Source organism: uncultured Algibacter sp. (genome assembly GCF_947487605.1).
Classification (GTDB): domain Bacteria; phylum Bacteroidota; class Bacteroidia; order Flavobacteriales; family Flavobacteriaceae; genus Algibacter_D.
On record NZ_CANKXK010000009.1, the window covers coordinates 115,344 to 170,177 of the forward strand.

Annotated in this window: 56 protein-coding genes (1 of these 56 cut by a window edge); 27 read left to right on the forward strand and 29 right to left on the reverse strand. The window is 32.1% G+C overall.

The window, feature by feature from the left end; all coding sequences use genetic code 11:
- From Q0739_RS11440 to Q0739_RS11455, 4 genes are all read right to left on the reverse strand, one after another.
- Positions 1-476: the 5' portion of an NAD-dependent deacylase gene (locus Q0739_RS11440; RefSeq protein WP_298238866.1), read on the reverse strand. It extends 199 nt beyond the left edge of the window; the window shows 476 of its 675 coding nt (coding positions 1-476); its start codon is at positions 474-476; its stop codon lies beyond the left edge, outside the window.
- Positions 477-482: 6 nt separating this feature from the next.
- Entirely contained in the window at positions 483-1,160 is a 678-nt protein-coding gene (gene trmD / locus Q0739_RS11445; protein WP_298238867.1) for a tRNA (guanosine(37)-N1)-methyltransferase TrmD, read from the reverse strand.
- 292 nt (positions 1,161-1,452) lie between these two features.
- On the reverse strand, positions 1,453-1,713 hold the full coding sequence (locus Q0739_RS15065; protein ID WP_366140796.1) for a GNAT family N-acetyltransferase: 261 nt from the start codon (positions 1,711-1,713) through the stop codon (positions 1,453-1,455).
- 43 nt (positions 1,714-1,756) lie between these two features.
- Positions 1,757-2,377 (reverse strand): tRNA (guanine-N1)-methyltransferase, encoded by a 621-nt coding sequence (locus Q0739_RS11455; protein ID WP_298238868.1) that lies wholly within the window; start codon positions 2,375-2,377, stop codon positions 1,757-1,759.
- Between the two features lie 356 nt (positions 2,378-2,733).
- Here Q0739_RS11455 and Q0739_RS11460 point away from each other — a divergent pair, with 356 nt between their 5' ends.
- Positions 2,734-3,516, forward strand: a complete 783-nt coding sequence (locus tag Q0739_RS11460; RefSeq protein WP_298238869.1) for a hypothetical protein — start codon at positions 2,734-2,736, stop codon at positions 3,514-3,516.
- Positions 3,517-3,565: 49 nt separating this feature from the next.
- On the opposite strand, the gene Q0739_RS11465 is transcribed toward Q0739_RS11460, so the two are convergent.
- A complete protein-coding gene (locus Q0739_RS11465; protein WP_298238870.1) occupies positions 3,566-5,053 on the reverse strand; it encodes a glyceraldehyde-3-phosphate dehydrogenase in 1,488 nt (495 codons plus the stop codon).
- Between the two features lie 131 nt (positions 5,054-5,184).
- The gene (locus Q0739_RS11470; protein WP_298238871.1) at positions 5,185-6,594 is read right to left on the reverse strand and encodes a trypsin-like peptidase domain-containing protein; all 1,410 of its coding nucleotides are present in this window, start codon (positions 6,592-6,594) and stop codon (positions 5,185-5,187) included.
- A gap of 124 nt (positions 6,595-6,718) precedes the next feature.
- On the opposite strand from Q0739_RS11470, the gene dapF reads away from it, so the two are divergent.
- The 5 genes from dapF to Q0739_RS11495 all read left to right on the forward strand — a co-directional run bounded on the left by dapF (position 6,719) and on the right by Q0739_RS11495 (position 10,727).
- Positions 6,719-7,489 (forward strand): diaminopimelate epimerase, encoded by a 771-nt coding sequence (dapF, locus tag Q0739_RS11475; protein ID WP_298238872.1) that lies wholly within the window; start codon positions 6,719-6,721, stop codon positions 7,487-7,489.
- Entirely contained in the window at positions 7,486-8,007 is a 522-nt protein-coding gene (locus Q0739_RS11480) for a GNAT family N-acetyltransferase (RefSeq protein ID WP_298238873.1), read from the forward strand. The genes dapF and Q0739_RS11480 overlap by 4 nt, the downstream gene beginning before the upstream one ends.
- On the forward strand, positions 8,008-9,051 hold the full coding sequence (mltG, locus tag Q0739_RS11485) for an endolytic transglycosylase MltG (protein WP_298238874.1): 1,044 nt from the start codon (positions 8,008-8,010) through the stop codon (positions 9,049-9,051).
- Positions 9,051-9,956: a DUF2279 domain-containing protein gene (locus Q0739_RS11490; RefSeq protein WP_298238875.1), complete on the forward strand. Its 906-nt coding sequence runs from the start codon at positions 9,051-9,053 to the stop codon at positions 9,954-9,956. The genes mltG and Q0739_RS11490 overlap by 1 nt, the downstream gene beginning before the upstream one ends.
- 111 nt (positions 9,957-10,067) lie before the next feature.
- On the forward strand, positions 10,068-10,727 hold the full coding sequence (locus Q0739_RS11495; protein WP_298238876.1) for a peptidoglycan-binding protein LysM: 660 nt from the start codon (positions 10,068-10,070) through the stop codon (positions 10,725-10,727).
- A gap of 5 nt (positions 10,728-10,732) precedes the next feature.
- Here the strand turns inward: Q0739_RS11495 and Q0739_RS11500 are convergent, their stop codons facing one another.
- Genes Q0739_RS11500 through dnaA form a run of 3 tightly spaced genes read right to left on the reverse strand, consistent with a single transcriptional unit; the run spans position 10,733 to position 13,396 of the window.
- On the reverse strand, positions 10,733-11,449 hold the full coding sequence (locus Q0739_RS11500) for an SAM-dependent methyltransferase (protein ID WP_298238877.1): 717 nt from the start codon (positions 11,447-11,449) through the stop codon (positions 10,733-10,735).
- Positions 11,450-11,502: 53 nt separating this feature from the next.
- Positions 11,503-11,955 carry a low molecular weight protein-tyrosine-phosphatase gene (locus tag Q0739_RS11505; RefSeq protein WP_298238878.1) on the reverse strand — a complete coding sequence of 151 codons (453 nt, stop codon included), beginning with the start codon at positions 11,953-11,955 and terminating at the stop codon, positions 11,503-11,505.
- Between the two features lie 13 nt (positions 11,956-11,968).
- The gene (dnaA, locus tag Q0739_RS11510; RefSeq protein WP_298238879.1) at positions 11,969-13,396 is read right to left on the reverse strand and encodes a chromosomal replication initiator protein DnaA; all 1,428 of its coding nucleotides are present in this window, start codon (positions 13,394-13,396) and stop codon (positions 11,969-11,971) included.
- A 192-nt stretch (positions 13,397-13,588) separates the two neighbouring features.
- Here dnaA and Q0739_RS11515 point away from each other — a divergent pair, with 192 nt between their 5' ends.
- Positions 13,589-13,987, forward strand: a complete 399-nt coding sequence (locus tag Q0739_RS11515) for a thioesterase family protein (protein WP_298238880.1) — start codon at positions 13,589-13,591, stop codon at positions 13,985-13,987.
- 1 nt (position 13,988) lies between these two features.
- On the opposite strand, the gene Q0739_RS11520 is transcribed toward Q0739_RS11515, so the two are convergent.
- Genes Q0739_RS11520 through Q0739_RS11535 form a run of 4 tightly spaced genes read right to left on the reverse strand, consistent with a single transcriptional unit; the run spans position 13,989 to position 16,669 of the window.
- Positions 13,989-14,597, reverse strand: coding sequence for a YigZ family protein (locus Q0739_RS11520; protein WP_298238881.1), 609 nt, complete (start codon positions 14,595-14,597; stop codon positions 13,989-13,991).
- Positions 14,594-15,214 carry an HAD family phosphatase gene (locus tag Q0739_RS11525; RefSeq protein WP_298238882.1) on the reverse strand — a complete coding sequence of 207 codons (621 nt, stop codon included), beginning with the start codon at positions 15,212-15,214 and terminating at the stop codon, positions 14,594-14,596. Before Q0739_RS11525 ends, Q0739_RS11520 begins: the two co-directional genes overlap by 4 nt.
- On the reverse strand, positions 15,207-16,211 hold the full coding sequence (ribD, locus tag Q0739_RS11530) for a bifunctional diaminohydroxyphosphoribosylaminopyrimidine deaminase/5-amino-6-(5-phosphoribosylamino)uracil reductase RibD (RefSeq protein WP_298238883.1): 1,005 nt from the start codon (positions 16,209-16,211) through the stop codon (positions 15,207-15,209). The genes Q0739_RS11525 and ribD overlap by 8 nt, the downstream gene beginning before the upstream one ends.
- 2 nt (positions 16,212-16,213) lie before the next feature.
- Positions 16,214-16,669 (reverse strand): LEA type 2 family protein, encoded by a 456-nt coding sequence (locus tag Q0739_RS11535; RefSeq protein WP_298238884.1) that lies wholly within the window; start codon positions 16,667-16,669, stop codon positions 16,214-16,216.
- A gap of 156 nt (positions 16,670-16,825) precedes the next feature.
- Between Q0739_RS11535 and Q0739_RS11540 the strand changes: the two genes are divergently transcribed.
- The 4 genes from Q0739_RS11540 to Q0739_RS11555 all read left to right on the forward strand — a co-directional run bounded on the left by Q0739_RS11540 (position 16,826) and on the right by Q0739_RS11555 (position 20,982).
- Positions 16,826-17,317 (forward strand): GNAT family N-acetyltransferase, encoded by a 492-nt coding sequence (locus Q0739_RS11540; RefSeq protein ID WP_298238885.1) that lies wholly within the window; start codon positions 16,826-16,828, stop codon positions 17,315-17,317.
- Positions 17,314-18,162 (forward strand): peptide chain release factor N(5)-glutamine methyltransferase, encoded by an 849-nt coding sequence (prmC, locus tag Q0739_RS11545; RefSeq protein ID WP_298238886.1) that lies wholly within the window; start codon positions 17,314-17,316, stop codon positions 18,160-18,162. The genes Q0739_RS11540 and prmC overlap by 4 nt, the downstream gene beginning before the upstream one ends.
- Positions 18,162-20,156, forward strand: a complete 1,995-nt coding sequence (gene ligA, locus Q0739_RS11550) for an NAD-dependent DNA ligase LigA (protein ID WP_298238887.1) — start codon at positions 18,162-18,164, stop codon at positions 20,154-20,156. The genes prmC and ligA overlap by 1 nt, the downstream gene beginning before the upstream one ends.
- A gap of 88 nt (positions 20,157-20,244) precedes the next feature.
- Positions 20,245-20,982 carry a hypothetical protein gene (locus Q0739_RS11555; protein WP_298238888.1) on the forward strand — a complete coding sequence of 246 codons (738 nt, stop codon included), beginning with the start codon at positions 20,245-20,247 and terminating at the stop codon, positions 20,980-20,982.
- Here the strand turns inward: Q0739_RS11555 and Q0739_RS11560 are convergent, their stop codons facing one another.
- From Q0739_RS11560 to Q0739_RS11570, 3 genes are all read right to left on the reverse strand, one after another.
- Positions 20,983-21,360, reverse strand: coding sequence for a DoxX family membrane protein (locus Q0739_RS11560; protein WP_298238889.1), 378 nt, complete (start codon positions 21,358-21,360; stop codon positions 20,983-20,985). It abuts the gene before it with no gap.
- A 66-nt stretch (positions 21,361-21,426) separates the two neighbouring features.
- The gene (locus Q0739_RS11565; protein ID WP_298238890.1) at positions 21,427-22,344 is read right to left on the reverse strand and encodes a metallophosphatase; all 918 of its coding nucleotides are present in this window, start codon (positions 22,342-22,344) and stop codon (positions 21,427-21,429) included.
- A 9-nt stretch (positions 22,345-22,353) separates the two neighbouring features.
- Positions 22,354-23,076 (reverse strand): 5'-nucleotidase C-terminal domain-containing protein, encoded by a 723-nt coding sequence (locus Q0739_RS11570; RefSeq protein ID WP_366140795.1) that lies wholly within the window; start codon positions 23,074-23,076, stop codon positions 22,354-22,356.
- A 94-nt stretch (positions 23,077-23,170) separates the two neighbouring features.
- Between Q0739_RS11570 and Q0739_RS11575 the strand changes: the two genes are divergently transcribed.
- The 13 genes from Q0739_RS11575 to Q0739_RS11635 all read left to right on the forward strand — a co-directional run bounded on the left by Q0739_RS11575 (position 23,171) and on the right by Q0739_RS11635 (position 35,474).
- A complete protein-coding gene (locus Q0739_RS11575) occupies positions 23,171-23,689 on the forward strand; it encodes a hypothetical protein (RefSeq protein WP_298238892.1) in 519 nt (172 codons plus the stop codon).
- A gap of 1 nt (position 23,690) precedes the next feature.
- A complete protein-coding gene (gene dapA / locus Q0739_RS11580; protein WP_298238893.1) occupies positions 23,691-24,572 on the forward strand; it encodes a 4-hydroxy-tetrahydrodipicolinate synthase in 882 nt (293 codons plus the stop codon).
- Positions 24,573-24,686: 114 nt separating this feature from the next.
- A complete protein-coding gene (gene bamD, locus Q0739_RS11585) occupies positions 24,687-25,487 on the forward strand; it encodes an outer membrane protein assembly factor BamD (protein WP_298238894.1) in 801 nt (266 codons plus the stop codon).
- A gap of 11 nt (positions 25,488-25,498) precedes the next feature.
- Positions 25,499-25,828, forward strand: coding sequence for a DNA-directed RNA polymerase subunit omega (locus tag Q0739_RS11590; RefSeq protein ID WP_298238923.1), 330 nt, complete (start codon positions 25,499-25,501; stop codon positions 25,826-25,828).
- Between the two features lie 5 nt (positions 25,829-25,833).
- Complete coding sequence (gene coaBC / locus Q0739_RS11595; RefSeq protein ID WP_298238895.1) at positions 25,834-27,045, forward strand: bifunctional phosphopantothenoylcysteine decarboxylase/phosphopantothenate--cysteine ligase CoaBC; 1,212 nt, start codon at positions 25,834-25,836, stop codon at positions 27,043-27,045.
- A complete protein-coding gene (locus Q0739_RS11600; RefSeq protein ID WP_298238896.1) occupies positions 27,038-27,925 on the forward strand; it encodes a DUF4835 family protein in 888 nt (295 codons plus the stop codon). Before coaBC ends, Q0739_RS11600 begins: the two co-directional genes overlap by 8 nt.
- Positions 27,926-27,982: 57 nt before the next feature.
- Positions 27,983-29,635, forward strand: coding sequence for a DNA repair protein RecN (gene recN / locus Q0739_RS11605; RefSeq protein ID WP_298238897.1), 1,653 nt, complete (start codon positions 27,983-27,985; stop codon positions 29,633-29,635).
- 57 nt (positions 29,636-29,692) lie between these two features.
- The gene (locus tag Q0739_RS11610) at positions 29,693-30,508 is read left to right on the forward strand and encodes an SDR family oxidoreductase (RefSeq protein ID WP_298238898.1); all 816 of its coding nucleotides are present in this window, start codon (positions 29,693-29,695) and stop codon (positions 30,506-30,508) included.
- A gap of 63 nt (positions 30,509-30,571) precedes the next feature.
- Positions 30,572-31,579: a glycosyltransferase gene (locus Q0739_RS11615; RefSeq protein ID WP_298238899.1), complete on the forward strand. Its 1,008-nt coding sequence runs from the start codon at positions 30,572-30,574 to the stop codon at positions 31,577-31,579.
- 89 nt (positions 31,580-31,668) lie between these two features.
- The gene (locus Q0739_RS11620; RefSeq protein ID WP_298238900.1) at positions 31,669-32,535 is read left to right on the forward strand and encodes a CdaR family protein; all 867 of its coding nucleotides are present in this window, start codon (positions 31,669-31,671) and stop codon (positions 32,533-32,535) included.
- Positions 32,532-33,119 (forward strand): dephospho-CoA kinase, encoded by a 588-nt coding sequence (coaE, locus tag Q0739_RS11625; protein ID WP_298238901.1) that lies wholly within the window; start codon positions 32,532-32,534, stop codon positions 33,117-33,119. Before Q0739_RS11620 ends, coaE begins: the two co-directional genes overlap by 4 nt.
- A gap of 75 nt (positions 33,120-33,194) precedes the next feature.
- Positions 33,195-34,769: a HAMP domain-containing sensor histidine kinase gene (locus Q0739_RS11630; RefSeq protein ID WP_298238924.1), complete on the forward strand. Its 1,575-nt coding sequence runs from the start codon at positions 33,195-33,197 to the stop codon at positions 34,767-34,769.
- A 3-nt stretch (positions 34,770-34,772) separates the two neighbouring features.
- Positions 34,773-35,474, forward strand: coding sequence for a response regulator transcription factor (locus tag Q0739_RS11635; protein ID WP_298238902.1), 702 nt, complete (start codon positions 34,773-34,775; stop codon positions 35,472-35,474).
- A gap of 199 nt (positions 35,475-35,673) precedes the next feature.
- On the opposite strand, the gene Q0739_RS11640 is transcribed toward Q0739_RS11635, so the two are convergent.
- Positions 35,674-36,249 carry a superoxide dismutase family protein gene (locus Q0739_RS11640; RefSeq protein WP_298238903.1) on the reverse strand — a complete coding sequence of 192 codons (576 nt, stop codon included), beginning with the start codon at positions 36,247-36,249 and terminating at the stop codon, positions 35,674-35,676.
- A 124-nt stretch (positions 36,250-36,373) separates the two neighbouring features.
- Here Q0739_RS11640 and hemN point away from each other — a divergent pair, with 124 nt between their 5' ends.
- Positions 36,374-37,738 (forward strand): oxygen-independent coproporphyrinogen III oxidase, encoded by a 1,365-nt coding sequence (hemN, locus tag Q0739_RS11645; RefSeq protein ID WP_298238904.1) that lies wholly within the window; start codon positions 36,374-36,376, stop codon positions 37,736-37,738.
- A gap of 17 nt (positions 37,739-37,755) precedes the next feature.
- A complete protein-coding gene (locus Q0739_RS11650; protein WP_298238905.1) occupies positions 37,756-38,589 on the forward strand; it encodes a universal stress protein in 834 nt (277 codons plus the stop codon).
- Between the two features lie 73 nt (positions 38,590-38,662).
- Here Q0739_RS11650 and Q0739_RS11655 read toward each other — a convergent pair whose 3' ends face one another.
- The 12 genes from Q0739_RS11655 to Q0739_RS11710 form a co-directional block, all read right to left on the reverse strand.
- Complete coding sequence (locus Q0739_RS11655) at positions 38,663-40,066, reverse strand: TolC family protein (RefSeq protein ID WP_298238906.1); 1,404 nt, start codon at positions 40,064-40,066, stop codon at positions 38,663-38,665.
- Positions 40,063-41,421 (reverse strand): biotin/lipoyl-binding protein, encoded by a 1,359-nt coding sequence (locus Q0739_RS11660; protein ID WP_298238907.1) that lies wholly within the window; start codon positions 41,419-41,421, stop codon positions 40,063-40,065. Before Q0739_RS11660 ends, Q0739_RS11655 begins: the two co-directional genes overlap by 4 nt.
- Before the next feature lie 3 nt (positions 41,422-41,424).
- Entirely contained in the window at positions 41,425-43,092 is a 1,668-nt protein-coding gene (locus tag Q0739_RS11665) for an ATP-binding cassette domain-containing protein (protein ID WP_298238908.1), read from the reverse strand.
- 2 nt (positions 43,093-43,094) lie between these two features.
- Positions 43,095-43,769, reverse strand: a complete 675-nt coding sequence (locus Q0739_RS11670) for a TetR/AcrR family transcriptional regulator (RefSeq protein WP_298238909.1) — start codon at positions 43,767-43,769, stop codon at positions 43,095-43,097.
- Positions 43,770-44,127: 358 nt separating this feature from the next.
- Positions 44,128-44,829 carry a sulfite exporter TauE/SafE family protein gene (locus Q0739_RS11675; RefSeq protein WP_298238910.1) on the reverse strand — a complete coding sequence of 234 codons (702 nt, stop codon included), beginning with the start codon at positions 44,827-44,829 and terminating at the stop codon, positions 44,128-44,130.
- 163 nt (positions 44,830-44,992) lie between these two features.
- Positions 44,993-45,439: a FixH family protein gene (locus Q0739_RS11680; RefSeq protein WP_298238911.1), complete on the reverse strand. Its 447-nt coding sequence runs from the start codon at positions 45,437-45,439 to the stop codon at positions 44,993-44,995.
- Positions 45,440-45,705: 266 nt separating this feature from the next.
- Positions 45,706-47,130, reverse strand: coding sequence for a cytochrome c oxidase accessory protein CcoG (gene ccoG, locus Q0739_RS11685; RefSeq protein WP_298238912.1), 1,425 nt, complete (start codon positions 47,128-47,130; stop codon positions 45,706-45,708).
- A gap of 172 nt (positions 47,131-47,302) precedes the next feature.
- On the reverse strand, positions 47,303-48,232 hold the full coding sequence (locus Q0739_RS11690; protein WP_298238913.1) for a cbb3-type cytochrome c oxidase N-terminal domain-containing protein: 930 nt from the start codon (positions 48,230-48,232) through the stop codon (positions 47,303-47,305).
- Positions 48,229-48,414, reverse strand: coding sequence for a CcoQ/FixQ family Cbb3-type cytochrome c oxidase assembly chaperone (locus Q0739_RS11695; RefSeq protein WP_109351233.1), 186 nt, complete (start codon positions 48,412-48,414; stop codon positions 48,229-48,231). Before Q0739_RS11695 ends, Q0739_RS11690 begins: the two co-directional genes overlap by 4 nt.
- 56 nt (positions 48,415-48,470) lie before the next feature.
- On the reverse strand, positions 48,471-50,654 hold the full coding sequence (ccoN, locus tag Q0739_RS11700) for a cytochrome-c oxidase, cbb3-type subunit I (protein ID WP_298238914.1): 2,184 nt from the start codon (positions 50,652-50,654) through the stop codon (positions 48,471-48,473).
- Positions 50,655-50,752: 98 nt separating this feature from the next.
- Entirely contained in the window at positions 50,753-50,938 is a 186-nt protein-coding gene (ccoS, locus tag Q0739_RS11705) for a cbb3-type cytochrome oxidase assembly protein CcoS (RefSeq protein WP_298238915.1), read from the reverse strand.
- A gap of 448 nt (positions 50,939-51,386) precedes the next feature.
- The gene (locus Q0739_RS11710; protein WP_298238916.1) at positions 51,387-53,762 is read right to left on the reverse strand and encodes a heavy metal translocating P-type ATPase metal-binding domain-containing protein; all 2,376 of its coding nucleotides are present in this window, start codon (positions 53,760-53,762) and stop codon (positions 51,387-51,389) included.
- A gap of 107 nt (positions 53,763-53,869) precedes the next feature.
- Here Q0739_RS11710 and Q0739_RS11715 point away from each other — a divergent pair, with 107 nt between their 5' ends.
- The gene (locus Q0739_RS11715; RefSeq protein WP_298238917.1) at positions 53,870-54,547 is read left to right on the forward strand and encodes a Crp/Fnr family transcriptional regulator; all 678 of its coding nucleotides are present in this window, start codon (positions 53,870-53,872) and stop codon (positions 54,545-54,547) included.
- The last annotated feature ends 287 nt before the right edge of the window (positions 54,548-54,834 follow it).

A 54,834-nucleotide genomic window follows, 5' to 3' on the forward strand; every position in this document is an offset into this window, starting at 1 on the left:
ACCTCTACAGCTTTTTCAATCATGGGGACATCTTCACCAAACCAAACGATGTGAGGTCTTAATTGGTGTCCTTCTTTACATAGGTCTCCCAAAACTAAATCGGTTGTCCATTTCTGCACATCATTTTCATTAAAAGAGCTTCTTACTTTTAGTAATTCTCCATGTAAATGTATAATATTGTGGCTACCTGCGCGCTCATGTAAATCATCTACATTTTGAGTGATTACAGTGACTTTATATTTATTTTCTAGTAAAGCTAAATCGAAATGTGCCTGGTTAGGGTTAACCTCAAAAAGTTGTCTGCGCCTTTGGTTGTAAAAATCTAAAACCAATTCTGGGTTAGCAGCAAAGCCTTCTGGTGTAGCCACCTCCATGACATCATGTCCTTCCCATAAACCATCAGCATCACGAAAGGTTTTAATGCCACTTTCGGCGCTCATACCAGCTCCAGTAAGAACTACAATGTGTTTTTTCATAATTAATTACTCGTCTAGTAAATCTGGTCTGCGTTCTTTGGTTCGTTGGTAAGCTTGTTCTTCTCGCCATTTTTCGATTTCAGGAAAGTTACCACTCAACAATAATTCGGGTACTTTCCAGCCTTTATATTCTCGGGGTTTCGTGTAAATAGGAGGGGCAAGTAAATTATCTTGAAACGAATCGGTTAGGGCAGAGGTCTCATTTCCTAATACACCTGGTATTAATCTAATAACAGCGTCGCACAATACAGCAGCACCCAATTCGCCACCAGACAAAACATAATCGCCAATAGAAATTTCGCTAGTAATAAAATGGTCGCGTACACGTTGGTCGACTCCTTTATAGTGGCCACAAAGAATAATAATATTTTCTTTTAATGAAATTTGATTGGCAATACCTTGATTTAAAGTTTCACCATCTGGCGTCATATAAATAATCTCATCATAATGACGTTTTGCTTTTAATGCCGAAATACATTTGTCTATTGGTTCAACCATCATTACCATACCAGCGCCACCGCCAAATTGCGTATCGTCAATAGACTTGTAATTATCTGTAGTATAATCGCGTAAATTATGAAAATGAACTTCAACTAAATTAGCCGCAATAGCGCGTTTTAATATAGAGGCTTCAAAAGGACTCTTAAGTAACTCTGGTAATACAGTTATAATATCTATGCGCATCGTGTAATTTGTGTTGTACAAAGATAATTGAATTGTTTGGGATTTTGGAGGTCGTTCTTTTTTGGTTGGATTAATTCAAAATGAAAGTTTCGATTTTTAAATAAAACAAGTTCAACACAAGTTAAATTTATCTATTGTTAAACAAAATCAAGACACGTTATTTATCCAAAAAAAGTTAAATTGGTATCTTTTATAAAACCTTCACGTTTGTATAAATGTTGAGCAGGATTAGTAAGCTCAGTTTGAATAATTAGGCCTTTATGTTTTTTCCTTGCAAAGTACTTTGGCTTTATTAAATTAGAGCAGTACCAATGCTTTTATTTCTGTAGATAGAATCTATGTATAAATCATTTAGTAAATACATAGGGTGCATAGATGTAGAAGAGTATAAAAAATATAATTGCGTAAAACCAACAGCCATATTATTAATAAGGGTAATATAAATAATGGAGTCTTGTTTTGTAAGGCGTTCTTTTAAAAATGTACGTACCGCTTCATAGTTAGATTCTTGTTTATAAAAAACGCGGTAGCCATCAAAATTCCATAAAAAAATCTGTAATGTGAATTACAGATTTTTTTATTTTTAATAGGAACAATTAAGCGCCTTTTTGCTTGTTTATTTCGTCTTGTAATTGACGACGAACTTTTTGTTCGCGCTCTAGTGCTGTTTTACGGTGTTCATCAAATTCTTCTTCAATCTCAGATAAAGCTTTTTTAGCATCACGGGTAATAGAGTTACTATTTTTGAATTTGTAAACAAATAAAATAAGTAGTGCTAAAAGGATACCAATAATACTCCACATAAGCATGTTGTAACTAGTCTTACTCATTTGCAAACCAAATAATGCCATATTATTTTTTTCGCTATTAGTCTTATCTAAGTCAGTTTTGGTATTTAAAAGATTCGACTTTAAATCTGCTATTTCTTTAACTTGAGAGTCAACTATAGCTTGTGTTTCGGTAAGGTTTTTATGAGCTGTTTTTAAGGAATCAATAGTATGCGCTCTTAAAGTGAGTAGCAGGCTACGTTTAACAGCTTCATATGGAGAGCCATTTGTGCCTTTAAAATTACCAGATTTTTTTAAAACATATTCGAATTGGCTATCTATGGTACCACTATTTATTGACAGCTCTTCTTCTTGTGTGGTTTGTGCATTTAAGGTTAAAGCAAAGACACTAAAAAATATCGCTAGGGTGATATATTTAAGGTATTTCATTGAAGATTGGTTTAAATTGGTTGTTTTTCGTTTTACGAATTTATAAAATATTGTTTACTAATAGCACATGTTCATCAAAAAGCCTCACATTGTGAGGCTAATTAATATACGAACAAGATTATATTTTAGATTTTTTCTATTAATAATATGTATAACGTCTTACTTTGGGATTGGGTTACCCTTAATGTTAATTTTTTCTATATGCATATTTTATTGGTAGGTTATCAGCTTGATTTTTAAATGTTCAAAAAATCAAATACCATTTTTTGTTAAAAACTTTTTAAATAACGTTTGAGAATATCATCTGAATATTTCCCAAATAAGAGTAAATTAAACTTTTGTTATCAAAAAGAGATATGATTAAATTATTTAAAACCAGAGCAATGACATTTTCCATTTTAGCTACTATTTGTAGTATTTTAGTTGTATTATTTACTTTATTAAGTACAAATCAAAAAGATTTGGATTCTAAAAAATCACAAGATGACCTACAAAAATCTGTTGATAAAGTTTCTGAATCTTTAAAAAAGAGTTTAGACAAAACAACAAAGATTATTGATGAAATAGATTCATTAGGAAACGGTTTATCTGGAGTTAAGGATAGTTTAAAAAATTCATTAAACGAAGCTAGGAAATTTCAAAATCTTGTAGATGAACAGTTAAGAATAGCCAAATTAAAATTTGAATCAGAGGCTGCAAATATTGTTGCTAATAGTGAAAAAAACATTTTTGTTGAATCCCCTACTGACTCATCAAAATATCATTTTCAAATTACATTTCAAAATGTTGGTAACAGGAATGGTATTATAAAGAAGATAAAAAGGGCGTTTTTAGTTGTTGATGAAGATTTAAATGTTAAAGAAACACTTTTTAATTATATTGAAGAATCAAACGATTTAATTAATGGAAATAGAGGTGTATATTTTATTAAAAATAGCAATCCTTTTGAAAAGGAATATTTGAAAACAACTAAAGACAATTTTGTGCACATAGTTCAATTTATCTACGAAGATGAAATTACCAAAAAAAGTGTTGAGAAAACAGAATATTTTAGATGGTTTGGTTTTAACGCAAATGGTTATACGTTTAATAACCTTAAGGATATTAATATTAGGAAATTTAAAGATTTATTAGATTGAAGTATGTTAGATTAATTATTTCTTGTAAAAAAAATATTTTAAAGACCTTCTAAAACCCAAGTATATTAAGAAACAAAGGTGAAATCATCATATAGTAAACCCATCGCCTAACCTTGGCAATATATTTTGCTAGTCTTATTACTTGATGACTATAACCATATTCGTTATCGTACCAAATATATAGAACTATATTTTTAGCATCAGGCCTAATAATGGTGGCCTTACTATCATAAATTGAAGGCGCCGAGGAGCCAATAATATCGCTCGAAACAAGCTCGTCACTTAGCTCGTATTTTATTTGCTCAACCAAATCACCTTCTAAAGCATATTTTTTCATGATGGTATTTATGCCATTAAGAGATACTTTTTTATCTAATTCTAAATTCAAAATAGCTAGAGAGCCATTGGGAACTGGAACGCGAATCGCATTCGAAGTTAATTTACCTTCTAAACTTGGGAGTGCCTTAGAAACTGCTTTACCAGCACCAGTTTCAGTAATCACCATATTTAACCCTGCGGCACGACCACGACGGTATTTACTGTGAAAATTATCAACTAAATTCTGATCGTTAGTATAAGCATGTATTGTTTCTAAATGACCATTTTTAACTCCAAATGAATCTTCCATTACTTTAAGAATTGGTGTAATAGCATTTGTAGTACATGATGCTGCTGAAAAAATATCTACAGAATCTGGATCGTTTTCAGAATGATTAACACCATAAACAATATTAGGGATACCTTTTCCAGGCGCTGTTAATAATACTTTATCTACTCCTTTTGATATTAAATGTCTACTTAATGCTTCTTTGTCTCTGAAAGCACCTGTATTATCGATAACTAAAGCATTTTGAATATTGAATTTTGTGTAATCTATATCTTCTGGTGCATTAGCAGATATAATATTTACTGTTGTGCCATTAATTATTAAAGCATTCTTCTTAGCATCAATAGACACAGTTCCTGGAAAATCACCATGAACAGAATCGTTACGTAGCAATGAAGCCCTTTTTTCAAGAATTTCGGCATTAATAACACCCCTAGTAACAATAGCACGAAGTCTTAATTGACTGCCTTTTCCTGTGCGTGCCATAAGTTCGCGAGCTACTAAGCGTCCAATTCTTCCAAAACCATATAAAACAACATCTTTGGGTTCTATTTTTTCGTTTTTGTTTGCGTCCTTAAGTTTTTGAATGATAAATGCTGTGGCATTGTCGTATTTGTTATCTTCTAAATGATACTCATAGGTAAGTTTCCCAATATCTAATTTTGCTGGCGGTATATCAAGGGTTTTTATTGCTTGCGCAATTTCTACAGAGTCAAAAATTGAAATTGGCTTTTGCACAAACTTACCTGCATATTCATGCAAACTTAAAATTTGGCTAACGTTTCTATCAATCAATTGATTTCTAAAAATAACGAGTTCTATTGATTTATCATACCATAAATCACTAACTGTTTTTATAAATTCCACAGTCGCTCGTCTGCGATCTGCTTGAAATGATAATTCTTTCTCGTAAGTTTTGTTAAAAGACATTGCTAAATGTTTAGTATGTTGTTTGAAAAATTTTGGCAAAAATACTATATTTCAAACGTTTTCGTAGCGTATTTTGTAAAAAAATAACCCTCTAAAAAGAGGGCTATTTCAACTAAACAATAAAAACAAAATTATCTAAAATTATAGCGTTCTTTTTCGCCTTCAGAATTAATTAACTCTATTCTTAAAGGTTCTGAAGCGGACTGATTTCTTATAATGTCTTGAGCATCGTCAACCGAATTTACTTTAATATCATTTATTGCAGTAATTATGGTACCTTCTTTTACATTGTTGTTTTTCCAATAGTCGGCATATTCATCATCTAATTTTGAGATTTTAATCCCATTACTAATGTTATGTTTCTTTAAATCTTGAGGCTTTAAATTTTTTACTTGCCCTACAAGAGGAAGAACAAAAGTTTCATTTCTTATTAGTTTAACAGGAACTGTTTTTAAAACTCCATCTCTAGATAGTGTTACATTAACAATATCATCAGGGCGTTTTGTATTAAGGTGGCCACTTAAATCTGCAAATTTTGTTATCTTAACATTATCAATTTTTTTAATAATATCACCTTTTTTTAATCCTGCTTTTTCAGCACCCGAATCCTCAACGACACTGTCTACATAAAAACCTTGTGTATCTTCAACGCCTATTTGTTCTGCGGAATTACTATTTAAAGTACCGCCTGTAATACCCAAAATACCATTTTGTACATTACCATACTCCATAATATCTTCAACAACTTTTCTAGCAATATTACTAGGGACTGCAAAAGAATAGCCTATATATGAGCCTGTTTGAGATGAAATAGCAGTGTTAATGCCAATAAGTTCGCCATTAGTATTTATAAGTGCACCACCAGAGTTTCCAGGATTTACAGCTGCATCGGTTTGAATAAAAGAGTGTACATTTTTTCCAGTTGGATCAAGGTTTCTTGATTTGGCACTAATAATACCAGCAGTAACTGTAGAAGTTAAATTAAAAGGATTACCAACAGCTAAAACCCATTCGCCTATTTTTGCTTGGTCGGAGTCACCAAAGGTTGCGAACGGTAAATCTTCATCAGCTTCAATTTTTAAGAGCGCAATATCTGTTTTTGGGTCTGTACCAATAATTTTAGCAGTATAGGTTTTATTGTCATTAAGTGTTACAGATAATTCTTGAGATTTATCAATTACATGGTTATTTGTAATGATATAACCGTCTGGTGAAATAATAACACCAGAGCCAGTACCAACTTGGGCGCGTTGCTTACGTCTTCCAAAAAATAAATCTTCAAAAGTTAGCTGCCCTGTACTTAAAGTTAAGTTTTTTACATGAACAACTGTATGGATACTATTTTCTGCTGCGATAGCAAAATCTGGAGCTTCATAAGCTTTATATAACGTATTAGTGGTGCTTGCAGGCAGAAAAGTAGGCATGGTTTCTTGTGTATTTACAACAACGGCCTGTTCTTCTTCTAAAAATAATTTGTACGCACCTAAGGTGAAAATGCCACCTAATGCCGAAATCAATACTAATGATAAAATCTTCTTCATAATTTTCAGTTTAAGTTTTATTATTAACGTTTAAAATTAATTATTTATTGAATCCAAAATTCAACTTTAACGACTATTTAACAATCAAAAAAACAGTTTTATATTCATATATTTGTGCCTTAATATGCAGTTAGAATTTTATAAATATCAAGGAACGGGAAATGATTTTGTGATGATTGATAATCGTCAAAAAAAAATCGACAAAAATAATACCAAACTTGTTAGGTCATTATGTGACAGACGTTTTGGTATAGGTGCAGACGGATTAATTTTAATAGAGAATCATAGTAAAGCAGACTTTGAAATGATTTATTTTAATTCTGATGGTAGCAAAAGCCTTTGCGGTAATGGAGGAAGATGTGCTGTTGCCTTTGCACGACAATTAGGCATAATTAAAGATGAAGCAACATTTGAAGCAATTGATGGTTTGCACTATGCAACAATTAAAGATGAAATAGTAAAACTACAAATGCAAGATGTAGATACTGTTGAAAAGCATAGTAGTCATGTTTTTTTAGATACAGGTTCTCCTCATCATGTTCAATTTAAAGAAGATTTAGATGATTTTGATATTAAGAAGGAAGGAGCCGAAATACGCTACGGAGAGCCCTATAATGAGGCTGGGAGTAATGTGAACTTTGTTAAAAAAATATCTGAAGCTACTTTTGCAGTAAGAACTTACGAGCGTGGTGTAGAAGATGAAACTTTGTCATGCGGTACGGGTGTAACTGCTGTGGCTATAGCAATGCATGCGCTAGAGGAAACCAAAAACAATTTGGTAACTTTAAGTGTGCAAGGAGGAACACTACAAGTTTCTTTTGATGAAAAAAATGGACTATATTCTAATATATGGCTTATTGGACCAGCAAAATTAGTATTCAAAGGAAGTATATGATAACCTTAAAGGGAGATAATATTTACTTACGAGCACTAGAACCCGAAGATTTAGAATTTATCCATAGGGTTGAAAACGACGAATCTATTTGGGAATTAAGTAATACACAAGCACCATATTCAAAATTTCTTATTAAGCAATATTTAGAAAACGCACATAAAGATATTTTTGAAGTAAAACAATTGCGATTGGTAATTTCGAATTATCAAGAAGAATCTTTAGGACTAATAGATATTTTCGATTTCGACTTTAAAAATAGAAGGGCAGGTATTGGTATTTTAATAAAGTGGGATAAAAGGAATAAAGGTTATGGAGATGAAGCTTTAAAACTTTTAGTAAGATATTGCTTTGCTCGATTAGGGCTACATCAGTTATATTGTAATATTTCTGAAGAGAATGAAGCTAGCATTAAGCTTTTTGAAAAATTAGGGTTTGTAAAAGTAGGCCTTAAGAAAGATTGGAATTTTGAAAATGAAGCTTATAAAAACGAATACTTATATCAGCTAATAAATAATTAAATGTATATAAAAAAAATACTTCTTACTATTGTGTTTTTGGGGTTAATTGTGGCGGGATACTTCGCCTATTTCGTTTACAGCACTATGTTTACACCAAATACAACTTTTAACAATGATAAAGCATATATATATGTAAAGTCCACAGATTCTTATACCGATGTTCGCGAACAACTCGAGCCTCTTTTAAAAGACATAAATAAATTTGATGTTCTTGCCGAAAGAAAAAAATATGTAGATAACGTTAAGGCTGGACGTTACGAAATAAAAAGCGGGATGAATAATAATGATATTATTAATTCCATTAGAAGTAAAAATTTACCAATAACAGTGTCTTTTAATAATCAAGAAACTCTTGAAAAGTTAGCTGGCCGAATTTCAAATCAAATTGAAGCAGATAGCGTTTCTCTACTTTTGGCTATGAAGGATACATCTTTTCTTTCTGAAAATAAATTTAATAAAGCGACTGCTCTAGGGATGTACTTGCCGAATAGCTATGAGTTTTTTTGGAACACCTCTGCAGAAGAATTTAGAAATAGAATGCTAAAAGAATATCAACGCTTTTGGAGTGATACAAGAGTTAAAAAAGCAAATGAGATTGGTTTAACACCAAATCAGGTAATAGCCTTGGCGTCGATTGTATATGAGGAGTCTAAACAAGCAAGTGAGCAACCCAGAATTGCAGGTGTTTATATGAATAGACTAAAAATTGGTATGCCATTGCAAGCAGATCCTACTTTAAAATTTGCAGCATATCAGCTTCCAAAGTATAAAAACACTGTAATTAAAAGAGTTTTAAATGTTCATAAGGAAATTGATTCTCCCTATAACACCTATAAGAACTTAGGATTGCCTCCAGGTTTAATAGCTATGCCAGATATTTCTGCAATTGATGCAGTTTTAAATTATGAAAAGCACAAATACCTTTATTTTGCTGCTGATGCCAAACGATTTGGATTTCATAAGTTCGCTAAAACTTTAGCTCAGCATAATGTAAATGCGAGAGAATACCACCGTTACCTATCTGCTCAAGGTATTAATAGGTAATGAAACAGGGCAGCTTAAAATATCTTTTTCTTTTAATATCAATTATATCTTTTTCTCAGTCTAAGATAGATGCATTTTTAACACCTTCAGATTCTTTAAATAAAGGACGTAGAAATGCTGTCATTATTTCTGAAACTTCCCTTGCGTCCATTTCTTTAATTGGATTAAATCAATTATGGTATGCAGATTTCGAACGCTCGAAGTTTCATACAGTAAATGATAATAATGAATGGTTGCAAATGGATAAAGTTGGTCATGTTTTTACATCGTATCAATTGGCTAAGCATGGAGCTCAAATACTTAATTGGAGTGGTGTTAAAAAGCAAGATCAATTACTGTATGGAGCAACACTAGGTTTTGGGTTTTTAGCAGCAGTAGAAGTGCTAGATGGTTACTCTCAAGAATGGGGATTTTCATGGGGCGATATTTTGGCTAACGGCATTGGTACAAGTGTGTATATTGGACAAGAATTATTGTGGAATGAGCAGAGAATTGCCATAAAGTACTCTTTTCATCAAACAAATTTTGCTGATAAACGGCCTGATAAACTCGGTGAATCGTTTTTAGAACAGGTATTGAAGGATTACAACGGACAAACCTATTGGTTAAGCGCTAACTTGCATTCTTTTTTTAAGAAGAGTAAAATTCCCAAATGGTTAAATGTCGCATTCGGCTATAGTGGTGAAGGTATGCTTTATGGTAGTAAAACAACTGATAATCAAATAATTAATGGTAATGATAGATATCGGCAATTCTATTTAAGTTTAGATTTAAACCTCATCGCTATCCAAACAAATTCTAAGTTTTTAAGGACAATTTTCGACATTTTTAATATGATAAAAATACCCTTTCCTTCCTTAGAATTTAATAAAAATAGGTGTGTATTTCATCTATTCTACTATTAAAAATTACACATAATCGATTAATTTTGAAAGTATAAATAAAATATCTAATTTTGCACGCTCAAATTTCATGTGTTCTTTCTAATGAAAAAACACTGAAGAAATTTAGAAATTATGATAAAGAATATTGCAAGTTACTTAACCCTGACGCTTACAATTTCTATTTTATTGTACGCATCGTTTTCAACTAATGAAACGATAGATTTAAGTGAGTATTCAACAAAAGGCCTTGTGTTAAATTATAACGTGGGTCTTGATGCAAATGTTACTAATAATATTACGGCATCGAATGACACTAACGAAACATTTTCTCCGTATTTAGGAAAATCTTTTGTAGGATTTAAAGAAGCTTTAGCCTTTAAAGAATCTAGAGGTAATTACGCATGTGTAAATACTTATGGCTATCTTGGAAAATATCAATTTGGTAAAGGAACTTTAAAACTAATAGGGATTCATAATCCTAATAAATTTTTAAAGGATCCTAAATTACAAGAAAAAGCATTTATTGCTAATGCAGAACGTAACAAATGGATATTGAGAAGAGAAATCAAAAATTTTGTTGGAAAGAAAATTAATGGTGTTCTTGTAACTGAATCTGGTATTCTTGCTGCAGCGCATTTAGCTGGTCCAGGAAGTGTGAAAAAATACCTTAGAAGTTATGGAATTAATAACTTTGCCGATGGTTATGGAACGACAGTTTCTATTTATATGAAGAAATTTTCTGGATATGACACATCGTTTGTAAAAGCAGATAGAAAGGCGAAGGCTATTTAAATAGTCTAGTTTTTATGAATAATAAATATGGTAGGTCTCTTATGGAGGTCTACCTTATTTTTTTTCCATGCACTTGCTTCTTGTGTCTTTATAAATTCGGTAGTAAGACTAATATCGCAAGCAACACAAATATTTGTGCTATTTCCCAAAATATTATGTAAATCTTCTAGTAGTTTATTGTTTCTATAAGGTGTTTCAATAAATATTTGAGATTGATTATTATCAAACGATAAGCGTTCTAATCGTTTTATTTCTTTTTTGCGCTCATCTTTGTCAATAGGCAAGTAACCATTAAACGAAAAGCTTTGACCATTTAAACCAGAACTCATCATTGCCATTAGAATAGAGGAGGGGCCGACTAGCGGTACAACTTTTATGTTTTTTTTGTGTGCTAGTTTTACAATTTCTGCTCCTGGGTCTGCCACTCCTGGGCAGCCAGCTTCAGACATGAGTCCTACATCTACACCATGTAAACAAGGGTTTAAAAATTCTGGCAGCTCAAGTGGGTTTGTAAATTTGTTTAAATGAAACATCTGTAATGCCCCTTGTGATTTTCCAGAACTAATTTTTTTTATAAATCGTCGGGCAGTTTTTTCGTTTTCAACAATGTAGGTGTTAATTTGTTCAACTACTTTTTTTACTGAAATTGGTAAGACCTCTAGTGGTGCATTATCACCTAAGGTTGTTGGAATTAAATAGAGTTTACCAGTTGCTGAATTCATTATATATACGGAAAATTATTTGAAAAATAAAAGTACTAATATTTTTAGGATTACTAAGAAAGACGGTCTGCAATTAAGGAGCAAGCTTCGTCTAGCATTTTAAAAACATTTTCAAAGCCTTCTTTCCCGCCATAATAGGGGTCAGGAACACTGTAATTTTGATTTGGATATACCTCATTTAAAATAAGTTTAACTTTTTCAATATCTCCCTCATTACGAGCTAACGAGCTAACATTATCAAAATTAGATTCATCCATAACGAATATGTAATCAAAAATATCAAAATCAGAAACTGTAAATTGGCGTCCTCTAAGATTCGAAATATCCAACCCGTATTTATTAGCTACAGCTACAGAGCGTTTGTCTGGTGGGTTTCCTATGTGGTAACCTGCTGTACCCGCAGAATCAATGGTGTAAGTGTTAGAAGACAACTTAGAGCGTAAAATCCCTTCGGCTAATGGTGAACGACAAATGTTGCCCAAGCACACCATGAGAATTTTAGTCATCTATAAAAGGTATTTAAATAGAAAGTTTTTTAGCAATATCTTCAACGTATTTTCTAAACTGTTTGTCTGTTGAAGAAAGATTGTCAACTGTTTTGCAAGCGTGTAATACCGTTGCGTGGTCACGTTTACCAATTTGCGATCCAATACTTGCTAGAGATGCTTTTGTAAATTTTTTAGCAAAGAACATAGCTAATTGTCTAGCTTGTACAATATGGCGCTTTCTGGTTTTAGACTGTAAGGTGTCTATATCCATTTGGAAATAGTCCGAAACTACTTTTTGAATGTAGTCAATAGAAACTTCGCGTTTTGTATTCTTTACAAATTTTTCAACAATTTGTTTGGCAAGCTCTATGGTAATTTCTTTTTTATTGAAAGACGATTGCGCTATTAACGAAATGATAGCGCCTTCTAGTTCACGAACATTTGTTTTAATGTTCTTAGCAACATAATCTATAATATCGTCTGGCATTTCAACACCGTCACGGTATAGTTTATTCTTTAATATAGAAACTCTTGTTTCGAAATCTGGATGTTGCAATTCGGCAGAAAGACCCCATTTGAAACGCGATAACAAGCGTTGCTCTATATCTTGCATGTCAACAGGTGCTTTGTCGCTAGTTAAAATAACTTGTTTGCCGTTTTGGTGTAAATGATTGAATATGTGGAAGAAAACATCTTGTGTTCCAGATTTTCCTGATAAAAACTGTACATCATCAATAATTAAAACATCAATTATTTGATAAAAATGAATAAAATCATTTCTATTATTCTTTTTAACGGACTCTATATATTGTTGTGTGAATTTTTCCGCAGAAATATATAAAACGGTTTTTTCAGGATATTTGTCTTTAATGTCTACCCCAATAGCGTGAGCTAAGTGTGTTTTGCCAAGTCCAACACCTCCAAAAATTAATAAAGGATTGAATGATGTACCACCTGGCTTAGCAGCTACAGCTAAACCAGCGCTTCTGGCTAATCTATTAGAGTCTCCTTCTAAAAAATTTTCGAAACTGTAATTTGGATTTAACTGAGATTCTATTTTTACATTTCTTATACCTGGTATAACAAATGGATTACGTAATTCTGGGCTTTTGTTATTTAGCGGAATATCTACGTCTTGTGCTTTTACTGATGTTCGGTTTGAGCTAGGAATTTTTTCGGTAAACGGTTGTTTATTACCATAAGTGTTTTCCATTTTAATAACGTAAACAAGCTTTGCTTTTTCACCCAATTCCTTTGTTAATGAGACTTTAAGGATTTTTACATAGTGTTCTTCAAGCCATTCGTAGAAAAACTTACTAGGTACTTGAATACTTAATGCGTTATCTGAAAGTTTAACCGCTTTAATAGGTTCGAACCATGTTTTATATGCTTGCGGCTGAATGTTATCCTTTATAAATTCAAGACAATTATTCCATACCGTTTGCGCAGTTACACTCATTAATTTTATTTTTCGGACTTGTTAGTTAGTTAAATGATATGAGAAATGGCTTCTCAAAAATCCCTCTTATTGGGCTGGACAAATATGTGAACAAAATTCTTAAAAAAAAAATGATTTACTATTGAATTTTAAGAAATTTTTCCTCATGTTTATCTGCTAGCCGAAACTACAAAAAAATATTCAATTATACTTATGAAATTCGATGAAATACAAATAAGAGTGAGATACGGGGAAACCGACCAAATGGGAGTTGTATACCACGGTAATTACCCATTATATCTTGAAATGGGACGAATTGAATTGCTTCGTAAAATGGGAGTGTCTTACAAAAAAATGGAAGAAAATGGTATCATGCTTCCAGTTGTTTCATTGAGTTTAAACTATAAAAAATCAGCAGGTTACGATGATGTAATTAATGTGAAAACTCAACTTAAAAAACGACCTACAGTTAGGATTGAATTCGACTATGAAATTACAAATGAAGCAGGTGAAATTTTAACCACTGCTAGTACGACTTTAGTGTTTATTGATATGAAAACGAATAAGCCTACTCGACCTCCTAGTTATATTTTAGAAGCTTTAGATAATTAGTTTATAGCTTTTTTATGCCTATTTCGAATAAATGATTGAAATTTTTAAAAACAGATTCTGCATCTTTTTTTCTTACTGATACTGAAATTTGGCAATCCATCTCCAGTTTTTGATTGATAATATTTAAATTTCTTTCTTTTATAATACGCATCACTTTATTCATGTTCTTGTAATCGAAAGAAATTAAATAATTAATGTTAATAGTCTTTTCTATAATCTGTGAGGCTTCAAGAGCCATTTGAGCTGCAGTTTTGTAGGCATTTATTAATCCGCCAACTCCCAATTTAACACCTCCAAAATAGCGTACAACCACAATTAGTATGTTGGTAACTTCGAACGATTGAATTTGACCATAAATTGGCATTCCAGCTGAATTATTAGGTTCGCCGTCGTCGCTAGCGCGGTATGTAATAGTTTCGGTTCCTAATTGATAGGCGTAGCACCAATGTCGTGCTGTATGATGTTCCTTTTTTAAGAAATCTAAATAATACTTAGCATCTTCTTTAGATTTTACTGGAAAAGCATAACCAAAGAACTTGCTATTTTTATCTTTAAATAGAATTGGTTTAGAGGCAACTTCTATGGTTTTATATGTGTCGTTTTCTATCAAATAGAATCAAATAAATGTTCTTTAGTTTTAAATAGATTGATAACATCTTCTGTTTTTGGGTTTATATACCATGTTTTTATTCCTATAGAAGATGCGGTTTTAATATTGTCTTTATTGTCATCAATAAAAATGCATTCGTTGGCTTTTAAATTGTTTTCGTTTAATACAAGATCGAATATATTCTTGTTTGGCTTTCTTAAATGAATTTCGTGCGATAGGTAAAATGCATCAAAACAGTTTTTAAACGATTCATAATAAGGAATATGTTCTTTAATCCAATCTATATGTAGTTCGTTTGTATTACTCAACAAAACTAGTTTGTATTTAGCATCTGTTTGAAGTTGTTTTAAGAAGTTTAAGCGTTCTATAGGGAAATCTTTCAATATAAAATTCCAAACTTTAATTAATTCTTCTTTTGATAACTTCGGAAAATTTTCTGTATAAAACGCAATAAATTCATTTGTCGAAATTAGTCCTTGCTCATACAAATTATTAAAAGCAATTATTTCTTCAGAAAAAAAATCAATATCAAACTTACTTAAAGCGTATTCTAGAGCACCTTCAATATCTAAATTGATAAACACATTGCCAAAATCGAAAATAATTGCTTTAATCATTCTTATATATTTTAAGAATATCTTCTTGTATTTTTTTTTCAGAAATTAATAAACCAGAAAATTTGGGAGCTTTAGTTCCATTTCTAAAAGCCATACTTCCAATAAACACTCTGGCTTCGTCCCAAAGGTTTTCATCTATAAAAGTTTTGAGTGTTTTTGCGCCTCCTTCTACAATTACAGAGTTTATGTTTTTATGAAATAATAAGTTGCAAATTTGTTGGGCTATATTCTTTGAGAAATCAATATCCTTTTTTGTAATCCTAATTGTTTTAGATTTCTTATTAAATACAGCTTGGGTGCTAGAGAGTTTTTCTTCTCGATCTATAACAACTCTAAGGGGGTTTTCTCCTGTCCAATCTCGAGCTGTTAAGCTAGGGTTGTCTTTAATAACAGTATTTGTGCCTACTAATATGGCTTGCTCTTGAGTGCGCCATTTATGAACTAATTGTCTGGACATGGTGTTGGTAATCCATACTGGTTTTTGTTCTTTTTTTGATGCTGGAGCTATGTATCCATTGTTAGTTTCTGCCCATTTTAATATAATATAAGGGCGTTTTTTATTATGAAATGTAAAAAAACGTTTGTGATGTGCTTTGCATTCTTCCTCTAAAACATTTGTAATCACATGGCAACCTGCTTTCCTGAGTTTTTCAATACCCTTGCCAGCTACCTTTTCATTGTCATCAATACAGCCAATAACGACTTTAGGTATTTTATGTTTTATTATTAAGTTACTGCAAGGAGGTGTTTTTCCAAAATGAGAACATGGCTCTAAGGTTACATAAAGTGTGGCTTCTTTTAATAATTCTTTGTTTTTCACAGAGTTTATAGCATTAACTTCGGCATGATTACCACCATAACTACTAGTGAAGCCTTCTCCAATAATTTTGCCTTTGTAAACTATAATACAACCAACCATTGGGTTAGGTCTTGTAATACCTAAGCCTTGTTTGGCAATTTTGATGCAGCGTTTTATGTAAGTTTCGTGTGTGTTCAACGTTACAGTTTAATTTTTACATCTTCAGTTTTATCGATATTATAGGTATATGAAAAACCAAATACCTTATATACAATAGCGCCCTTATACTGCACTTTCACTTTTCTACTAAATAAACTTCCAATTAAGCCTCCAATGCTTTTATTGCTAAAAATACTATCTGTTGGAACTTTGGTTTTAAGAGGAATTGAAAACTCTTTTTTTGCTGGAACTTTAAAGCTTTCGGTTGAGACGCTAGCCATTTCATTATCGTTAACAAAAACTTTTATTTCATCAGTTTTAAGTTCGCCACCAATATCGTTAGGGTTCATAAATAGTGCGTCTGCGGTAAACGTGACATATCGAGAAGTAGATTCTAAAACCTTAATGTTTTCAACACGAATAAATTGAGGTTTTTCTTTAACCGAACAACGAATAAATGTGCTACATATAATTAATAAGACTAACGTTCTTTTCATGTGCTATTTTATTTTCTGAATTTTATAAATTAAATTAGTACTAATTCCATGAATTTTAATCGATTAAAATATTATAAAATAATTAAAATTCAGGCTAGTTTCATTTCAAATATTTCTGATTTGGCGTATATTCACTAACTCAAAATGTTATTTGAAGTGCGTAAAGATACTATAGTTATTCGAGAAATTGAACCCAAAGATAATGCTCAGATAGAGCAAGTTATTCGAGCATGTTTTCATGAGTTTAAAATCCCATTAGAAGGAACGGCTTATGAGGATGAAGAAACACCAAGAATGTACGAGTCTTATCAAAATAATAATGATATTTACTTTGTTTTGGATAATGATGGTAAAATTCTTGGCGGTGGAGGTATTAAGACACTAAGTAGTTTTGATAAAGATGTTTGTGAAATACAAAAAATGTACTTTTCCCCCAAAGTAAGAGGTAAAGGTTATGGTAAAAAGCTATTTGAAATGTGCATGAGTGCTGCGACAGACTTGGGTTACAAAAAGTGCTATCTGGAATCTGCACCACAACTTAAAACAGCTATACACATATATGAAAGTTATGGGTTTAAGCATTTAGAAAAATCTTTAGGTAATACAGGGCATTATTCGTGTGGTGTCTGGATGATAAGAGATTTATGAAGATAAGAGACATCCAAAAAATATTTCATCAAAAATTAGATACTATTTATGAAAAAGAAGAAGTTGATAGCTTTTTCTATCTCTTAATTGATGCGTTCTATGAGATTACTAGAATTCAACTGGCTTTAGATAGCGAAATAAGTATTGCTAATAACGAGATAATTTTGAATGCATTAAATTTATTAATTAAAGAAAAACCCATACAATATATAATAGGTGAAACAGAATTTTACGGATTGCTTTTTCAAGTAAACGAAAATGTGTTAATACCAAGGCCAGAAACTGAAGAGTTGGTTGCTTGGATACTTAGTAATGAAAACACGACAAGCTCAATTAATATTTTAGATATTGGTACAGGCAGCGGTTGTATTGCTATTTCTATAGCTAAAAATTTACCTAAAGCCAATGTTTATGCTTTAGATGTTAGTCCTGATACGTTACAAGTTGCTAAAAAAAATGCAGCCTTAAATGATGTGAAAGTTGAATTTTCTGTAATCGATATTTTGAATACTAAATCAGCATTTAAAAATTTGAAATTTGATATTATAGTATCAAACCCGCCATATGTTCGAGAAAAAGAAAAGCAATTAATGAAAAGCAATGTGCTTGATAATGAGCCACATTTAGCATTATTTGTAAAAGATAATAACCCATTGTTGTTTTATGAAGCTATTACTAGGTTTGCCAATGATAATTTAACTGAGACAGGGGTGTTATTTTTTGAAATCAATGAGTATCTTGGAGGCGATATGATTAGGTTATTAAAGAATAACAATTTTAAAGAAATAGAGTTGAAACAAGATATCTTTAAAAAAGATAGAATGATAAAAGGAAATAAAAGTTAATGACTATAGAGCAACAAATACAGGACTTGCGTAACGAATTACGCGAGCATAACTACAATTATTATGTTCTTGATAATGCCACCATTTCAGATTATGAATTCGATATTAAGCTGAAAACACTTCAAGACCTTGAGGCTAAATACCCTGAATTTTTTGATTCAAATTCACCAACACAACGCGTGGGTGGTGCGGTGACTAAGAATTTTGAGACTATAAAACATGAGCACCGCATGTATTCTTTAGATAATTCTTATTCTAAAGAAGATTTGCAAGATTGGGAAACAAGAATTAAGAAATTAGTAGATGGTGATATTCAATATACCTGTGAATTAAAATACGATGGAGCATCAATAAGTTTAACTTACGAAAATGGTGTTTTATTAAAAGCTGTTACCAGAGGTGATGGATTTCAAGGTGATAATGTAACTGCTAACGTAAAAACTATTAAATCGGTACCACTAAAATTAAAAGGCGATTTTCCTTCAAAATTTGATATACGTGGCGAAATTGTACTTCCTTTTGATGGTTTTAATAAAATGAACGAGGAGCGCATTGAAATAGGAGAGGAGCCATATAGAAATCCAAGAAATACAGCATCTGGAAGTTTGAAATTACAAGATAGTGCCGAAGTAGCAAAACGCCCCTTGGAATGTCTACTTTATAATTTAACAGGATTGAATTTAGGTATTAACACGCAGTTTGAAAGTTTAGAAAAAGCAAGAATATGGGGGTTTAAAGTGCCTGAGGTTGCTAAGTTAACTAATTCTATTGATGAGGTTTTAGAATTTGTGGAGTATTGGGATACACATCGTCACGATTTACCCTATGAAACCGATGGTGTGGTTATTAAAGTAAACAATTTACAACAACAAGAGGAGTTGGGTTATACAGCCAAAGCGCCGCGTTGGGCAATAGCATATAAGTTTAAAGCAGAACAAGTTTCAACTAGATTAAATAACATAACTTATCAAGTAGGGCGGACAGGAGCTATAACTCCAGTTGCAAATTTAGAACCCGTAGAGCTAGCAGGAACAACAGTTAAGCGAGCCTCGTTACATAATGCAGATCAAATAGAAAAGTTAGATATTAGAGAAGGGGATATGGTCTATGTTGAAAAAGGTGGAGAAATTATTCCAAAGATATTGGGAGTAGATTTAGAGAAGCGCTCAATAGATTCTACACCAACTAAATATCTTACGCATTGTCCAGAATGCGAAACAGAACTTGTTAGGCAAGCAGGTGAAGCCCAACATTATTGTCCTAATTATAATGGTTGTAATCCACAAATAATTGGTAGAATTCAGCATTTTATTTCAAGAAAGGCAATGGATATTGATGGTTTAGGAAGTGAAACTGTTGCGTTATTGGTGAATGAAGGGTTGATTTCTAATTATTCTGATTTATATGAACTTACTAAAGAACAAGTAGTTCCTTTAGAGCGAATGGCAGAAAAAAGCGCTGATAATTTAATTGAAGGTATAGAGCAATCAAAAAACATTCCTTTTGAACGGGTTCTATTTGCATTAGGTATTCGCTATGTAGGAGAAACAGTGGCAAAGAAGTTGGCTAAACATTATAAAACTATTGATGCTATTGCAAATGCTACTCAAGAAGATTTAATTAATGTAGATGAAATTGGAATAAAAATAGCCGAAAGTGTTAATGCTTTTTTTGGTTCAGATGAAAACAATGAAATTATTAATAGGCTAAAAGCATTTGGTGTTCAATTAGAAATGTCTGCAGAACAGCTTATTGGTCAAACAAATATTCTTCAAGGCGATATAGTTGTTGTGACAGGCGTGTTTGAATCGATTTCTAGAAATGAGCTAAAAAAACTGATTGAGGACAATGGTGGCAAGGTAAGTAGTTCAATTTCTTCTAAGACAAGTTATATTGTTGCTGGTAATAATATGGGGCCAAGTAAAAAGGAAAAAGCGGAAAAGCTTGATATAGTGTTAATTAGTGAGTACGAATTCTTACAAAAATTAAAATAATTAAAAAAAATATCGATAAAAAGCATTTATTTATCGTTTAATTGTAATATTTTTTTATATTTGTTGCTTAAACTAATAAACTCTAGTTATGAGCATATCAAAAATCTTAGTAGGTTTTATCATACTTTTATGTATGTTTTTTGCGGTATTTGAATTTAGCGATATGTCCTGGTTGGCTGTATTTTCTAGAGGTCTTATAGTGCCTTCAATCACGGCACTCTTTATTATTAACTACAAACCAAAAAGTTGTTGTTTTGTCTTGTTTTTAGTTCTTTTTTCAGTAGCAGAATTGTTATCTATATCAGATATATTGCCATTTATTGCTAAAAACATACCTTATTCTTTTTTATATTATGCATGTAATGGTTTATATGCTATGGCATATTCTGTTTTATTTTATACCATCATTAAATCATTAAATTTCAAAATAGTTGTAAGAAACTTTTTTGTGCATCTATTAGTTTTAGGGTTTTTAAACGGGTACTTGTTGTATGTGCTTTTCAAAATTATGAGTCCTTATTTAGCAGTTGTAGGAGAAATTGTTATCGAATCTACATATACTATTGCAATTCTTCTTGTGCTTTCTGCTTCTCTTATTAATTTTCTTTATAAAGATTCGCAGAAGTCATTATTAATGTTCTTAGGATCTCTTTGTGTTGTTTTTTCAGAAGTAATTCAAATAGCTTATTTGTACATTTCGTCTAAAATTCTCTTGGATATATTCTATACGATGCTTATGGTAATTGCCTTCTATTTATTTTATAAACAGGCTACAATAAGTGAAGAAGATACGACGGTTTTATCAGGTAATGAGGTTTTTAAATAACTATAATTTTAAGAAAGGAATGTCTTTTTTAAACTGATAAAGAATAATTGCAGCTAAAATAAAAGTAAAAACTGCTGTTGAAAATAATAATCCACCATCTCCATTTATTTCTATTCCAAGCATGGTTAAATGCATCATGATGGCGCCGCCAATAATGCCTAACGTTAATAATGCTCCTGTCCAAACGGTTTTTGGTATTAGTAATAAGATACCCGCTATAAGTTCTAGTATACCTATAGCAATCCTTCCAAAAGGCTCGAGTCCAACTTTTTCAAAAATATAGACACTGTCCGGATGCGCAGTAAATTTGAATCGCAGCGTTTGAATTAAAATAAGAGCAACTAGTATTCTAAGTGCAAGAAGTATGTTTTTTTTCATGGTAAGTTAATTTATAATGCCTTAGACGAAGAAAATCTTAGTACTTATCAATAAGAGTAAAAAAAATTATACAATAATAGAAGTTCCGTTTACAGATTTGTTTTTCTCAGAATCAAAATAAAAATCAATTTTTCCTAAATTTAAGCCATAACACCCAACTTGATTTACTAACATATTCTTATCGTCTGCATTTTTCACAATTGTTGGTTTCGGTAAAAAAGTATGGGTGTGACCACCTATTATTAAATCTATATTCTTAGTAAGTGATGCGAGCTTTAAATCACTTATTTTATTTGGATTATTTCTATAATGGTAGCCTAGGTGCGATAAACAAATTATTAAATCGCATTGCTCATCAACTTTTAATGTTCTAGTCATTTCTTGAGAAATTTCAACAGGATCTAAATATTTTGTTTCCTTAGACAAAGAGGGATCAACAAGTCCTTTCAACTCAATTCCTAAACCAAAAACTCCAATTTTAATACCATCCTTTAAAAATATTTTATAAGGTTTGGTATGCGAATCCATTATGGTGTTTGAGAAATCGTAGTTTGCCGAAACGAATTCAAAATCTGCGTAAGGTAATTGCGCATAAAGCCCTTCTATTCCATTGTCAAAATCATGATTTCCAATGGTAGCCAAGTCGTATTTTAGTTTACTCATGATTTTAAATTCTAACTCACCGCCATAGTAATTAAAATATGGTGTGCCTTGAAAAATATCACCTGCATCCAGTAATAATGTGTGTGCATTTTCTTTTCTTATGGATTCAATAAGACTTGCTCTTCTTGCAACGCCTCCTTTATTGGCATTTCTTCCATCTTCTGAGCCAAAAGCATCTATATGACTATGTACATCGTTTGTATGTAGAATAGTTATTTTCTTTTTAGATTTAAAATTTGTGAAAGACTGTAGACCAATAGCTCCTATAGCTATGGCTGCAGTTCCAGAAGCGGCTTGTTGTATAAAATCTCTACGTCTCATTTGTAAAAATTATTTGATTTGGATAAATCTATCATCAATAACTGGGTTAATCGTATCAACCTTTTTTAAATGGTCTATCAAAGCGTTTCGTATTTTGTAGTTAAGAATATATAAGCTATCATTAGGTTTAAAGAACGTCATACTGTCTCCGCCATTATATAAAAAATCATTTGTGCAAACATAATATGTGGTATTTGGGTCTATACTTTTTCCTTTGATGCTAACTTCAATAGCTTCAAAGTCCTTATCAAGTATAAGCTTTAACTTTGATATAGGGTGCGCTCGTTTTGCTGTTTTTAAATAGTTAATTAAACTATTAATTTGTGTACTTTTTAGAGCAACAACTACAATGCTATTTTCAAAAGGCATTATTTCATAAGCTGTTCTTGTTTTGAGATTACCTTTAGAAATAATAGAACGGATTCCACCATGATTTAATAAAACAAAATCAATATCATGTCCTGTTCTTTTTTTAAATATTGGGTTAGCTTCTTCATAAACCACATCTGCCATAAAATTACCAATAGCTGTATTTAAATGCCCATCTGTTTTAGAATAGGTTTCGGGCGCATATGCTAGAACACTATCTAAATCTTTTTCAATATGACTCCTAAATGGTGCTATAAATGCTTCAATTTCAGGGTCTGTTTCTAAGCTGTCTGAAATTTCAATTTTTTTACCTTCAATTTTAACAAGATGAAATTTTTCATTTTTGCAGTTTAAAAAAAACAAAAAATATAACAAAAAAAAGAAATGTGTAATCCTCATATATTATACGAATATTTTGAAAGTACTTTTGTTACCTTTGCGGAAAGTATAAATATAAATGATTTTAAAGGGTTTTAAAGAAAAATCTAATAAAAAGTATTTAAACAAAATACTATCTAAACGTCATGTTTATGTAGATGATAGTAAAATAAAAAGTTTAGGGGTTATTTTAAATATTGATGAGGTTGATGACTTCGAACGTTTCCGAAACTTAGCCACTTATATTAGAGTACGCCCTAACAGATTAAAAGTAATTGCTTTTTCCCCTACAAAAAGTGAAAAACCTAATTTTTGGGAGGTGTGTTTTAACCCAAAAGACATAGGTTGGAAAGGGGCAATTAAAAATATTGAATTACAATCGTTTCTTGATACATCTTATGATGCTCTTATAAGTTATTACACAAGCGACGATTTGGAGTTAAAATTATTAACTGGATTGTCTAAAGCAAAATTTAAAGTTGGGATTTTGCAAACAGACCCCAGACTAAATGATTTAATTATAAAAACCAATTTGAACGAATTTAACGTATTTAAAAAAGAACTTTTTAAGTACTTAACTATATTAAATAAAATTTGAAATGAATAGTAAGTTCCTTGGAACCGGAGTTGCGTTAGTTACACCTTTTAAAGCAGATTTAAGTATCGACCATGATGCCTTAATCAATATCGTTAATTTTAATATTGAAAATGGGACCGATTATCTAGTTATATGTGGTACAACAGGTGAAAGTGTAACGCTTACTAAAGATGAAAAGAAAGCTGTAATTAAAACAATTGTTGAAGCAAATAATGGGCGTGTGCCAAATGTTTTAGGTATTGGAGGTAACAATACAGCAAGTATTATTGAAGAAATTAAAACAACCAATTTTAGTAATATAGATGCTATTTTATCTGTGTCACCATATTATAGTAAGCCCACACAAGAAGGTATTTATCAGCATTTTAAAGCAATTTCTGAAGCATCACCTATTGATGTGATTTTGTATAATGTTCCAGGTAGGACTTCAAAAAACATGGAACCAGATACAACGTTAAGATTGGCAAGAGATTTTAACAACGTAATTGCAGTAAAAGAAGCTGGTAATAATGTGTCTCAATACTTACAATTAATTAAGAACAAACCAGAAGATTTTCTTGTTATTTCTGGTGATGACGATTTGGCATTAAGTGTTGTTTTAGCTGGTGGTGCAGGCGTTATTTCTGTTATTGGGCAGGCTTTTCCAAAGGAGTTTTCGCAAATGATTCGTTTAGGTTTAAAAGGCGATTCTAAATCGTCTTTCAATATGCATTTTAAGTTAATGGATGTGGTAGATTATATTTTCGAAGAGAATAATCCAGCTGGTATTAAGGCAGTATTTGAGGCGCTTAATTTATGTCAAGACACTGTTCGATTACCACTTGTTCCAGCATCAAAACAATTAAAAGAGAAGATTAAGCGTTTTGTAAGTGAATTTAACTAATGTTAAATATAACTTAAACCTTGTATTTACTGTATTCCAACAATTATTTTAGTAGCAAAATTATATTTTTAAAATCCATAATAATAACTTAATTTTGCATCCTGTTTTAAATCTATGAAGAAATCTCTGTACATATTATTGGCATTCATTGTGTTAAGTTCATGTAGTGAATATCAAAAAGTATTAAAAGCTGAAGAAATTGCGCCTAAGTTTAAAATGGGGGAAGATCTTTATAACGAAGGTAAATATGCTAAAGCTAATAGGTTATTTGCTCAAATAGTACCTAACTATAGAGGGAAGCCACAAGCTGAAAAACTTATGTATTTGTATTCTAATTCATTTTATAAAATGAATGATTATTATGTCGCAGGTTATCAGTTTGAGCGTTTCGCAACAAGTTATCCTAAAAGTGAAAAGGTAGAAGAAGCTTCTTTTTTAAGCGCTAAGAGTTATTATATGTTATCGCCTGCTTATACTAAAGATCAGAAGGAAACAAAAGAAGCTATTGAAAAACTTCAAAACTTTATCAACCTATTTCCCGATTCTGAATATTTAAAAGAAGCCAGTGATTTAGTTCAAGAATTAGATTTCAAATTAGAAAAAAAAGCATACAGTATTGCTAAACAGTATAATCGCATATCAGATTACCCGGCATCAATAAAATCTTTTGATAACTTTATATTTGAATTCCCAGGATCTTCATTGCGAGAAGATGCCTTATTTTATAAGCTAGATTCTTCGTTTAAACTTGCTGTTAATAGTGTAGAAAGTAAAAAGGAAGAACGATTAAAAGAGGCAAAAATTACTTGCAATACATTTATAAAGACCTATAAAAATTCCGAGCATATTGAAGATGTAAATAATATGGCGGTTGAAATAGATAACGAATTAAAAAATTATAGCAATAAAAGCTAATACACATGAAGATAGATTTAAAAAAAACCACGGCTCCTGTTAATACAGTAACTTACGACAGAAACCAAGTTGATGAATTAACGGATAATATCTATGAGTCAATTTCAATTATCTCTAGACGTGCAGAGCAAATTAACACAGAGATAAAAAAAGAGCTAATTGATAAGTTAGAAGAATTCGCTACTTATAATGATAGCCTTGAAGAAATTTTTGAAAACAAAGAACAGATTGAAGTTTCTAAGTTTTATGAAAAATTACCAAAACCTCATGCTTTAGCGGTACAGGAATGGTTAACAGATAAAATTTATTTTAGAAATACTGAGGAAGATTCTCAGGAATAATATTTATGAGTTTATTAAGCGGCAAAAATATACTATTAGGCATAAGTGCTGGTATAGCCGCTTATAAAACCGCTTCATTAGTTAGGCTGTTTGTAAAATCTGGTGCCAATGTAAAAGTTGTGATGACACCATCTTCAAAAGATTTTATTACGCCGTTAACACTATCAACACTTTCTAAAAACCCAGTTTATTCATCTTTTACAAATGAAGATGACGACAATGCTATTTGGAATAATCATGTCGATTTAGGCCTGTGGGCAGATTTATTTTTGATTGCGCCAGCCACAGCAAATACCTTGTCTAAAATGGCAAATGGTGTGTGCGATAATTTACTTTTAGCAACCTATTTATCTGCTAAGTGCCCCGTATATTTTGCACCAGCTATGGATCTAGATATGTACAAGCATGAAAGTACACTAAGATCTTTTAAGATCTTAAAAAGTTACGGCAACATCATGATTCCAGCTACAAAAGGGGAGCTAGCAAGTGGATTAGTTGGTGAAGGAAGAATGGCAGAACCTGAAGATATTGTCAGTTTCATTGAAGACAATATGTTGCAAAAACTACCACTTCGTGGAAAGAAAGTGCTTATAACTGCAGGTCCAACTTACGAAGCTATTGACCCTGTTCGATTTATAGGGAATCATTCTAGCGGTAAAATGGGTTTCGAAATTGCTAAAGCATCTGCAAACTTAGGAGCAGAAGTTATTTTAATTACAGGGCCAACACATCAACAGGTATCACATAAGTTAATTAATACAATACCCGTAGTTGGTGCTCAAGAAATGTATAATGCTGTACATCAATATTTTAATGATGTTGATATAGCTATACTTTCGGCTGCTGTTGCAGATTTTAAACCAAAAGAAGTAGCTACTCAGAAAATAAAAAAGAAAGATACAACGTTAACATTAGAGCTAGAAAAAACGAAAGATATTTTAGCTTCGCTAGGTCAAATTAAAACACAGCAGTATTTAGTCGGGTTTGCTTTAGAAACTAATAACGAACTTGAAAATGCAAAAGGTAAACTAAAAAAGAAGAATTTAAATTTAATTGTTTTAAATTCGTTAAACGACAAAGGAGCTGGTTTTAAAACAAACACAAACAAAGTTACTTTTATTGATAATAAAGATATTGTAACCGAGTTTGAGTTAAAAACAAAGACCGAAGTTGCTCAAGATTTATTAAGTTACATCTTAAAACATATACATGCGTAACATTTTTTATATTCTCTTACTGTGTTTTAGTATTGCTAGTTTTTCTCAAGAATTAAATTGCAACGTGGTTGTAAATGCGCAACAAACAGGAAACGAAAATCTTACTATTTTTAAGAATTTAGAGAAGCAGTTAACAGAGTTTGTTAATAATACTAAATGGACAAATAGAACGTTTGAGCCACAAGAATTAATAGACTGTAGTATGGTAATTACTATAACAGACTATAGTGGTGAAGCTTTTCAAGGCTCTATTCAAGTACAATCATCAAGACCCGTTTATGGATCTTCATTTAATACACCAATTTATAATTTTAATGATAGAGATTTCTCATTTCGATATTTAGAATTTCAAAATTTAATATATAATCCAACGCAATTTTCATCTAATTTAATTTCGGTTTTGGCATTTCATGTTAATATGGTTTTGGCATTAGATGGTGATTCTTTTTCAAAAAATGGTGGAGATATATATTACAAACAAGCACAGACTATTGTTAATTATTCTCAACAAGAAAATTTTAAAGGGTGGAAGTTAGAAGATGGTTTACAAAGTAGATTTGCCTTAATAGATAATGTTCTGTCACCAACGTTTGCCGCTTACCGAGATGTCATGTATAGTTACCATAGAGAAGGTCTAGACGTTATGAGTGAAAATGCAAAAAAAGGTAAAGAGGAAATTGCTAGCTCTTTAAAGAAGTTTGAAGCAATGAATAGTCGACGACCAAACTCATTTTTGCTGCGTACGTTTTTTGATTCTAAGGCAGAAGAAATTGAACAAATATTTACAGATGGACCTAATGTAAATATAGCTAGTGTTAAAGAAACATTGCAAAAAGTGGCGCCAACACATTCAAGTAAATGGCGAAACATTAAGTTCTAAGAATACCTCCTTTTAAATCTCGTTTTAGTATATTTATTTTTCTAATATAGAACTATAGTGCTTACATCATTATCTATAAAAAACTACGCCTTAATTGATTCACTTCAAGTAGATTTCAACAATGGTTTTTCTATTATAACTGGAGAAACTGGAGCTGGGAAATCGATACTCTTAGGTGGTCTATCATTAATATTAGGAAAACGGGCGGATTTAAGTAGCCTAAAAGACGATACAAAGAAGTGTATTATCGAGGCTGTTTTTAATATTACAGATTATAAGCTTCAGTCGCTTTTTGAAACTGAAGATTTAGATTATGAAACTCATACTATTATTAGAAGAGAGATTTTACCATCAGGAAAATCTAGAGCGTTTGTTAACGACTCACCAGTTAACTTAAATAGTTTGCAAATTTTAGGCGAACGATTAATCGATATTCATTCTCAACATCAAACTTTACAAATTGTTAGTAACGATTTTCAATTTCAAGTTATTGATGCGTTGGCTAATAATGAAGAACAATTAGAGCATTATTCAGAAGAATTAAAGCACTATAAAATCCTTCAAAAGGAATTGAAGGAACTTGTGAATTTTCAATCTGAAGCCATAAAAGAACAGGATTACAATACGTTTTTATTAAATGAACTTACAGAAGCTAATTTAATTGAAGGTGAACTAGAACTACTTGAACAAGAGTATGAAACATTAAATAATGTTGAAGACATTAAAGAAAGTCTTTCGGAGTCTTATCAACTATTTAGTGACGAGCAAATAGGTGTTATTACAACCTTAACAACTTTAAAAAATAATTTTCAGAAACTAAGTATTATATCTTCTAAATACGAAGATTTACATAATAGAATAAATAGCAGTTTAATTGATTTGGACGATATTTTTAGCGAAATATATTTGTTACAAGATAGCTTAGAAGCCGATCCAAATAGATTAGAGGAAGTTAATTCTAAATTGCAAATTCTAAATAATTTATTACATAAGCATGCATGTCGTGAAGTTTCAGAATTAATTATTATTCGAGATGCATTAGTCGAAAAAGTTTCTGTAGCTCAAAATTTAGACGAAACTATCCATAAAAATGAGTTAGCTATTTCAGAAAAGGAACTAATACTAAATAAGCTTTCACAAGAAATTCATAAAAAACGATCTAAAGCCATTCCTAAGTTGAAAGGACAATTGGAAGTTATTATAGCAGACTTGGGTATGCCTAATGCTCAATTTAAAATTGATGTTTCGCTTGGAGAAACTTATTTTTCTAATGGTAAGGATGTATTATCTTTTTTATTTTCAGCAAATAAAGGAGGAAATTTTAATGAATTAAAGAAAGCTGCATCTGGAGGTGAATTGTCAAGAATTATGTTGGCAATTAAATCTATTTTATCAAATTATATGCAGTTACCTACTATTATGTTCGACGAGATAGATACGGGTGTTTCTGGTGAAATATCGAATAAAATGGCAGATATCATGTTGCATATGAGCAAAAGCATGCAAGTTTTTTCAATTACACATTTACCGCAGATAGCTGCAAAAGGACATTCGCACTTTAGAGTTTATAAAGAAGATATCGAAGGTTTTACAACTACAAAACTTGTAAAATTAGATTATGATGAACGAATTGTAGAAATTGCGCAAATGTTAGGAGGAACAAATATATCATCATCAGCTATTGCCCACGCTAAAGAGTTGCTGAATTAATTACTATCTTTGAGCGCTAATTAAACTAATAACTAATCAATATATAAATTACTAGGTATGTATAATTTATTAAAAGGGAAAAAGGGAATTATTTTTGGAGCATTGGACTCTAATTCAATTGCTTGGAAAACGGCTGAACGTGTGCATGAAGAAGGCGGTCAGTTCGTCTTAACAAATGCGCCTGTTGCAATGAGAATGGGACAAATTAATGAGTTAGCAGAGAAAACAGGTTCTCAAATTATTCCAGCTGATGCAACTTCAGAAGAAGATTTAAAGAACCTAGTAGAGCAATCTATGGAAATTCTTGGCGGTAAAATCGATTTCGTTTTGCACTCCATAGGCATGTCTATTAATGTTAGAAAAGGAAAACATTATACAGATCAAAATTATGCATGGACACAAAAAGGAACAGATGTTTCTGCAATGTCTTTTCATAAAGTAATGCAAACGCTTTACAAAGCAGATGCAATGAATGAGTGGGGAAGTATTGTTGCTTTGACTTATATGGCTGCACAACGTGTATTTCCAGATTATAATGATATGGCCGATAACAAAGCGTATTTAGAAAGTATCGCCCGTAGTTTTGGTTATTTCTTTGGAAGAGATAAAAATGTACGTGTAAATACAATTTCTCAATCTCCAACACCAACTACCGCTGGTAGCGGTGTAAAAGGATTTGATGGCTTTATTGCTTATGCAGATAAAATGTCACCACTTGGTAATGCTACAGCTCTTGATTGCGCTAATTATACCGTGTCACTTTTTAGTGATTTAACTAAGCGAGTAACCTTACAAAACTTGTTTCATGACGGCGGGTTTAGTAATATGGGAGTAAGCGATGCAGTAATGAGTACCTTTGTTGGAGAAGAATAAAATTATATTAATATTGCAAAAGAGCCACCCTTAAAACGGTGGCTTTTTTGTTACATTTGTGTTATGGAGCTAGAGTTTTCTTTTATTATTCCTGTTTATAATCGTCCCGAAGAAATAAAGGAGTTATTACAAAGTTTTTGTGCCTTAAAAACAACTACACCCTTTGAAATTGTTATTGTAGAAGATGGTTCAAATATCAGCTCTAAAGAGGTAGTAGAATATTTTAATAATGGCCTCAATATTTCTTATTATTTCAAAGAAAATTCTGGACCTGGAGACTCTAGGAATTTTGGAATGAAAAAAGCTAAAGGAAACTATTTTATTATTTTAGATTCCGATTGCATTTTGCCCGAGAACTACCTATCTGAAATAGAGAAAAGTTTAAATAACACATACGTAGATTGTTTCGGTGGCCCAGATGCAGCTCACGAGTCCTTTTCCAATTTGCAGAAGGCTATTAATTTTTCTATGACATCTGTTATAACTACAGGAGGTATTAGGGGGAATAAAAATAGTGTAGATAGGTTTCAACCAAGAAGCTTTAATATGGGGCTTTCAAAAGAAGCTTTTAATGCATCAAATGGATTTGGGCGTATTCATCCAGGTGAAGATCCAGATTTATCAATTAGACTATGGCATTTAGGTTATAAAACGAAGTTAATTCCAACAGCTTTTGTATACCATAAACGAAGAATATCATGGCGTAAATTCTATAAGCAGGTCAATAAATTTGGTTTGGTTAGACCAATATTAAACGCGTGGCATCCAAAAACTATAAAGCTAACTTATTGGTTTCCAACAGTTTTTGTTTTAGGGTTATTATTGGCTGTTTTATTATGGATTTTTAATTTTAAATGGCTATTAATGGTTTATATATTGTATTTTTTAGTAGTCTTTTTATTGGCTTTAGTATCAACAAAGAATCTAATTGTTGCAATTTTAGCGTTAGTTGCAATTGTTGTTCAGTTTTTCGGGTATGGTTATGGGTTTTTAAAATCAACATTGGCAATAAATATTTTTAAGAAAAAGGCTGAAAGCTATTTTCCTCACTTGTTTTTTAATAAAGTATGATAAAAAATATTAGAAGTCAAATACTAGTTTTAGTTAAAAGTAGAAAAATAAATATTTTCCTGCTGTTTTTATTGATGTCTTTTTTGATTTTGATATTTACCAAATTATCAAAAAATTATACAAATACATTAGCATTTAAAATTGAAAAAATTAATGTACCAGAGGAAAATGTCATCTTAAAAAATTCAGATTCCGTAGTAAATGTAACATTAAAAACGCATGGGTTCAAATGGTTGAATTATTATTTAAACAAACCAAAAATTACGATAGATTTCTCTAAAGACGTGGAGGTTTCAAACTCTGTTTTTACCTGTGATAAGCCTGTAATTACATTTATTACAAATAGAAGTATATCGAATCAAGTGGAATTAATAAATATCTCTCCAAGTTCTTTAAAGTTCAATTTTGATGTTAATTTAGTAAAGAAAGTTCCAGTAATTTTAAAAACAGATATTGCATTTACCCAAGGTTTTGATATTTCTGATGAATTTAAGTTAGAGCCCGATTCCATAAAAGTTATTGGCCCACATTCGCTTGCATCGCAGTTTAAATATATAGAAACAGAACTTGTAAGCTTAAATGATGTAAAGTCGGATATACAAAGTGTAGTTAAATTGATATTACCAGATGAAGGGATTAAGCTTTCAAACGAAACTGTAGCTTTAAATGCTGTTGTAGAAAAGTTTACCGAAGGGGTTGTTAAAGTTCCAATAACTATATTAAATATCCCTGAAGGATTATTACTTAAATATTTCCCCAAAGAAGTAAATGTGACTTTTTATACCAGTTTAAGTAATTTTAATAAGGTAAAAGCAAAAGATTTTAAGGTAGTTTGTGATTATAGTAAACTAGCAGAGAAACAATCGTTTCTATTACCAGAAATTAGAAACAAATCTGAGTTTGCTAAGACCGTAAAACTAAATCAGCAACATATTGAGTTTATTATATTAGAATGACTATTGTAGGACTTACAGGAGGAATAGGAAGTGGTAAAACCACAGTGGCTAAGGTTTTTAAATCTTTAGGTATTCCAGTATATATTGCAGATAGAGAAGCCAAAAAATTGATGCGCAAATCTAAAGTTATTAAACGTAAATTATTGCAATTGTTTGGTAAAAAAGCGTATGTTGACGGACAGTTAAATAAACCTTTTATTGCAGAAATAATTTTTAATGATAAAGCTTATTTAGAAAAGATGAATGCTATAATTCATCCGAAAGTCGCTAAACATTTTGATAGATGGCTACTCAAACAAGATGCACCTTATGTTATAAAAGAAGTTGCAATACTATTTGAAAATAATGGCTACAAAGCTTGCGATTTTGTTATTACCGTTACGGCTTCAGAGCCTATAAAAATTGAGCGTTTACTTAAACGAGAAGCTACAACTATAGAAAAAATTGAAGCCATCATGCAGAATCAATGGAGTGATGCCGAAAAGGTTAAATTATCCGATTATGTTATAGAAAACATAGATATGGAAGACACTATTTCTCAAGTAGAAAACCTCCACTACATACTACTTGACAGATTAAGTTAGTCTTAATTTTAACATTTTTGTTAATGTAAGGTTAAATGATAAGTCCCCTAAATGTTAAAATGTTAATTTTGAATGATGAGTAAGAGAATTTTCATCCTATTGGTTCTTTTAATGAGTTTGTCACTTATAGGAATCATATTCGTACAGGCTTATTATATTAAGGACGCTGTAAATAATGAGAAGGAGCGCTTTACGTTTAATGTCAAGAAGTCATTAACGTACGTTTCTAATCAGATTGAAAAGGACGAATTAGCTACTTATTTTCAAAAGTATCAAAGCTTAGTTAATGAAAAAAAGGAGGCAGATTCAGTTTCTGTATCGCAGTTATTTATTTATCAGCAGAATAAGGACACAAAGCAAACACTTATATATAAAAGTGGTGTTTTAGAAGAAAACTATAAGTTGTCTTCATCGCTCTTTGACATTGGTTTAGATAGTATTAATATTAAAAACATTATAGCAAGTTCAAACACTGAAATTTATAACAATGTTGAGTTTTCAGAAAAAGATTTAGATCAAGCCCCAATATTAAATATTATTAATAATGGGAGTTTGAATGAAGCCCAAAAGTTAAGTTTCGAAAGAGATTTTAAAGCTATTTCTAAAAGAACGCCAGTACATAAAAGGGTTTCTCAAGAGGAAGTAGATTTTTTACTTTCTAAAAAGTTAAAAGAGAACGATATTGATATAGATTTTGAGTTTGCTATTTACGGCAACGATTTAGCTACCAAAATTCACAGTGATGATTTTGAGTATAGCAAAGCTTCAACATTTAGTGTGCCTATGTTTTATGATGAAAATAATGTGAGTAATTATAAATTACTCGTCAATTTTCCAGAAGATAGCAAGTTCATTTTGTCTTCAATTTTAGGCATGATTTTGTTGTCTGTTATTTTCACCTCAATTATTATAATAGCCTATTCAAGTGCATTATTTCAGTTAATTAAACAACGTAAAATATCACAGATTAAAACAGATTTCATCAATAATATGACACATGAGTTTAAAACTCCTATTGCTACAATTAATCTAGCATTAGATGCTATAAAAAATCCTAAGGTTATTGATAATAAAGAGAAGGTAATTCGTTATCTTAATATGATAAAAGATGAAAATAAGCGAATGCATGCGCAGGTTGAAAATGTATTAAGAATATCTAAACTCGATAAAAATGAACTAAATATTAGTAAGGATAGAGTTAAGTTACACGACTTAATTCTTGATGCTATAACACATGTTGAGCTTATTGTAGAGGATAAGCAAGGTTATATCAAAACGTATTTGAATGCTGGTAAATCGTCTGTTTTGGCAAACGAAACACATTTTACCAATGTAATAGTTAATATTTTAGATAATGCCATAAAATATTCGCCCGATGCTCCAAAAATAGAAGTGTCAACAGAAAATGTAGGAACAAATATTATATTAAAAATAAAAGATCATGGTAGTGGTATGAGTAAAACTGCTGCTAAACGTGCGTTTGAAAAATTTTATAGAGAACACACAGGAAACATACATAATGTAAAAGGTCATGGTTTAGGCTTAGCTTATGTTAAACGGATAGTAGAAGACCACCAAGGTTATGTATCTGTAGAAAGTGAAAAAGAAAAAGGAAGTACTTTTACCATAAAGCTTCCAATAATAACTTAGAATATGGAAGAAATAAACAAGAAAATTTTGTTAGTGGAGGATGATCCTAATTTTGGAACCGTTCTTAAAGATTATTTAATGATGAATGATTACGATGTAGTTCATGCTAAAAACGGTATGGAAGGCTTCGAGAAATTTAAGAAAGACGATTTCGATTTATGTATTCTTGATGTTATGATGCCGTATAAAGATGGTTTTACATTAGCTAAAGAAATACGTGAAAAAAACACCGATGTGCCTATTGTTTTCTTAACTGCTAAAGCAATGAAAGAAGATGTGCTAAAAGGTTACAAAGTAGGTGCAGACGATTACTTAAATAAACCTTTTGATAGTGAAGTATTGCTAATGAAAATTAAAGCAATCATACAAAGAAAGGCAACCGAAACTATATCTGACAGCAAACAATTTGAGTTTAAAATTGGAGGTTTCGATTTAAACTCTAAATTACGCTTCTTGCGCTATAATGGTGGCGATCCTATTAAGTTGTCTCCTAAAGAAAATGAATTGTTACGTTTATTAGCATTACATGAAAACGATTTAATGCCACGAGAATTGGCCTTAACAAAAATTTGGAGAGACGATAATTACTTTACTTCTAGAAGTATGGATGTATATATTGCTAAACTTAGAAAGTATTTAAAATTAGATGAAAAAGTGGAAATACTTAACATCCATGGTGAAGGATTTAGATTGGTTGTTAATTAGAATATTTTATTAAAACGTATAAAAAAAAACCAGCCTTTGCTGGTTTTTTTGTTTTGGGCGATACCCCGAAAAGAGTAGAGGTTTTATTAATGTATTTCTATTTTTAATTTAAAGAATTCCTTTTCAGTTTGCTGCGAGGTTGTTCCTTTAATAAAATTTCTTCGGGTTGTTTTCGAATGGTTTTTCATTACAATTTATTTTACTCAATAACCCCAGCGCAACTTACACGAGCACCAGCTGCACCAGATGGTTGAGATGTTAAATCGTCTTCGCCTGCATGAACAATAACGGCTTTACCAATAATATTTTTAGTTTCATCATCGCAACCAATACACCATTGGTCTGTTGTAAATTCAATTTTTCCATTCCCAGATTCATCTGCTGTAAAGTTGCCAATATCACCTTTGTGGTAGCCATCTGTAGCTCCCCATTTACCGTGTGGTTCGTTAGTTGGATTCCAGTGCCCTCCAGTAGATTTTCCGTCTGCAGAAGAACAATCTGCGGTTTGATGTAAATGAATAGCATGAACACCAGGTGTTAAACCACTCATAACAGCGCTCATTTCAATACTGCCATTAACTTCTTTAAATATAACTTCTCCAGATACATTACTGTCACTTTTAGCACTTAAAGTTGCCGTGATGCTTTTAGGGGTTATAACTTTTACTTCCTCTACTACGGGTTCACTTTCTATAGGTTTCTCAACCTTTTTTTCATTTTTACATGAACATATACTTAATGCGAAGACAATTAATAAGAAGTTAATTTTTTTCATTTTTTTTCATTTTTAATTCATGGAAAGTTAGTGGATAATTCAATGAATTGCAAATATTCAACATGACATATATCATATTTTTTGGTAAATCCATATTGTAGTTTTGATGTATTAATTGTTAGGTATGTCAAGTTCATTAGTAAATAAATACAATGTAGCGGGTCCTCGCTATACCAGTTATCCAACTGTTCCTTATTGGGATGGTGATACGTTTTCATTAAAAAAATGGAAGACGTCATTAATGCAGTCTTTTAATGAAAGCAATTTGGATGAAGGTATAAGTATATACATTCATTTACCGTTTTGCGAAAGTATGTGTACGTTTTGTGGGTGTAACAAACGTATAACAAAGCAACATAGTGTTGAGTCTCCATACATAAATGCCGTATTAAAAGAGTGGCATTTATATTTAGAAATTTTAGGAAGTAAACCCGTAATTAAAGAAATACACTTAGGTGGAGGGACACCAACATTTTTTAGCCCAGAAAACTTAGAACGACTAGTAAATGGCATTTTAAAGCATGCTATTCTTGCTGAAAATTATGAGTTTAGCCTCGAGGGGCATCCAAATAATACTACTAGAGAACATCTTCAGGCTTTGTTTAATGTTGGATTTAGGCGCGTAAGCTATGGTGTGCAAGATTATAATGAAACGGTTCAAAAAGCTATTAGAAGAATTCAACCGTTTGATAATGTTAAGAGAGCTACAGAGTTGGCTAGAGAAATTGGATATACATCTATAGGACACGATATTATATTTGGATTGCCATTCCAAACTTTAGAACATGTAAAAGAAACTATTGTTAAGACCAAAGCTTTGCGTCCAGATAGATTGGCCTTTTACAGCTATGCACATGTGCCATGGATAAAAGGAAATGGACAAAGAGGATTTAATGATTTAGATTTACCTAATGCTAAAGAAAAAAGACAGCAGTATGAATTTGGAAAAGAATTATTAACAGAAATTGGCTATTCTGAAATAGGTATGGATCATTTTGCGTTACCAACAGATAGTTTATACCAATCGATGATTGAAAGTAAACTACACAGAAATTTTATGGGCTATACAGCTTCTAAAACAAAAGCGATGATTGGCTTGGGGGTGTCGTCTATTAGTGATAGTTGGTACGGATTCTCACAAAATGTTAAAGGAATTGAAGAGTATTATCATTTAATTAAAGAAAATATTCTGCCTGTTTTTAGAGGTCATATTTTAAATAATGAAGATTTAATTATTCGAAAACATATACTAAACTTGATGTGTCAATTTAAAACATCTTGGAAAGACGAAAGTTTATGTTTTAAAGAATTACCAGACGTACTCATTATGCTGAAAGAAATGGAAGCTGATGAATTAATTAACATAGGAACTAATTATGTTGAGGTGACTAAAAAAGGCCGTCCATTTGTGCGAAATATTTGTATGGCATTCGATTTGTTGTTACAACGAAAGCAACCCGAAACAAAATTGTTTTCGATGACTGTTTAACTTAAAACACTATTACCATGAAAAAAATTATTGTACCTATAGATTTTTCAGAACATTCTGAATATGCTCTAAAAGCAGCTGCTAAATTGGCTAAAAAAAACAATGCAGAGCTTTTAGTTTTACATATGTTAGAAATGTCTGATATTATGTTAACTGCCACAGATGAATTTCAAAATCAAAAAGTCATTTACTTTTTTAAACTTGCTGAACAGCGATTTGAGAATTTTTTGAAAAAAGATTATTTAGAAGGAATTACAGTTATACCTATCGTGAAACATTTTAAGGTGTTTAGTGAAGTTAATGATGTAGCTATAAAGAACAAAGCGGACATTATTGTTATGGGATCTCATGGCTCTAGTGGAATGAAAGAATTTTTTGTTGGTTCAAATACCGAACGCGTTGTGAGACATTCAGAAATTCCAGTTTTAGTAGTAAAAAAAGAACTACCAGAAGTAGATTTTGAAGTGGTCGTTTACGCATGTGATTTTTCGGAAGATTCTATAGAATCTTACTTAAAAGCAAAAAAAATGACCGAAAGTATGAAAGCAAAGATGTATTTGGTACATGTAAATTTACCAAACGATCGATTTAAAAGCTCTCTAGAAATTGAGCAAAGTGTTGTTGAGTTTTTAAATAAAGCTGAAGATAACTTAGATAAAATGGATACTATTCACTATATTAGTGACTATACTGTCGAAGAAGGTATTTTAAACTTTTCTAACAAAGTTGGTGCAGATTTAATTGCTATACCTACACATGGACGAAAAGGGTTGGCGCATTTCTTTGAAGGAAGTATTAGTGAAGATTTAGCAAATCATGCTACTTTACCAGTAATGACTTTTAAGATTTAGCTGACTTTTATGAATTGGTAATAGCAACCATATATTCAATGCAAGAGGCTCTTTTTTAGAGCCTCTTGTTAGTTTAGTTTATCTCAAAATGAGGGATAGCCAGTGCGTTAAATAGGCTGGCTTTTGTTTTAAAGAAACTATTCTCAATATCAATAGCTTTTAGCTTCGCATCAATTAATTTTGATTCGCGGGAATTTACTAAAAACAAAGAGCTTTCGCCTAAAAAGAATTTACGTTCTTCTGCAGATAACATTCTAGTGTAATCAATCACAATAGTTTCAGTTAAGCTGTTTTGTAACACATAAGAATTTAATTCTTGATTAATGGTATCAATTTTATTTTTAAGACTCACTTTTGTGTTTTGAATATCAAACTTGGTATCCTGAAGCTTTATTTTAGCTAGTTTTAAATCACCTCGTTCCTTTCTTAAAAATAATGGAAAACTAATATTTACGCCACTTTTATAGGCCGATGTACTAAACGAACGTGCTACCTCTGGCGTTTGGGATAAAAAGTTGTATTGCAAATCTATTTGAGGCAATAAGTTGTTCAACTTTAAGCGTTTTTCAATGGTTAAACTACGTTGCTTAAAATCCAAAGATTGCATTTTAGGATGGTTTTCAATATTAAAGTTTTCAATATCTAATCCAGATGTATTTAAGGTAACATCAATAGTTTCAAATGTATTCACATCTGGAATAATACCCTCTTTAATTTCAATAGGTGTGTTATCATTTAACCATAAATAGTTTGATAATTCTAAAGACGCTTTAACAAACTTTATTCTCGATTTTTCTAAATTTAGTTTTCTATTATTTAAAGCTATACGAGCTTCTAAAGTATCAATGGCAGGTTTATCACCAACTTCATAACTTTTTTTAATACCACCAAATCGCATTTCTGCATTGGTTAAAAAATCTTCATAAACACGTTTTTCATTATAAGTTCGCAACCAATTAAAGTAGCTTACCGTTGCGTTATATAATATATCATTAACTAATAACTGTCTATCGGCCTGAGCCTGCTTAACATATAATCTAGATTGTCTTAGCATCGCCATACGCTTATTGGTAAGTAAACCACGAGCTACAGGCACGGAAACACCAGCACTATACAAACCATCTTCTGGGACAAAGGCTTGTGGGTTTAAAAAATCGCCTGTGTTTTCTTCAAAATTTCCTTTTAATTCTACGCCAAACCAAGTTGGAATTTTAAAAGAAGCATTTAATCTGTCAAAATACTCGGTGTTTTTAAATTTCTTTCTGTCGTAATCCACTTCCAATTTGGGGTCAAAAGCGCCACGGGCTTTCATGAGTTTTACTTCACTTTCATTGATAACCAAGTTTGCTTGCTTTACAATAGGATGAAACGATTTTACATAGCCTAAATACTCAGAAAGTGTTATAACCGAGGTTGAATCTTGAGCTGAAACTAAACCACTAAAGAGCAATGCTATATGTAATAAGATGACTCTCATTTTTTATCTTTTTTTAATGCTGTTTTACTGCTTTCAGGTTGGTAATAATTAGGAGGGAAACTGTTAATTTGACGCCATAATTCAAACCAAATAGGGACGTCTTCTAATAGAGCAATAGTTTTTGCTCCAGAGCCTGCACGTATGGCTTCTGGCCATTTGTGGTCTGTTTCGTCAGGGGCTAATAGTACTCTGTATTTACCATTATCGCTTATAAAACGTTCAATGGCTACCACTTTAGCACCGTAGGTTCCGTAAGATACATTGGGCCATCCGCTAAATACAATCGCTGGCCAACCATCAAACTGTACACGTACTTTTTCTCCTTTATGAAGAAGCGGCAAATCAATTGGTCTTACAAAAGTTTCAACAGCTAAATCAATTTGTGCTGGCATGATACCAACTAATTCAGAGCCTTCTTTAAACGTTACACCAATACCGCCTTTTAAAACTTTATTAATAAATCCGTTTTGGGGAGCAGTTACATAAAGCAAATCACTACGACGCTTGTAATTTGTAGAGGCATTTTCTAGTTTTGAAACCTGAACTTGGGTGTCAAAGCCACTAGATTGCGCGGTAAACATATCGCTCTGCGCTTTTGAAATCTTATCAGTAAAAGCCGCATTGGTTCTTGATAATTCTAACTGAGCATTAATTACTTCATTTTGGCTCTTTAAATATTTGTTTTCTTGCGAAATTAACTTAGCCTGTGTTTCTTGTAATTTTAAACGTTTTTCTTCAACATCTTTTACAGCTTTTAAACCTTCTTCTTGTAAGGTTTGAATACGGTTAAATTGTGTTTCAGCAATTTTAAGATTCGTTTTAGCAGCTTCTAAATCAATGCTATCACTTTTTACTTTTAATCGTGATTGAATTAACTTATTTTTAGTTTGTTTAAGTTTTAGCTGTTGTTCATTTTTTAAAGCAGATATCTGCCTGTTTAATGCTTCTACTTTTCCTTCGTAAGCAGTAACTGATGATGATTTAGCTTGAATTTGCTCATTAGTTCTTTCCACTAATTTATCATCAAAATAATCGCTTTTTACTTCAGAGATTCTTAAAATAGTATCGCCTTTTTTTACTTCGTCTCCTTCTTGTACATACCATTGTTCTATTCGTCCTGGAATTTGAGATTGAATGGTTTGTGGACGCTGATTTGGTTTTAATGTAGTAACTATACCTTGCCCAGTGATGTTTTGTGTCCAAGGTAAAAACAACACAACAAACCCAATTATGGCAGCTGCTAATAAAAACCTATTGAAGTATTTATAATACTTCACATTCATGATGTTTTTTCCAGACTTGTATTTAGTTAAGTCTATTTTTTTATTTAATTGATTATGAGATATATTGAGCATAACTTAGTTACTTTTAGATTTAATTTTACCCTTTTCTAGAGTGATAATTTCGTTGCATTTATCTGTCCAAACACTACTAAAGCTAACTACTATGAGTGCCCATGGTCTGTCTTTATGGGATAGGTAATCTACAATGGCTTTTGTTTCTGCTCTGTTAAATCTATCTAAGGCATCTTCAAGAATAAGTAGTTTAGGGTCTTTTAAAATAGCACGTGCTAAAACAAGTTTTTTAGATAGCGAGTAAGACATTTGTTTACCGTCTGGATAAAGTATTGTGTTTAAACCTTCGGGTTGTTCTTTTATAAAAGCTTTTAGGCCAACAATACCGAGGATTTCATATATTTTTTCATCTAAAATATTGGAATTCCCAAATGTTAGGTTGTCTCTAATTGACCCTTCAAAAGGCGTTTCGTCTGATAATGAAAGTCCTAATTGAGATCTGTAAAAATTTAAGTGCAGACTACTAATGGACATATCGTTAACATAAACGTATCCTTTAGTCGCTTCAATAACCCCAGCAATTAATCGGAGTAAAGTAGATTTTCCTGAGCCACTTTCTCCTGTAATTAAAATTCTACTCTCAGGATTAATTTTTAATGAGATATCTTTTAAAATATGTTTGTCTCTATTATCAACTTCATAACTAACATGCTCTAATTCTATATTGATGCCTTTGCTGAATTGAGGCGTTTCTCCTGTTTGATTTTCTAAATTTTTATCTACAATCTGGCCAATTTTTTCTAAGGAAGTTAGGGTGTCATAAAATGATTCTAAGCCAAGAATTAGTTTTTCAACTGAAGCTATAACAAGTAAAATGATGATTTCGGCAGCTACGAATTGCCCAATATTCATTTCTTGATTTAACACCAACGCGCCACCAATTAAAAGTAAACTTGCAGTAACAATAACCTTAAAGCTTATCATTTGAATGAACTGAAGCATTAATACTTTAAAGTGGTTTTCTCTTGCTTTTAAGTAGTCATTTACCAAATAGTCATTCTTATTTATACCTAAATTTGTGCTACCAGAGAGTTTAAAACTTATAACAGAACGTGCTATTTCTTGAATCCAATGTGCTACTTTATATTTGTTTTTAGACTCATATAAACTGGTTTCTAAACCTTTTTTTGCAGTAAATTTGAAGACTACAAAGATGAGTACAAGTAGTAGGAACCCAAATACAATAAAGAAAGGGTGGTAAAACGATAGAAGAATTAAGGCAAATAAAATTTGCAGAACAGCTGTTGGTACATCGATTAAAATTTTTGATAAACTCTTTTGAATAGTAAGGGTATCAAAAAAACGATTAGCTAATTCTGGGGGGTAATAACTGCGTAACTCTGCCATTTTTATTTTAGGAAAACGATAGCTTAACTCAAACGAGGAACGTGTAAAAATACGTTGCTGTATGGTTTCTATAATTCTAAGTTGCATAAGCTGTAACGCGCCAGAAAAAGCAACGCCAAGAGTAACTAATACAACAAGAACAACCCAAGAGGTTGATATTTGTGCACCTTGAATTAAATTAATAATAGCTTGGATACCTAGAGGTAATGAAAGCGCCACTATACCCGCAAAAATGGCATAGTAAAATACCTGTAAAATATCTCGTTTTTCTAATTGAAGTAGGCCAACTAAACGTTGCCAAGGGGTCATTTGTTTGTTTTCCATAGTTAAGCTTTCAAGGTGTTAAATACCAGGTTTTTAATAAAATCGGTTGGGGTAACTTGGGTGTTACAGTCGGTAATAGATTTAAAATGATCTTTTAAAAAATGTTGGTGTAGACTGCCTTCTATAATAGTGCTTGCCAAAGATGAAGCGTATTTATATTCTGGTTTAACGGCAAGTATTATATCTCTTAAACGTTGTACTACGCGCTTATAAATAATAAAATAACCTTCTTTATTTTCTTGATCTACCTCTTTGGTTAAAAAGGATTTAGAATTTTCGTTAATGATAATTCTGTTTAAAACAATTTCGTTAATGTGGGCAAACGTTCTGTCTCTTTTGGTGGTTCTGCTTACAATATCAATGGCTTGATCTAATTTTTCTTTATGTTCTGAAATACTATAGGTTTCAATAACTAATTGATACTCTATCCAAGCCCAATACCATGATGATAAATAGAGTAGTAGTTTGTGTTTACTCTCAAAGTAGCGATAAATTGAACTCTCGTTAGAGCCAATTAACACACCAAGTTTTTTAAACGTGAAGGCATCAAAACCTATATCATCAATAAGTAAGATGCTATGTTCTATAATGCGCTTGCCTAAATCTGAAGATTCTGGGTCTTTTATATAGATTTTTTCGGGGACTGAAATCCTTAAATTTGAAAGTAAATTTTTCATAATTAATTTATTTGATTGCAAATATAATAGTAATACTATTAAATAAGTGAATATAACTATTGAATATGCTAATGCTATTCATAAGAAAAATTTATGAAACATATAACTAGTTGAAAATGAGTAATTAATTGGTGCCTTTGGCTGCTAGAAAGTGCTTTTTTTGATGTATAAAATAGACTTTGGCGGATAAGTGGGTTAGGGATTGTAGCGGCATCCTTTGTGCGAAGCTTTAAATGCTGAAATTTTAATTGAAAATGAGAGGTGTTAATTAATAATGAGATCCTGAAACAAGTTTGGGACTGCTTCGCAGAAAGATATAGCGGAAAGCCCGACCCGATAGGGTAACCCCAAAATTAGTTTAATGACAATCTATACCATTAGTAACCAAATCGTAAACTGGAGCAGGAGAGAGGTAAGGGATACCCAAGCCTAAGCCCCGAAGTATAAAGAGCGCTCCGATACATACCACAAACACAGGAATGGCTTTTTGAATGCGCTGTCTTGCAGTACCTTTTAAAAAATTGCTGAAATAAATAGCGGTAGTCATTAAAGGGATGGTACCCAAACCAAAAACCACCATATATAAGCTGCCACTAGCAGCATTTCCGCCAGCAATTGCAGCAAAAAGTGCCATGTAAACTAATCCGCAGGGGAGAAATCCATTTAAAAAACCGATGGTTAAAAAAGTATCCATAGTTTTTTTCTTGAGGGCACTACCAAGGGCAGATTTTACTTTTGAAATGGCTTTATAAATTGGCTTTGAAAAGTTGTATTTATTAAATATATTTTGAGGAATTATAACAACTAAAATCATTAAAACCCCAATGATTATCGAGAGTTGCTGTTGGTATCCAAAAATAAACAGACTCTTACCAATTAGCCCGAACACTAACCCAATCAAGCTGTAAGCTAAAAGCCTGCCTATATGATAGATACTAATTTGCGATATTTTTTTAACTGTATTTGTACGATCTACTGGCAACATAAAAGCAATGGGACCACACATGCCTACGCAATGAAAACTCCCCAATAACCCTAATATGAGTGCCGATAAAAGCATAGTAAGAATTTGTTAAAAATTTCGTTAATTATTTTTTAGGCCTCTTTTTGCCCATTTTTTCATTAAAATTTTGAACCGTAACTAGGCTATGTTTAAAAATTTTGCCGCATACTGAACAAAAAATAGTCTCTAAAAAATCTAATCACAAAATCTTAAATAGATTCTAATAGTTTATAGATTCTTTAAACAAGTAAGATTGTCCTTTATATTGCCAATCTACTTTAATGTTCCAACGACCATCTACCAAACGTTTGTCAGGTATGAGCAAATGTGAATTAGACAATGAAATAGCAGCATCAAAGTCCAGTTGTTTGTTAGATGGTCTATATAGGAACAAATTTCCAGTAATTTCTTTATAATCAGCAGTTTCTGGGAAGTGTATAACAAGTCCCTCGGCTGTTTTTTCGTAGCTTAAGTTTGCCTCTAAAGTTCTAGCATTTTTAAGCTTATTAATGTCGTTTTGGTATTTTAATTCATCAGCATAATAATCCTCGCTAACCAAGTCGTGGTCGTACTTATCGTTAATATTCATACTCACAATAAAGTACATAATAAAGGCAATAAAGCCTATAAATGCTAATATAATTCCAGTACCCCAATTAATTTTCATATCTGTTATTCCTGCGAAGGCAGGAATCTATTTTTAGTTAATAATATTTTTAAATAATACCTACAAGGTTTTTAAAACTTCGCAGGAAACAAGCTCAAACTTCTGTCTCCCATCTTTGAGCTTCCGTCTTTTTTTATTCTGGCATTACCCTGTCGGGTCGGGCTTTCCACTATATCTTTTTCTCGTGCCTCAAAAAAGGATGCCGTTTCAATCCCTAATGCACTTATCCGCCAAAGTCACTTCTAACTTCTCTAAGATCTTCCAGCTTATTTATAACTCCTAGGGCCTAAAAAATTAGCCGTAGTTGTTTCAATAAGTTTATCGCCTTTATAAACGCCAATTTTAATTTTATTTCTATCGCCAGTTAATGCCGAATTATTAATTTCAATAAACAAAGTTCCTTCTGCAATTCCTTGACTTGGTACTACAAAGTCATCACTTGTAGATACCAATCGTAATTCGCCTTTATGAGACATCAGTTTAAAACTCACATCGTTAATATCTTCGCTAGTTTTATTTACCAATTTATAGGTAAACACATTACTAATAATGTTATTTTCTTTATGTTCATACAATTGCCCAGGCAACCTCAATACATTGGCCTCTACATCGTTTCTTAAAAACAGCATTCCAATTAACAAACTAACCATAATAGATAGTACAGCAATGTAGCCTTTCATTCTAGGAGTTAAACTAAACTTAGCTTTCTTCTCTATATTTTCTTCACTCGCATAACGGATTAAGCCTTTTGGTAAATTGATACTTTCCATAATATGGTCGCACTCATCAATACAAGCCGTACAGTTTACACATTCTAGTTGTGTACCGTTTCTAATATCAATTCCCGTAGGGCAAACATGTACACATTGTAAACAATCAATACAATCGCCATGTCCTAAAGCCGCACGATCTTCATTTTTTCTAAATTTCTTTCTGCCACTTTCGCCTTCTCCTCGTTTATGGTCGTAAGCCACAACAATAGATTTGGTGTCTAAAAGTACCCCTTGTAATCTTCCGTAAGGGCAAGCAATAATGCAAACCTGCTCTCTAAACCAAGCAAATACAAAATAAAATACCGCTGTAAAGATTAATAAAGAAATTAAGGTGCTTACATTTTCTAAAGGCCCTTCGGTGATGTACTCAATAAGCTTATCACTACCAATTAAATACGCTAAAAACACATTGGCGATAATAAATGAGATAAGCGCGAATATGATAAATTTAAGTCCTTTTTTTCGTATTTTTTCAGCATCCCATTTTTGTCTCGCTAGTTTACGCTGTTTATTTCTATCGCCTTCAATCCAGTATTCAATTCTGCGGAATACCATTTCCATAAAAATGGTTTGTGGGCAAATCCACCCACAAAATATCCTACCAAAAGCTACCGTAAAAAGCGTGATAAAAACCACACCAATAAGCATGGAAATAACAAATAAATGAAAATCCTGTGGCCAAAATGGAAAACCGAAAATATTAAACCGACGCTCTAATACATTGAACATTAAAAACTGATTCCCATTAATTTTTATAAAAGGAGACAGTAATAAAAAAGCCAATAAAAAGTAGCTTACATATTTTCTGTATTTATAAAACTTCCCATTAGGCTTTTTAGGAAATACCCAAGCACGTTTACCTTCTTCGGTAATGGTGCCAATGGAGTCTCTAAAATTTTCGTTATCTGGGGTTTCCACGATGTTGTTTTCTTTACTTTTTTTATTCAGACCTGTCAGGTTTTTAAAACCTGACAGGTCTTTTTATTTGTCTTAATCCTGTAAGGTTTCAAGAACCTTGTAGGTATTACTGTTTTTTGTTTTTTAAAGACCTACAAGGTTTTAAAAACCTTGCAGGTCAATAAGCATTAGCTTAGTTTGATATAGTTTGTGTTGAATCTGTAACAGTTTCAACAGGTGTTTCTGCATTTTCATCTACCCAAATATCACCTTCAGCAGGTTTTGGGTTTGCTGGTGTAGTCCCTTGAAATGTTAATACATAACTTGCTACTTGTGCCATTTCTAAAGGTTTTAACTGTGCTTTCCATGCAATCATTCCTTTTCCAGATCGCCCGCCTTCAGATACCGTTCTAAATACATTTTTAATACCACCACCAAGTATCCAATGGTCATCAGTTAAGTTTGGTCCAATACCACCACCACCGTCTGCCATATGACAAGCCACACAGTTGGTCTGGAAAATAGTTTTACCAGCACTTACGTCAGCCGCATCAGTAAGTTGTGTAACGGTATTGATGTCAACTAGGTTTTTAGCGGTTTTTTTGTAAGCTTCAATAGCCACTTTAGCATCTGCCAATTCTGTTTCTAATTCATCAAATTGATTGTCGCCATCAAAAATGTGGAATCTTACCAAGTAAACAGCTGCGAAAATAATGGTGATATAAAATCCGTAAAGCCACCAAGGCGGTAGGTTATTATCTAATTCTTTAATACCATCATAATTGTGGTCTAATATAATTTCGCCTTCTTCTTCAATAGGTTTTTGTCCCAGAAGTTTGTTATATATATTTTTAATCCAAGTGAATTGAAACGATTTTTCTTTTTCTGCTAAAAAACGTGCTTTAGCCTCTTCATCTAATTTATGAAGCATTACGTTTTCTAAAGCGCCAATAATGGCTTCAATAGCTATTAAAATAAGTAATACTAAAAAAAGAAATAGTAGTACTACGGGGTATTCAATAAATGCTGGTTTTTCGCCTGAATCTATAAAGAATTCAACTGCTCCAAATATGATAAAGAATGCTACTGGAACACGAATCCAAGATGGAATAAATCGTCTCATAATATATCGTCGTTTTGGTTGTCTAATGGAAGGTTGCTAACTCTTTTTATATAGTCTTTTTTTGCGGTTGCTACCCACCAAAAAAGGGCTACAAAAAAGATGAAAAATATAAGTAAGGAGATAATTGGGTAAATTTCAATACCTGTGATACTCTCCATGTGGTTTTTTACAAATTTTAACATGATTTTTGTTTTAGTTACTGGTTATTATTTTAAACTAATAACCAACAAACAGTTAACTAATTTTCTACATTAATATCGGTTCCTAGTCGCTGTAAATAAGCAATAAGGGCTACAATCTCTCTGTTTTTCATTTCTATAAAATCTTCACCATTGTCTGTAGCATATTTTTTATCGGCTTCATAATTTTTGGCAAAGTCTGGATCGCTATAAAGGTTTTTCTCAATTTGAGTCCCTTGCTCTAACATACTTTGTTGTGCGTTAGCAATATCCTCTTCTGTATAAGGCACACCAAGAGTTACCATAACTTCCATTTTGGCTTCAGTTTGTGACTTATCTAATTCACTACTGCTACCAGTAATCAACCAAGGATATCGAGGCATAATAGAACCCGATGAGGTACTCTGTGGATCGTACATGTGATTGAAATGCCAATTATCAGAATACTTAGCACCAATACGATGTAAATCTGGTCCTGTACGTTTACTTCCCCAAAGGAATGGATGGTCGTAAACAAACTCCCCAGCTTTTGAGTATTCGCCATAGCGTTCAACTTCACTTCTAAACGGACGAATCATTTGCGAGTGGCAACCTACACAACCCTCACGGATGTAAATATCTCGACCTTCTAATTCTAAAGGCGAATAAGGTTTCACACTAGCTATTGTTGGGATATTAGATTTTACCATAATTGTTGGTACAATCTGGATAATACCACCAATTAAAATTGCCACAGTAGCTAATAAGGTTAATTGGATTGGTCGTCTTTCTAACCAAGTATGCCATCCTTCACTTGCAGTACGTTTTTTAGTTACTCGTTCTAGAGCTGGAGCTTCAGCTAATTCGTCTGTAACTTTACTACCACTTCTAACAGTAACAATTACATTGTAAACCAGTATAAACATACCAATTATGTATAGCGAACCACCAATAGCACGCATCCAATACATAGGCATAATTTCAGTAACTGTTTCTAAAAAGTTACCGTAAACTAAAGTCCCATCAGGATTAAACTGCTTCCACATACTTGCTTGGGTAAACCCAGCAACATACATAGGTAGCGCGTATAAAATAATACCTAAAGTCCCTAACCAAAAATGTAAATTAGCTAAGCCTATAGAATGTAATTTGGTTTTAAATAATCTAGGGATGAGGTAGTAAATAATACCAAATGCCATAAACCCGTTCCAAGCTAAAGCGCCAACGTGTACGTGGGCTATAATCCAATCGGTAAAGTGGGCAATTGCATTTACGTTTTTAAGTGATAGGGTAGGCCCTTCAAAAGTTGCCATACCATAACCTGTAATAGCTACCACCATAAATTTTAAAACAGGGTCGGTACGTACTTTATCCCAAGCACCACGTAGTGTTAACAATCCGTTTATCATACCACCCCAAGACGGCATTAATAGCATCACAGAAAAAGCAACACCTAAATTTTGTGCCCATTCTGGTAAAGCGGTGTATAATAAGTGGTGTGGTCCAGCCCAGATATAAATAAATATTAACGACCAAAAATGCACAATAGAAAGCCTATAAGAATACACAGGTCTGTTGGCTGCTTTAGGTACAAAATAATACATCAAACCTAAAAACGGTGTCGTTAAAAAGAAAGCCACCGCATTATGTCCATACCACCATTGTACTAAAGCATCTTGTACCCCAGCGTAAACCGAGTAACTTTTCATGGCACTAACAGGTAACTCTAAACTATTAAAAATATGAAGTACCGCAACTGTTATAAAGGTGGCGATATAAAACCAAACAGCAACATACAAATGGCGCTGGCGGCGTTTTAAAATGGTCCAAATCATATTCACACCAAAAACTACCCAAATTAGAGCAATGGCAATATCTATAGGCCATTCTAACTCAGCATATTCTTTAGATGTGGTGTAACCCAACGGCAACGAAATAGCCGCTGCAACAATAATTAATTGCCACCCCCAAAAGTTAATATTACTTAAAAGGTCGCTCGCCATACGCGTTTTTAATAAACGCTGTAGCGAATAGTAAATACCAGCAAACATTGCATTTCCCACAAAAGCAAAAATCACAGCATTAGTGTGTAAAGGTCTTAACCGACCAAAACTAAGCCACGAAATCCCATCCGTAAGGTTTGGGAATAAAAACATAAAAGCAAGTAGCAAACCTACTGCCATACCCACAACGCCAAAAACAATTGTAGCGTAAATGAATTTGGTAACGATTTTATTATCGTAATGAAATTGTTGCATTTTCATAAGTACATATTTATTTTTATTAAAGGTCTTATGCAATCGCTTTTAAAATTTGCTCTTTTTCAATTAAGCTTTTGGTTGGCGATTTCATATCTAAAAATTTATTCTTCTTTGGTTAGTATCGTTTTATTGGTTTCTTCTTTAATCAATTCATCCTCAAAAAGCATGCGTACCGATGGCGTATAACTATCGTCAAACTGTCCGCTTTTCACAGCTATAATAAAGGCTACAAAAAAGCCAATAGCCACAATAATGCTAATAGCAAGTAAAATATATATAACGCTCATACCTATTTGAAGTTATGGTTCAAAAGTACTTTTAAGGTCTATTTAAAAAAATGACATTTATCATGTTTTAATTTTTTATTTGGGCGTTACTTTTTGCTCATACCTACAAGGTTTTTAAAACCTTGCAGGATCACAAAAAGTCGGGCTATCCGTTCCAAGTCCTCGCACCTCCTACGTCGGGCTGTGGGCTTTCCTCTACTATCCCTAACGCACTAATCCGCCAAAATCCGTTTTAAACTCCAAAACCATTTTTATTTTGCTGTTTATAAGCTTTAACCCTCCGAGTTTTTCTTTAGGAAAAACCCACCTCCCTTTAAAAAAAGGGAGGAACTCCTACCAATTTCATTTGGAAATCGTGAAGAAAGAAGAGTCAAATTTATCTCGACGCATTTCAGAGAAACACCACAAAGCCATTAATTCACAATAATTCGAGAATTTGTGGCTACTCTTATTTCAATTTCCTACCCAATACATTAGTACAAACCGTCGTAAACACCACAATGCTAATCGAACTCAAAGGCATCAAAATAGCAGCAATAACTGGGGATAATTGTCCTGTAACCGCAAAATAAAGTCCAATGCTGTTATAAATAAGCGACAGTAAAAAACTCCATTTTATAATCTTAATAGCCGTTTTAGAAGCCTTGATAAAAGCAAACAACTTATTGAATTTACCAGCATCCAAAATCGCATCACAAGCAGGCGAAAACACATTTACATTCTCCGAAATAGCAATCCCAACATTGCTCTGCGCCAAAGCACCAGCATCGTTTAAACCATCACCAACCATTAACACTTTAGCACCAGAGTTTTGATGGTGTTTAATGTATTCCAACTTATCCTCAGGCTTCTGATTAAAAAACAGTTTTGTTTTAGCAGGCAACAGCTTCGTTAGGTTCTCTTGCTCTCCAGCATTATCCCCCGAAAGAATTACCAAATCATACTCCTTTTTAAGTTTGTTAAACAATTTTGAAAGTCCTTTTCTATAGCGGTTGTAAAACGTAAATTTCCCTTTGTATTGATTGTTGGTACTTACATGTACTGCTGTATTCAATGTTGCCGTTTCAGAAGCAAACCCAACAAAAGGCGCAGAACCAATTTTTATAGAATTCTTATTGTTTTTAGCCATAATGCCCTTACCAATATGCTCTTCATAATCATCTATAGTTACAATATCATTGGCGTTCAAAAGGGCATACAACGACCTACTCAAAGGATGGTTCGAATTACGTAGTGTACTTTTTAAAAGCGATTCCTCTTCACCCGAAAGTTCCAATCCACTATATGCTATAGACGTTTCTTTATTAGCAGTAATCGTTCCTGTTTTATCAAAAATAATGGTATTAATAGCCGCCAATTGCTCAATAACCGAAGCATTTTTAGCGTAAAACTTTAGCTTTCCAAAAATGCGTAATAAGTTGCCAAATGTAAAAGGAGCAGCCAAAGCAATAGCACAAGGGCACGCAATAATAAGCACCGATGTAAATACATTTAACGCTTTAGAGGAATCTATAAATAGCCAATACGCTGTCGAAATTATAGCAATACTCAAAACCGCAATGGTAAAACGCTTGCTAATGGCATTGGTTAAAGTTGTAAAGCCATCCTCTTTATTTTTACTAAACACATCGTTGCTCCACAATTGCGTTAGGTAACTTTGTTCAACGGTTTTTAAAACATCAACTTCAATACTGCCATCCAATTGTTTTCCGCCAGCAAATAGTTTATCTCCAGATTGTTTTGAAACCGCTTCAGATTCGCCAGTAACAAAACTATAATCAATCCGTGCATTGCCTTTAATCAAAATACAATCTACAGGAATTAACTCTTCATTTCTTATTAAAAGTCTATCCCCTTTTTTAATGTCAAATACTTGAATAGACGCTTCAGAATTATCAGAAGAAATTTTAGTAATTCCGATAGGGAAATACGATTTATAATCCCGTTCAAAAGACAAGAAGTTATACGTTTTTTGTTGGAAAAATTTTCCAAGCAGTAAAAAGAAAATAAGTCCCGATAAACTATCAAAAAAACCTGTACCAATATTCAGAACTATTTCGGCTGTACTTCTTATAAATAAAACAGCTGCACCTAAAGCAATAGGCACATCAATATTTAAAATTTTAGACCGTAATCCTTTATAAGCCGAAATAAAATAATCTTGAGCAGAGTAAAAAACAACAGGTAAAGAAAACGCAAACATCAACCACCTAAAAACTGGTGCGTATTTCTCAATCCAAAACCCATGTACTTGAAAATACTCTGGAAACGATAAAAACATAATATTTCCAAAGGCAAAACCAGCAACACCAAGTTTATAAATAAGCGACCTATCAACATTCTTTTTTTCAACAGAATAATCATCTAAACTTATAAAAGGTTCGTAACCAATACTGCTTAAAAGTTTCACTAATGCTTTCAAAGAAAAGTTCTCGGTATTATAATTTACCCGAACGGTTTTCTTTCCAAAATTCACAATAGACGAACTTATATTGGGGTGTAACTTGTTCAAATTCTCCAAAATCCAAATACAAGAACTGCAATGTATGTGCGGAATATATAAAGTGACTATTTGCGTTTTTTCGTCATTAAACTCCAGTAAACTTTCAACAATTTTTTCGTTTTCTAAAAAGTTGTATTTGCCTTCTATTTCTTTAGGCGTAGCTCCTGGTGCATTTTGTAAATCGTAATAGCAACTTAAATCGTTCGCAGAGAAAATTTCGTACACAGTTTTACAACCGTTGCAGCAAAACGATTTTTCATCATATGTAATATCGGAAGTTGTAGAATCTAATCCACAATGGAAACATGTTTTATGCCCCATAATATTTGCTCATTTATACCTGATACAAAAATCTAAAATGAAGTGAATTTAAAATATGATATCTGTCATGTTTTATTTATTTTTACAGTACAATCAAACTTTGTAGTATGGGTAAGTGCGAACAATGCATTATTAAACAATTTAATTCGCTTAAGTCGTTGACTAAAGATGAGTTAATAAGAATTTCCGCTTGTAAAACATCTAAGACGATAAAAAAAGGCGAAGTTATTTTTGAAGAAGGAGATTCCATAAATGGTATTTATTGTGTTAAGAATGGTGTTTGTAAACTGTCTAAATTAAGTGAAAATGGTAAAGACCAGATTGTAAAAATGGTTGTTAAAGGACAGTTGATTGGACAGCGTTCTTTGGTGTCTAACGAAAATTCCAATTTGCAAGCCACAGCACTTAATGATATGGAAGTTTGTTTTATACCCCGTACTGAAATTATAGCTGATCTTCAAAAAAATCCAAAGTTTTCATTTGATATGTTGAAAGATATGGCGCATGACTTGCGTGAGGCTGATGATATAATAGTGAATATGGCACAAAAATCTGTGCGTCAGCGTTTAGCTGAAACTCTAATCTATATTCATGAAAGTTTTGGTGTTAATCCAGATGGCACTTTAAGCGTTATTTTATCTCGTGAAGATTATGCTAATATTGTAGGTACTGCTACGGAATCTGCAATTCGCGTATTATCACAATTTAAAAAAGAAGGCCTAATTTCTACAGTTGGTAAATTTATAAGGATTGAAGATATTAATGGTTTAAAACGTATAGAATAATTAAGAGGCTGTCTGAAAAGTAAGTTCGATGTCATATTGAGCTTGTCGAAATGTTTTTAACTTACTGATAATCAATATCGGTTTCGACAGACTCAACCTGACAAATCAAATTATAAAGACTTTTTAGACAGTATCTTAGCTATTTATTCTGCTATTTCGGCTTTAATTTCCTGAACAGGTATTTCACCATCTATTGGTGTGTTTTTCTTTTTAACCTGAGTTCGACGTAAGGATTTAGAAAAACAGAGCTAATTGATTTGTATTTTCTGTTTCAAATTTAATACTTG

Bases quoted from the DNA above. Each gene is read 5' to 3' on its own strand.
- coaE (WP_298238901.1), top strand. From the start codon at position 32,532: ATGACTATTGTAGGACTTACAGGAGGAATAGGAAGTGGTAAAACCACA.
- Q0739_RS11665 (WP_298238908.1), bottom strand. From the start codon at position 43,092: ATGGAAAACAAACAAATGACCCCTTGGCAACGTTTAGTTGGCCTACTT.
- Q0739_RS11680 (WP_298238911.1), bottom strand. From the start codon at position 45,439: ATGAAAATTAATTGGGGTACTGGAATTATATTAGCATTTATAGGCTTT.
- Q0739_RS11655 (WP_298238906.1), bottom strand. From the start codon at position 40,066: ATGAGAGTCATCTTATTACATATAGCATTGCTCTTTAGTGGTTTAGTT.
- Q0739_RS11710 (WP_298238916.1), bottom strand. From the start codon at position 53,762: ATGGGGCATAAAACATGTTTCCATTGTGGATTAGATTCTACAACTTCC.
- Q0739_RS11460 (WP_298238869.1), top strand. From the start codon at position 2,734: ATGATTAAATTATTTAAAACCAGAGCAATGACATTTTCCATTTTAGCT.
- Q0739_RS11695 (WP_109351233.1), bottom strand. From the start codon at position 48,414: ATGTTAAAATTTGTAAAAAACCACATGGAGAGTATCACAGGTATTGAA.
- Q0739_RS11630 (WP_298238924.1), top strand. From the start codon at position 33,195: ATGAGTAAGAGAATTTTCATCCTATTGGTTCTTTTAATGAGTTTGTCA.
- dnaA (WP_298238879.1), bottom strand. From the start codon at position 13,396: ATGAGTGTAACTGCGCAAACGGTATGGAATAATTGTCTTGAATTTATA.
- mltG (WP_298238874.1), top strand. From the start codon at position 8,008: ATGTATATAAAAAAAATACTTCTTACTATTGTGTTTTTGGGGTTAATT.
- Q0739_RS11555 (WP_298238888.1), top strand. From the start codon at position 20,245: ATGAGCATATCAAAAATCTTAGTAGGTTTTATCATACTTTTATGTATG.
- dapF (WP_298238872.1), top strand. From the start codon at position 6,719: ATGCAGTTAGAATTTTATAAATATCAAGGAACGGGAAATGATTTTGTG.
- Q0739_RS11600 (WP_298238896.1), top strand. From the start codon at position 27,038: ATGCGTAACATTTTTTATATTCTCTTACTGTGTTTTAGTATTGCTAGT.
- Q0739_RS11500 (WP_298238877.1), bottom strand. From the start codon at position 11,449: ATGAATTCAGCAACTGGTAAACTCTATTTAATTCCAACAACCTTAGGT.
- ligA (WP_298238887.1), top strand. From the start codon at position 18,162: ATGACTATAGAGCAACAAATACAGGACTTGCGTAACGAATTACGCGAG.
- Q0739_RS11675 (WP_298238910.1), bottom strand. From the start codon at position 44,829: ATGCTTTTATCGGCACTCATATTAGGGTTATTGGGGAGTTTTCATTGC.
- prmC (WP_298238886.1), top strand. From the start codon at position 17,314: ATGAAGATAAGAGACATCCAAAAAATATTTCATCAAAAATTAGATACT.
- ccoS (WP_298238915.1), bottom strand. From the start codon at position 50,938: ATGAGCGTTATATATATTTTACTTGCTATTAGCATTATTGTGGCTATT.
- trmD (WP_298238867.1), bottom strand. From the start codon at position 1,160: ATGCGCATAGATATTATAACTGTATTACCAGAGTTACTTAAGAGTCCT.
- Q0739_RS11525 (WP_298238882.1), bottom strand. From the start codon at position 15,214: ATGATTAAAGCAATTATTTTCGATTTTGGCAATGTGTTTATCAATTTA.
- hemN (WP_298238904.1), top strand. From the start codon at position 36,374: ATGTCAAGTTCATTAGTAAATAAATACAATGTAGCGGGTCCTCGCTAT.
- Q0739_RS11660 (WP_298238907.1), bottom strand. From the start codon at position 41,421: ATGCTCAATATATCTCATAATCAATTAAATAAAAAAATAGACTTAACT.
- Q0739_RS11715 (WP_298238917.1), top strand. From the start codon at position 53,870: ATGGGTAAGTGCGAACAATGCATTATTAAACAATTTAATTCGCTTAAG.
- ccoN (WP_298238914.1), bottom strand. From the start codon at position 50,654: ATGAAAATGCAACAATTTCATTACGATAATAAAATCGTTACCAAATTC.
- Q0739_RS11535 (WP_298238884.1), bottom strand. From the start codon at position 16,669: ATGAAAAGAACGTTAGTCTTATTAATTATATGTAGCACATTTATTCGT.
- Q0739_RS11615 (WP_298238899.1), top strand. From the start codon at position 30,572: ATGGAGCTAGAGTTTTCTTTTATTATTCCTGTTTATAATCGTCCCGAA.
- Q0739_RS11455 (WP_298238868.1), bottom strand. From the start codon at position 2,377: ATGAAATACCTTAAATATATCACCCTAGCGATATTTTTTAGTGTCTTT.
- Q0739_RS11560 (WP_298238889.1), bottom strand. From the start codon at position 21,360: ATGAAAAAAAACATACTTCTTGCACTTAGAATACTAGTTGCTCTTATT.
- Q0739_RS11650 (WP_298238905.1), top strand. From the start codon at position 37,756: ATGAAAAAAATTATTGTACCTATAGATTTTTCAGAACATTCTGAATAT.
- Q0739_RS11670 (WP_298238909.1), bottom strand. From the start codon at position 43,769: ATGAAAAATTTACTTTCAAATTTAAGGATTTCAGTCCCCGAAAAAATC.
- coaBC (WP_298238895.1), top strand. From the start codon at position 25,834: ATGAGTTTATTAAGCGGCAAAAATATACTATTAGGCATAAGTGCTGGT.
- Q0739_RS11490 (WP_298238875.1), top strand. From the start codon at position 9,051: ATGAAACAGGGCAGCTTAAAATATCTTTTTCTTTTAATATCAATTATA.
- bamD (WP_298238894.1), top strand. From the start codon at position 24,687: ATGAAGAAATCTCTGTACATATTATTGGCATTCATTGTGTTAAGTTCA.
- Q0739_RS11495 (WP_298238876.1), top strand. From the start codon at position 10,068: ATGATAAAGAATATTGCAAGTTACTTAACCCTGACGCTTACAATTTCT.
- Q0739_RS11480 (WP_298238873.1), top strand. From the start codon at position 7,486: ATGATAACCTTAAAGGGAGATAATATTTACTTACGAGCACTAGAACCC.
- Q0739_RS11575 (WP_298238892.1), top strand. From the start codon at position 23,171: ATGATTTTAAAGGGTTTTAAAGAAAAATCTAATAAAAAGTATTTAAAC.
- Q0739_RS11505 (WP_298238878.1), bottom strand. From the start codon at position 11,955: ATGACTAAAATTCTCATGGTGTGCTTGGGCAACATTTGTCGTTCACCA.
- Q0739_RS11640 (WP_298238903.1), bottom strand. From the start codon at position 36,249: ATGAAAAAAATTAACTTCTTATTAATTGTCTTCGCATTAAGTATATGT.
- Q0739_RS11470 (WP_298238871.1), bottom strand. From the start codon at position 6,594: ATGAAGAAGATTTTATCATTAGTATTGATTTCGGCATTAGGTGGCATT.
- Q0739_RS11610 (WP_298238898.1), top strand. From the start codon at position 29,693: ATGTATAATTTATTAAAAGGGAAAAAGGGAATTATTTTTGGAGCATTG.
- Q0739_RS11515 (WP_298238880.1), top strand. From the start codon at position 13,589: ATGAAATTCGATGAAATACAAATAAGAGTGAGATACGGGGAAACCGAC.
- Q0739_RS11690 (WP_298238913.1), bottom strand. From the start codon at position 48,232: ATGAGACGATTTATTCCATCTTGGATTCGTGTTCCAGTAGCATTCTTT.
- Q0739_RS11635 (WP_298238902.1), top strand. From the start codon at position 34,773: ATGGAAGAAATAAACAAGAAAATTTTGTTAGTGGAGGATGATCCTAAT.
- dapA (WP_298238893.1), top strand. From the start codon at position 23,691: ATGAATAGTAAGTTCCTTGGAACCGGAGTTGCGTTAGTTACACCTTTT.
- Q0739_RS11465 (WP_298238870.1), bottom strand. From the start codon at position 5,053: ATGTCTTTTAACAAAACTTACGAGAAAGAATTATCATTTCAAGCAGAT.
- Q0739_RS11565 (WP_298238890.1), bottom strand. From the start codon at position 22,344: ATGAGACGTAGAGATTTTATACAACAAGCCGCTTCTGGAACTGCAGCC.